Here is a 57671-nt window from a genome sequence, read left to right as displayed (position 1 = left end):
ACGGTCGGCGGCATCGAGGTCACGTGCGTCGACAACGGCATGCCGACCGTCCTGATCCCGGCCGAGGCCCTCAAGATCACCGGTCAGGAGGACCCGAAGGACCTGGAGAGCAACCGGGAACTGACCGCCCGGCTCCACGACATACGGCTGGCAGCCGGGCATCTGATGGGACTCGGCGACGTCGACGGCACCACCGTTCCCAAGCTCACCCTGGTCTCTGCGCCCCGCCATGGCGGCGCCGTCACCACCCGCACCTTCATCCCGGACCGCGTCCACACCTCCATCGGCGTCCTGGGCGCCGCGAGCGTGGCGGCCGGGCTGCGGATCGAGGGAAGCGTCGCACACGGCATCGCGGCCCTCCCCGACGAGGGTGACCGGCTCCGCATCGAGCATCCCAGCGGATTCACAGACATCGAGAGCAGCATCGATCGCACCCCCGAGGGCGGCTTGAGAGCACGTCGCACCGCCGTCGTCCGCACCGCCCGCAAGATCTTCGACGGCATCGTCTTCCCCGTACCACGCACAGGAGGTCACTGATGACCCCGCCTCTCGGCGACATCGCCCACATCGGCCACGCCCAGCTGTTCACCCCGAACCTGGACGCCTCCGTCGCCTTCTTCACGGACTTCCTGGGCCTGACCGTCAACGGGCAGGACGGCGACAGCGTCTACCTGCGCACCTTCGACGACTACGAGCACCACAGCCTGGTCCTCACCGCCCGCGACCAGCCCGGCCTCGGCCGGCTCGCCCTGCGCACCTCCAGCGAGGAGGCGCTTGGGCGTCGCATCCGGGCCATCGAGGCGGCGGGCGGCACGGGAAGGTGGGCCGAGGACGAGCCCGGTCTCGGCCGGCTCTACCTCACCACCGACCCGGACGGCCACGAGCACGCCCTGTACTGGGAGAGCGAGCACTACCAGGCCCCCCAGGCCCTCAGGCCCTCGCTCAAGAACCAGCCACAGACGAAACCCAACCGCGGCGTCGGCGTCCGCCGCCTGGACCACGTCAACTTCCTCGCCGCCGACGTCCTCGCCAACGCCCAATGGCAGGAGCAGATCCTCGGCGCCCGCCCCACCGAGCAGATCCGGCTCGACTCCGGAAAGATCGCGGCACGCTGGCTGACGTACACCGACAAGTCGTACGACGTCGTCTACACGTCCGACTGGACCGGCAGTACGGGCCGCCTGCACCACATCGCCTTCGCGACCGACACCCGCGAGGACATCCTGCGCGCCGCCGACCTCGCCATCGACACCGGCGTCTTCATCGAGACCGGCCCGCACAAGCACGCCATTCAGCAGACGTTCTTCCTCTACGTCTACGAACCCGGCGGCAACCGCATCGAACTGTGCAACCCGCTCACCCGCCTCGTCCTCGCCCCCGACTGGCCGCTCATCACCTGGACCGAGGAGGAGCGCAAGAAGGGCCAAGCATGGGGCCTGAAGACCATCGAGTCCTTCCACACGCACGGCACGCCGCCCGTGCGGCCCTGATGTGATCTCTCGCTACAGGCCCGGGCGGCCACCCACGCCGCCCCTGGGGTCGAATCGTTGCCTAGATTGTCAACAAAAGCGTTGACGTCCTTGTCGTGGCTTCTTATCGTCTACGCCACAGCGAGCTCGTGGCTCCCCGCGCGGAGTCCGGCTCGGGGGCGCGCTCCGTCCCGTCCTCCCCACCGGCCGCGCGAGCCGCATCGGCCCCACTGACCTTGCAGACAGGGACCAGGGCCTCGTCCTGACGTCCCGCACGAGAGGAAACAACGATGTCCTCCTCCGCCACCTCCCCGCTCGCCCAGGCGACCGGTACCGCGACCCGCCGTAGCCGCTCCGCCGTCATCGCCCTGTGCTGGGCACTCGTCCTCCTCGACGGCATCGACACGTTCATCTACGGCTCCGTGCTCCCGAAGATGCTCGGCGGCCACAGCCTCGGCCTCACCCCCGATGTCGCGGGCACGATCGGCAGTTACACCAACTTCGGCATGCTGCTCGGCACGATCGTGGCCGGCACGGCCTCGAACTGGATCGGCCGCCGCGTCACCGTCCTCGTCAGCGTCATGGTCTTCACCCTCGCCACGCTGGGCACCGGCTGGTCCCAGTCCTCGGGCCAGTTCGGCCTCTTCCGCTTCGTGTGCGGCTTCGGCCTGGGCGCGCTGCTGCCGATCGCGATCTCGTACGGCATGGAGTTCACCTCGCGCGGCCGCCGCGCCCTCGCCACCGGCGTCATCATGACCGCCCACCAGACCGGCGGCGCCCTGGCCCCGCTGATAGCCCTCTGGCTGGTCGACGACCACGGCTGGCGAACGGCCTTCATCGCCTCCTCGGTCCCCGCCCTGATCCTGCTCCCGGTCGCCTTCAGGCTGCTGCCCGAGTCCCCCACCAACCTGCTCACCCGCGGCCGCCGCGCCGACGCCGAACGACTCGCTGCCGCCTACGGCACCGAACTTGCCGAGCCGAAGGCGAGCCGCGGGGACAAGCTGGACGGGCTGAAGAACCTCTTCCGCAACCGCCAGTGGTCCACCACCCTGTGCTTCTGGCTGACCTCCTTCGCGGGTCTGTTCCTGGTCTACGGAGTCGGCCAGTGGCTGCCGAAGATCATGGTCGATCTCGGCTACGACACCGGCGACTCGCTCCTCTTCTCCACGTTCCTGAACGTCGGCGGCATCTGCGGCATGCTCGTCGCCGGCCGCACCGCCGACCGCATCGGCCCGCGCAAGGTCGTCATCGCCTGGTTCGCCCTGACCGCTCTCTTCGTCTACCTCATGGGCGTCAAGATGTCGGTGGGCGTCCTGTACGCGGTGGTCTTCTTCGCCGGACTGCTGCTCTTCTCCGGTCAGACCATGGTCTACGCGACGGTCGGCACCCACCACAACGACGAGGACCGCCCGACCGCCCTCGGCTGGGTCGCCGGCATGGGCCGCTTCGGCGCCATCTTCGGCCCGTGGATCGGCGGGGCGCTGATCGCGGCCGGCAACGCCGACATCGGCTTCACGATGTACGCCTGCGCCGCCGTCTTCGGCGCACTGATGATGGCCTTGGCGGCCCTCACCATCAAGGCGCGCACGGCCACGACGGTCTGACGGCAGAAGATGGAAGGGCCCTCCAGCGCCGGGGACTTGTGAGGGTCGTAGCACCACGTGGTCGGGCTGATCAGGCCGCGAGCAGGTCATGCAGACGCTCGGCCGGGGTCGCCCGGCCGAGCGTGTTGCGTGGGGGGCGAGTCCGGCGTCGACGGCATCGAGGTCCGCGGCTGCGGCGAGTATCTGATCAACGTGCCGGGCGGCGCCGGCGGGGTAGCGGTCGTGGCCGAGACGGACCAGTCCTGAAGCGACGTGGTGGTCGTCGCCGACGGCGAGCAAAAAACTGCGCGCCGAGGCACGCCCTCTCCTGTGATCGGTATGCCATGGGGGCGAGGTGGGGAACGAGCTGCTCAAACTGGGTGCAGTCGTTGACGTTGCCGGCGGTGATCGTGAAAGCGAACGGTCGGCCCTGTCCGTCGCAGGCAACGTCGGTCTTCGTGGTCAGCCGGCACGCCGCGGGACCGGCCGATCGCCTCGCCCGGCCAGCGCCCTCTTTTCGGGCCCCCGCCGCGTGTTGGTGAGCCCCCACGGTCGTGGAGTCGGCGCGTGCACGGTCTAGTGGCGGCACCGACGGCGTCGTAGTGCTGTTGGGCGTGGGCCGGCAGCCGGTCCGCGGTGCCGTCGGCCGACCAGCGGCGAAAGCCCGCGAGGCGGGGCCCGCCTCTGGTCATGGCGGCGCCTCGTCCGATATGGACACCGATGCCAGCTGTCTGCGCGAGTACCCGGGTCGGCGACCTCGCCGCCTGCCTTCTGGCGAGGGAGACGGCGAGGTCCAGGGACTGGTCACGGCTGTGACCGTCATCCGGTGGATGTGCACGCGGACATCAGTTCACGACGACGTTGTCCCCTGGCGACGTCGACGGTCCGGTGGTGGTGTTACCGAAGTACGCCCAGCGCCACGTACCCGTCTTGGATGCCTTCACGGTGGTGCTGAGACCACCCGAGCTGCTGGCGTACACCTTCTTCACCGTGGTGTAGGAGGCGGCGCCGGAGGGCTTGAACTGCAGGCTCACCAGGCGGCCTCCGTAGGAGGCGTACTTCCTGGTCTCCCAGTTGGCCCGTGTGACCTTTCCGGTCACGGTGATGGTCTTGTCCTTGGCCACCGGTTCGGGCGAGGCGTTGACGGTCAGGCGGGAGTTGCGCTTGACGTGGACCGTCAGCCCTTCGTCGTCGGTGTCACCGCCGTCGCCCTTGAAGAACACCCGGGCCGCGACCTTCCAGGCCCCGGCCTCACTGTTGCGCATGTCCCACTCACTCGGGTCGAAGTACATCGTCTCGTTGAAGTCGCAGACGCCCGAGCTCACCTTGATGCAGTCGCTCGTCTCGATGGCGTGCCACAGTTCGTCCCCACCGCTGCGGTACAGGTACACCGCTGGGTACTCCCACGCCCGAGTCGTCGCCATCCGGAAGGAGGCGGGCACCGCGACCTCGTTCGACACACCGATCACGATCGGCTTGCCGTCGTTCACCTGGACACGGGTGAACGAGACACCACCCTCGGCCGCCCCGGCCGGCGCCGCGGCCACGGCCGTGAACACCGCCGCCGCGCCACCGGCCATGACGACTCTCCAGAACCGCTTCCCCACCTGATCCCCTGACTTCCGTACCACAATGCGGCCGAAGGCATATCCCTCCAGCGCCCTACAGACGGCCGGCATCCGCACGGGGTTGTGCACCCGCGCATCACAATGCGGTCTCGGAGACGGGCTGGGGACCCAGTGCGCCCGGCGCCACGCTTACGGATGGAGCCCGGTGCCTGTGCCAGGGACCGGACCGAGGCAACGCCGGACACCCTGTTCGCGCATCCGCTCGGGGGACGGACGTTCTTGGCGCGATGACCTGACCGACTACGGGCCGGACAGCGCCTCACGCAAGTTGCCCCTACGTGTGCCGGTCGGGCCGCGCCAGTCGGACCTTGCGGGAGCGTTCGCCTCGTTCCCGGACGTGCTCTCACGATCGTGTCGTATTCACGATGACCTGCGGTGAACAGCCATGGCACAGTCGTCGCATGTCCGACGACATCGCCTATCCGGTCTTCCGTACGCCCGACCTCGCACTCGCCCTGAGCACCGCACGTCGCCTCATGGAGTTCGGCCAGCGGGAAGACTCCGACGTCTGCGTGTACGCACAGCTCCACTCCGTCGCCGAGGTGCAGCGAGTGGCGAAGGAACTGCCCGAGGGGTGGTTCCGGGGACGAGAGGAGGACGGGGTGCCGTGGGAGGATCAGCCCGCGCTCGTCCTCGGCAGCAAAGGGCCGGGGCTGCCGGTCGACCCGGCTGCGTACGACGGGCGGCTGCCGGTGCAGGTCGAACTGGACTACCTGCCGGTCGGCAGCATTGAAGACGCTTTCACAGCGGCCATCGGTCCGAACAGAGGCTGGATCAACTGGGAGACGTTGCGCTGGCCGGACGCACCCCAGGTGGGCTTCAACGGCGAGTCCCAGCACGCCGAGGTGACGCTCCTCGTCAACACTCCCACCCGTGAACTCGACGAGCACGCCGACGATCACACCGTCCTCCTCCACGTCCGCAGCGACTGCGTCGACGGCCGCGAGATACGAGAGCCGTACGCGCACTGGCTCGCCGAGCAGGTCGGACTCACGGTCATCGGGCCCGGGCAGCGGTGGTGAAGCCGGCTTTCCCACACCGATGTACTTCGGTGCCGGGTCGCCCCAGATCCGACCCGAACACCCCGAATCGTCAAAGCCGTCCAGATCACAGGTGCTCGATCAGCTTGTCGAGGGTGATCGGCACGTCGCGCACCCGGATTCCGGTGGCGTTGTAGACGGCGTTGCCGATCGCGGCGGCCGAGCCCACCGTGCCGATCTCCCCGAGGCCTCGGGCGCCGAGGCTCCTGGTCCCGGCCTCCTCACTGCCGTCGCCGAGCGGCCCGGTGAGGATGGGGTCGGGCCGGCCGAGCAGGTGCACGTCGATGTCGGGGACGTCGGCGTTCACGGGCACGAGGTAGTCGGCGAGTGTGCTGGACGCGAGGCGCCCGGTGTCGAGCTCCAGCGGGTTCTCCTCCAGCAGGGCGTGCCCGATACCGAAGATGACGCCGCCGACGAGCTGGCTGCGGGCGGCCCGGGAGTTGATGACGCGGCCGACGTCCGCGACCGTGGTGAACCGGGTGACGCGGGTTTCGCCGGTGAACCGGTTGACCCGCACCTCGCAGAAGTGGGCGCCGAAGCTGTGGTGGACATATCGCGGGTCGGGTTCGCCGGCTGACTCGGCGAGGGCCGTGATGTCTGGTGAGTCGACGGCGGCCAGCAGGCTGCCGAAGGTCATCGACCGCCCTTGACCGTGCAGGACGCCGCGCTCGTAGCGCAGGTCGTCGGCGTTCGCTCCATGCCACGGCGACCTGTCGTCGGTGACGGCGAGCCGCTTGAGCTCTTTGATCGCGTCGCGGGCGGCGTTCACGATCAACGGCACGGTGGCGTGCGTGGCGCTGGATCCGGCGGCGGGCGCGCCCTGTGGCAGCAGGGTGTCGCCGATCTCGGGCGTCACTCGCGTCAGCGGGATCTCGAGGGCGTCCGCGCCGGAGATCCCCACCATGGTCGCGGCGCCGGTGCCGAAGTCCGAGATCCCGGTCGAGACCACGGCGGTGTCGTCGTCGAGCAACCGGATGCGCACGCTCGCGGCCCGGCGGTGCGCCGGGTAGATGGCGGTGGCCATGCCGGTGCCGTACAGCCACTGCCCCTCGACGCGGGAGCGGGGCTTGGCGCTGCGGGCCGACCAGCCGAATCGCCGCGCGCCGAGGCGGTAGCACTCCTCGAGGTGCTTGCTCGACCACGGCAAGCCTGTGGAAGGGCTCTTGGTGGCGTAGTTGCGCAGCCGCAGCTCCACCGGGTCGACGCCGGTGGCCACGGCCAGCTCGTCCATCGCCGTCTCCAGGGCGAAGGACCCGGGTGCCTCGTTGGGGCCGCGCATCGCCCGGCTCCCGGGAATGTCGAGGGTGGCCAGCTGTGCGTCGACGTGCAGGTTCGACGTGCGGTAGAGCGCGTCCGTGGTGGCGTGCGCCGGTGTCATGGGGAAGGTGACGGTGGTCGGGCGCTCGGAGACGCTTCGGTGGCTGATGGCGTTGAGGACGCCGTCGCGGGAGGCGCCCAGCCGGACGGTCTGTGTGAGCTGGGGCCGGTGGCCGGTGAGGGTGAACATCTGCTCGCGGGTGAGGACGAGCCGGACCGGGCGGCCGATCTCCCGGGCCGCGGCGGCGGCGAGCGGGGTGTCGCTCCACAGGATGACGCGGGCGCCGAAGGCGCCGCCCACGTACTTCGTGATCAGCCGGACGTTCTGGGGCGGGACGCCGATCCGCTGGGCCGTCCCGAGGGCGTACGCCGAGGGAACCTGCGCGCCGGCATAGAGGGTGACCTGGTCACCCTTCCAGACGGCGAGGACGGCGTGGGGCTCCATCGCCGCGTGGTGTTGCATCTGCTGGTGGAACTCGGCCTCCACGACGACGTCGCTGGCGGCGAGCGCGGCGTCGATGGAGGCGACGCCGGGTGCCAGGATGTTGAGGCTGCTCGGTGACCCGCTGATGGTGGGGCCGGCCGGAACGTGGGGCTCGTCCGCGAGCGAGGTGCGCGGTGGCCGGGTGTCGTAGGTCGCGGTGACCCTCGCGGCGGCGTCGCGTGCCTGCTCGGGGGTCTCGGCGACGACCATCGCGATGGCCTGGCCGTGGAAGTGGACCTCCGCGTCGCGCAGCGGGACGTAGTTCTCGACGAAGCCGGCGAGCGGGCCGGTGATGGGGTACAGGCCCAGGCGGGGGTCTGGCGCGGCGTACACGCGCAGGACACCCGGTGAGGCCAGCGCGGCCGCCGTGTCGATGCCGGTGAGGGTGCCTCGCGCGATGGTGCTGGTGACGAGATGGGCGTGTGCGAGGTCGGGGGCGCGGTAGTCGCCGGAGTACTCGGCCGCGCCGGTGGCTTTCAGCCTGCCGTCGACGCGCTCGGTCTCGCGTCCGACTGGGGAACGGGACATCGTGAATCCTTCAGCTGCTGAATGCGAGTGCGCCGGTCGACGGAGCACTGTGGTGGATGGGGACCCCGGTGCTCAGGGGTGCTCCGGAGCCGCCGTGCCGGTGGGCGACGATCTCCGCCGCGATCGACAGTGCTGTCTCCTGCGGGGTGCGTGCTCCGAGGTCGAGGCCGATGGGCGAGTGCAGGCGATCGAGCTCGCCACTGGTGAGACCGGCGTCACGGAGCCGGGTCAGGCGTTCCTCGTGGGTGCGGCGGGACCCCATGGCACCCACGTACGCAATCGGCATGCGTAGCGCGGCGGTCAGGAGAGGCAGGTCGAACTTGGGGTCGTGGGTGAGCACGCACACGACGGTGCGCTGGTCCAGCAGGCCGGCCTCGGCCTGGGACCCGAGGTAGCGGTGCGGCCACTCGACGACGACCTCCGCGTCCGGGAACCGTTCCGGGGTGGCGAACGTGGCCCTGGCGTCGCAGACGGTCACCCGGTAGCCGAGGAAGGAGCCGAGCCGGGCCAGGGCGGCTGCGTGGTCGATGGCGCCGAAGACCAGCATCCGGGGCGGTGGGGAGTTGCTCTCCACCAGCAAGGTCATCGGCTCCCGGCAGTAGCTGTCGGCCACCCCGAGCCCGAGCGTGCCGGTCAGCCCGGCGTGCAGGGCACCGGTGGTCCGTGCCTCGGCGACCTGGTCGAGCAGTTCGTCCCCGAGCGTGCCCGCGACGGATCTCCCGGGCCGCACGACGATCGCACGCCCGAGGTGGGTCTCCGGGCCGCGGACGATCGTGGCCACGGCCACCGCCCGGCCGCCCGCGGCATCGGCCAGAGCCGGTTCGAGCCATGGCTCGGTGGTCGGGTCGTGGTGGCGCAGGAAAAGCTCGATGGTGCCGCCGCAGGTCAGACCTACGTCGAACGCGTCGGCGTCGCTGTACCCGAACCGCAGGGACCTGGGGTGGTGGTCCCCGGCCAGCATCTCCCGGCACGCGTCGTGGACCGCGGCGTCGACGCACCCGCCCGACACATTGCCCAGCACAGCGCCGTCCGCGTCCACCACCAGGGACGAGCCGGGCTGCCGCGGAGCGCTGCCGGCAACGCTCGTGACGGTGGCAGCCACGAACGGGACCCCACGGCGGACACGTTCGACCAGGTCAGGCGCGATCTCAAGCATATGCGCCGCCAGATCCGGGACCGTTTGCCCCGACGGAGTCAGGCCGGGCGGGGCCGCCGCGCCTGCCGCTCACCGGTTCTCCTGCAGTTCGGTCAGCGCCCGTACCAGGGTGCGGCGCAGCAGCGCGGGCTTGAAACGGTTGTGCTCCCGTGGGCGGGCACCGTCCGCGGCACCGGCGACAGCCGCCTCGAACGTCGCGGAGGTCGCGGGCCGGCCTGTCAGGGCGCGTTCGACGGCCGTCAGCCTCCACGGCCTGGTTCCCACTCCGCCCGCGGCGATCCGGGCGTTCACGATGGTGCGCCCGCGCAGTTGGAGCGCGACGGCGGCCGAGGTGAGCGCGAACTCGTACGACTGCCGGTCGCGGATCTTCAGGTACAGCGAGTGCGCCGCCCAGGGCGAGCGCGGCACGGTGATCCCAGTGACGAGCTCGTTCGGCCGCAGCACGTTCTCGACATCGGGGGTGTCACCGGGCAGGGTGTAGAACGTCTCCAGGGGTACGGTGCGCGTGCCGCGCGCCGAGGCCAGGTGGACGGTCGTGCTCAACGCCACCAGCGGGACGGCGAGGTCGCTGGGATGGGTGGCGATGCACGCGTCGCTGGTGCCCAGCACGGCGTGGCCGCGGTTGATCCCTTCCAGGGCTGAGCAGCCGGTGCCCGGCTCACGCTTGTTGCACGGGGTTGTGACGTCGCGGAAGTAGCTGCACCGCGTGCGCTGCAGCAGGTTGCCGCCGATGCTCGCCATATTGCGCAGCTGGGCCGAGGCACTCAGCTCCAGCGCCTGCGCGACCATCGGGTAGTGCCGGCGCACGGCAGGCGCGGCGGCCACGTCGCTCATCCGTTCCAGCGCGCCGATGTGCAGACCCTCGTGGTCCAGGGTGATGCCGTCCAGTGGCAGCCGGTTGATGTCCACGACACGGCCGGGTGACATCACCTCGAGCTTCATGAGGTCCACCAGGGTGGTGCCGCCGGCCAGGAACGCGGTGCCGGGCTTGGCGTCCCGCACAGCCTCACGGACCGTCCGCGGCTGGGCGTAGGTGTAGGGCCGCATCAGCGCATCACCCGCTGCGCGTCCCGGATGGCGTCGACGATACGGGGGTAGGCGCTGCACCGGCAGATGTTGCCCGACATGCGCTCACGTATCTCGTCGTCGGAGCGGGCGGGGCCTTCGTCGTCGACCATGGCGACCGCGGACATGATCTGCCCCGGGGTGCAGAAGCCGCACTGCAGACCGTCGTGGTCGACGAAGGCCTGCTGCATGGGATGCAGCCGGTCGCCGTCGGCCAGCCCCTCGATCGTGGTGACCTGGTGGCCGCTCGTCGTGACGGCCAGCGTGAGGCACGACAGCACGCGCCGGCCGTCGATGTGCACGGTGCAGGCGCCGCACTGTCCCCGGTCGCAGCCCTTCTTGGTGCCCTTGAGGTCGAGCCGCTCGCGGAGTGTGTCCAGCAGCGTGGCCCGCGGGTCCACCCGCAGGGTGACCGGATCGCCGTTGACGGCGGTCCGTACCGTCACCGGCGTCACGCCGTCGACGGTGGCTGCCGGGGCGGCTTCTGCCGTCTCGGCCTGTCCGGTCAGCAGCGGCACCACGGTGACGGCGGCCAGGCTCCCCCCTACGAAGCCGCGCCGGGACACACCCGGACCGGCGCCTCCCACCTCGTTCTGTTCGTTCATCAATGCCTCCTGGCTGATGGCAAGTTCGGGCAGGGGAAGGCCGGCGCCGCGACCGTCCGTGTGGTCTCCGGGGCGAGCGCTGCTCCAAGGCTGGCCGCCGGGAGCGGGATCATCCAGGCTCTGCCGATCCCAGGCTGAGGTCGAACTGGAGGAGGAGAAATGGTCCGGCCTGTCCACCCCGGGCCGGTAACCACGGAGGACAGCGCATGACGACCGACTCCTACGAAGGTCGATGCCGACCTCAAGCGTCGTCAGGACGGCATCCCGGCGGAGTCGGTCCTCGGTTCGCCGGTTCAGTGCAGCGTCTGTGTGCCGATCACGGACAGGACCTGCAGCTTCTCGTAGCTCTCCGTGCCCGGGACGGCCGTGTAGACCATCAGGGAATGGGCCTGGTCCGGATCGATCAGGCGCTGGCAGTTCAGCTCCAGGGCGCCGACCTCGGGGTGAACGAAGTGCTTGACCTCGCGCGGACGGATCCCGATCTCATGGTCGTCCCACACCCGCCGGAACTCCTCGCTGGAGTCCAGGAGCAGATCCGCCAGGTACGCGGCTCGGGAGTCGGGACCCCGGAGGGTGACGATCGCGCGCAGGCCTGCGGCGTACATCCGGGTCATGAACGCGTGCTGCTCCGGAGCGTACAGGTCCCGGGCACTGGGGTCGGTGAACCACCGGTAGCCACTGCTGCGAGCAGGACCCGTGTACTGCGTCGTGTCGCCGGTGAGGGCGATGCCCATCGGTGTCTGCCGCAAGGTCTCGCCGAGCTCGGTGACGATCTCCGCAGGCGTGTCGTGCAGCCGGTCCAGAACACGCAGCAGCCCCGGGCTGATGTGCTCACTGGAGCTGTCACGCGGCGGCGGGTTGTGCCCGGCCAGCCGGAACAGATGGTCACGCTCGTCGATGGACAGATGGAGTCCCTGGGCGATGGAGGCGAGCATCTGCGGTGACGGTTGCGGACCGCGCTCGCGCTCCAGACGGGAGTAGTAGTCGGCCGACATGTTGCACAGCGTCGCCACCTCCTCCCGCCGTAGTCCGGTAGTTCTGCGGCGCCGTCCCCGAGGCATGCCGACGTCCTCCGGCTGCAGCGCCTCACGACGGTTGCGGAGAAAGCCCGCCAGCCCTGCGCGATCGATCACGGCGCTCCCCTTCTGAGAGTTCTGCCTCGTTTCCCCGTGCTGTTTCACTTCTATCGCGCGTGCATTCGCGTATCCACGGCTTGTCGATCCCCCCATAGGACGCGCGTCGCCGCGTCAGGGCACGGTCGACGGTCCTTCCCGCGCGGGGCGGAGTCGGCATTGCCGCCGCGTCTGTGTGCCACCGGTCCAGGTCAGTTGTCGGGGAGCGAACCTGTGTGACCTCTTGGGAGACCTGCCGCATGTGTTCGGCAGTGTCGGTGCGGCACGGCGGACGGAACAACGCAGCAGGCAATCAGGGGCGTGAGGCCTCTGCCCGGCGCCGCGGGCCATCAGTGCACGAGGCGTTCGATCAGCGTCTGCCAGGCGTCACCGAGGAAGTCGTTGGTCTCCGACGCTGTCCCGGCATCGGGCGGTCCGGGCCGGCATAGCTGGTGAGCGCGACGCCCAGCGGGGTCTGGCGCAGGCTCTCGCCGAGTTCGGTGATGATCTCCGTGGGCATGTCTGCAGGCGACCGAGGATATGCAGCAGGCCCCTCACCGGCTCCACCACGCTGGGGCGGGTTGTGCCCGGCCGGCATGGACAGGTGGTCGAGCCGCCGGTCCTGCGGCGCTGCCCACGCGGAAGATCGACGTCCTTCGGTTGCAGCGACTCCCGGCGGCGCCGGAGGAACTACGCGAGGCCGCTCGGATCGATCAGCATGGGTTCCTTGCCTTTGCCCCCTCGGTACTGGCGTGTTCCTACCGCCCACGCGCCCGCCCAGCCGGCTCGTCGATCCGCCCCTCCCCGACCGCGCGGAGGGGCGGATCGGCGAGCCGTGGACCGGTGAGTCCTGGATGCGTGGCAGACGACTGCCCAGCATGGACACACGCCGACCGCGGCTGACGCGTCGCCGAACGAAAGAGACCACTGATGGCTCGGAACATCGACATCACCATCCCCGACCTGTCCGGGAAGCTCGCCCTCGTCACCGGGGCGAGCGACGGGATCGGGTTCATCATCGCCTCCCGCCTCGCCCAAGCGGGCGCGGAGGTGATCATGCCGGTCCGCAACCCCGCCAAGGGCGAGCAGGCCGCCGACCGCATCCGTGACCTCGTCCCGGGAGCGAGAGTCACCACCCGGGCCCTGGACCTGGCCTCGCTCGACTCCGTGACCGCCCTGACCAAGCAGCTCGTGGGCGAGGGCCGCCCGGTCAACCTGCTCATCAACAACGCCGGCGTGATGCAACCCCCGAGCCGCCTGACCACCCAGGACGGGTTCGAGTTGCAGTTCGGAACCAACCACCTCGGCCACTTCGCCCTGACCCAGGGCCTGCTGCCCCTGCTCATCGAGGGCAGGGCCCGAGTCACCCACCAGACCAGCATCGCCGCCCGCAGCGGCGCGATCAACTGGGACGATCTCAACTGGGAGCGCGACTACGACGTCGCGAAGGCCTACCGACAGTCCAAGATCGCCGTCGGCCTGTTCTCCCGCGAACTCGACGTCCGCAGCGCCGCGGCCGGCTGGGGCATCACCAGCAACCTCTCCCACCCCGGCGTCTCCCCCACCAACCTCCTCTCCGCCCAGCCCGGCATGGGACGGCAGAAGGACACCGGCGCCGTCCGGATGATCCGCGTGCTCTCCCGCCTCCGCGTCCTCGGCACCCCCGCCACCGCCGCCCTCCCCGCACTACTGGCCGCCACCAGCCCCGACGCGCGGGGCGGCCAGTTCTACGGTCCCGACCGAGCCGATGTCGGCGGCGCTCCCGCCGAGCAGATGCCGTGGCCCCCGCTGCGCGACATGGACGAGGCCTGCAAGATCTGGGAGGCGTCCGAGCGGCTGATCGGTGCCCGCTTCCCCGCCTGACGTCCCGGTATCACCGCCGTCGACGCGCCGGCACCACGCCTGGCTCGTCCGGCGCCTGACGCGGGTGGAGGACGACCACGTCGCCGACGTGGCCGGCGCCGAGCAGGTGTGGACGGCGGCGGGCCGGCCCGGGGCGTTCGGCCCACCTCGCCTGCCCGTCAAGACGGATGAGGATCTCCGCCACGGCGGCGAGCACGTGGTCGTCGACGCCGGTGTGCAGCCGTCGGATTGTGGAGTCCGAGGCCGACGGACCGAACACGCGATGCTGCTGCAGGGGGAGTTGCTCGGCCTCGAACATGCTACGGGCCCGCTTCGTTCCGCCAGACGACGCAGCGGGACCACTCCGCAGTGACCGACGATGCCCTTGGCGTCGGCCCCAACTCGCAGGCCGTGGTCCCACGCGGTGGTGTAGCCCGCCAGAACGGTGTCCTGACCTCAAGAGCGCCGCATACCTGGCCGTGGGCGCCGTCGAGGACGGCCTCCCCTTCCGGGCGGTCACCGGCGACTGCGCCTACGGCGACATCGATGACTGCCGCGCCGCACTGCCCGAGGCCGGCCCGAGGGCGAGCATGCGTCAGTCTGCCCGGTGCCCGGTCACCTGTGTGGTGGTCTCCCGCACGACCTGCCGCAGCCACCGGTGCGCGGGGTCGCTGTCGACGCGGGGGTGCCAGGCGATGCCGTAGGGGAAGGACGGGAGCTCCTCGGGGGCCGCAGCGACGCGGTAGGCGGCGTCGTCGCCGTACGCCAAGGCCGCGCGCCGCGGGAGGGTGGCGATGAGTTCGGTGCCGGGCACGGCCGCCGCCGCCGCGGAGAAGTACGGTACGCGCAGGCCCGTGGCGCGGCGTAGCCCGTGCTCGTCCAGGCGGCGTTCGACCATGGTCTGGCCGCCGGCAAGGATGGTGACGATGACGTGCGGGTACGCGGTGAAGTCGTCCAGGGTCAGCCGCTCGGCGGTGACGGGATGGTCGTGGGACAGCAGGCAGACGAAGTCCTCCTCGAACAACGTCGCCCAGCGCAAGGAACGAGGCGCCACGACGCCGGAGACGACCAGATCCGCGCGGCCCTGCTCGACATCGACGAAGGACTCGTCCCCCAGGGGTGCCACGTCCAAGGCGATGCCGGGCGCCTCACGGAAGAAGCGGCGGAAGAGCGTCGGACCGAGCAAGGATGTGGCGTAGTCGGTGCAGTGGATGCGGAAATGACCGCTGGCCGTCGCGGGGTCGAAGGCATCGCCGCGCAGCAGCGTCTCCAGGCGGGGAAGGAGGTCGGCGAGCTCCGACTGGATCTGCTGCCCGCGCGGGGTCGGCTCGTATCCGCGCTGCGTGCGCACCAGGAGTTCGTCGCCGAACGTCTCCCTGAGCCGTTGCAGGACCCGGCTCATCGCCGACTGGCTCAGATGGAAACGGTCGGCGGCGCGTGTCACATGTCTCTCTTCGAGCAGAACTGCCAGCGCTTCGAGCAGATTCAGGTCCGCGTTCCGCAGATGCGACATGGACATACCCTATGGCCGACTTCATGCAGGTCATACATGAACGTCTGAGCCCCGACCCCTGACGTCGTCATGCATCCCATGCATAACAGACATTCACGCTTTGCGTTGGACGAATGGCAACGGCGACGTCAGGCTCATTCCCATCTCGCCGTATCGGGGTAGACGAGGAGTTCACCCATGGCACAGCACAGGAGGCGCGACGTACTGAAGTCGGGGGGTGTCGCAGCGGCCGCCGTGATGGTCCCCTTCGCGGGAACGGAACAGGCCGCCGCGGCGCCGGACGCTCCGCAGGCAGCACAGCCCCGGGCGGTCGCCGACCTCACGTTGTCGGTCAACGGGACCCGGCATCGCCTTCCGGGCGTCGAGGCCCGCGTCACCCTGCTCGACGCGCTGCGCGAGCAGGCCGGGCTCACCGGCACCAAGAAGGGCTGCGACCGGGGCGAGTGCGGCGCCTGTACGGTGCTCGTCGACGGGCGGCGCGTCAAGTCGTGCCTGACTCTGGCAGTGATGCAGGAGGGCCGCTCCATCACCACCATCGAAGGACTCGCCCGGAACGAGGAACTGCACCCCGTTCAGGAGGCGTTCGTCCGCCGGGACGCCTTGCAGTGCGGCATCTGCACACCAGGACAGATCATGTCGGCGGTGGCCTGCATCGAGGAGGGCCACACCGGCTCCGAGGACGAGATCCGGGAGTGGATGAGCGGCAACCTTTGTCGATGCAGCTGCTACCCGAACATCGTCGACGCTGTGGCCGACGCGGCGAAGGTGATGCGGCGATGAGGGACTTCGCCTACGCCCGCGCAAGCCGGGCCACGGAAGCCGTGCAACAAGTCGCCCGCAGCGCCGACGCGGCCTTCGTCGCCGGCGGCACGGACCTGCTGAACCTGATGAAGGACGGCGCCGAGGACCACGACCTGGTGGTCGACATCAACCACCTGCCGCTCACCGGCATCGAGGAGTCCGAGGGCAGGCTCCGCATCGGCGCCTTGGCCAGGATGGCCGACGTGGCCCTGCACCCAGTGGTGCGCAGGCGGCTGCCCGTGCTGTCCCAGGCGCTGCTCGCCGGCGCTTCCCCACAGGTCCGCCACATGGCCTCGATCGGCGGCAACCTGCTCCAGCGCACCCGCTGCTGGTACTTCCGGGGCGAGGGCTTCGCCTGCAACAAGCGCGAGCCGGGAACCGGCTGTGCCGCGCTGGAGGGCCGCAGCCGCTGGCACGCCGTTCTCGGCGGCAGCGACCACTGCATCGCCGTCCACCCCTCGGACCTCGCGGTCGCCCTACGCGCCCTCGACGCCACGGTCCACACACTCGGCCCGCGCGGCGCCCGGACCATTGCCATGGCCGAGTTCCACCGGGAACCCGGCCACACCCCGCATCTCGAGAACGCCTTGCGGCACGGCGAGCTCATCACCGCGGTCGAGGTTCCACTGCCGGCACCGGGCGCCCGTCAGCGTTATCTGAAGCTGCGGGACCGCGCCACCTTCGAGTTCGCAGTCGTCTCCGTCGCCGTCGTGCTGCGCATGAGCGGCCGAACCGTCGAAGAGGCCCGCCTCGCCTTCGGCGGCATCGCCACCCGACCCTGGCGATCGCCCGAGGTCGAAACCGCGCTGGAGGGCCGGCCTCTGACGGAGCGGAACATCGCGGCGGCCGGACGCCTCCTGGTGCAGGACGCCCAGCCGCGCGAGGACAACGAGTTCAAGATCGAGCTGGCACAGCGCGCGCTCCAGGACGTGCTCGGCCGTTACACCGGAGGTTCCCGATGAGCACCGACGTCGTCGGTCGCCCCCTGTCCCGGGTCGAGGCCCGACTGAAGGTGACAGGTGGGGCCGAGTACACCAGCGATATACAACTTCCCCGCCTGGCCCATGCATTCATGGCGATGAGCACCGTCTCCCGCGGCCGGATCACCCGGATCGACACGCAGGCCGCCGAAGCCGTACGCGGCGTCGTCGCCGTCTATACGCACGAGACCATGCCTCGTCTGAAGCAACCCACCTACCGGCCTTTCTTCAAGCCGTACATTCCCATACAGAGCCCGGACGTCCACCACGCGGGCCAGCCCATCGCCTTCGTCGTCGCCCAGACCCTGGAGCAGGCGCAGCGAGCGGCGGAGCTGATCGAAGTCGACTACGAAGAAACGGGCGAACCCCAGGGCGAGTTGGATATGGGGGAAGCGTTCCTGCCGCCCGACGGACCGGACGGCCCCAACACGTACAAGCGGGGTGACGTGGCGGCCGGCATGGCCCAGGCGGACGTCCGGATCAAGGCCGAGTACACCATCCCCATGCACCACCACAACCCAATCGAGCCCCACGCCACCACGGCCGTGTGGGAGGGCTCGAAGGTGACGGTGTACGAGACCACGCAGGGTCTGGGCAACACCCAGCACGTCGTCAGCGAGGCCCTGCAGGTCCCGCTCGGCGACGTCCGCGTCGTCTGCCGCCACCTCGGCGGCGGTTTCGGCTCCAAGGGGCCGGTCTGGCCGCACACCGTGCTGACCTGCGCCGCTGCCCGTGCGTTGGGCCGCCCCGTCAAGCTTGTGCTGTCCCGTGCGCACATGTACACCTCCAGCGGCCACCGCGCGCAGACCCATCAGACGATCGAGCTCGGCGCCCACCGGGACGGCCGGATCACCGCGCTGGACCACGTCATCACCCAGCAGATCACCCGCGACGACGTCGTGCTGTTCAACAGCAGCGAGCCGATCCGCATGCTGTACGACATCCCCAACCTGTCCAACGAACAGCGTGCCGTGCGCTTGGACCTGCCTACCCAGAGCTTCATGCGCTCCCCGGAAGCGTGCACCAGCCACGCCCAGGAAGCGGCGCTCGACGAACTCGCCCACGCCCTGGCCATGGACCCGGTCGAGCTGCGAAAACGCAACTGGAGCAGCCGGAACATGGACAACGGCCAGGAATGGGGCAGCAACCACCTGCGCGAATGCTACGACCGCGCCGCGTCGATGTTCGGCTGGTCCCGGCGCGACCCGCGCCCCGGCTCCATGCGCGACGGCGATGAACTCGTCGGCTGGGGCATGGCCACGTCCGCCCACACCGCCGGCGGCCGACCCGGTTCCGGCGCCCGTATCACCATCGGTACCGACGGCAAGGTGCTCGTCCAGGTCGGCACCCAGGACATCGGCACCGGCACATACACGATCATGACGCAGATCGCCGGTGAGGTCCTCGGGATGCCCCTCTCCGCCATCACGTTCGACCTCGGGGACAGCGCCTTCCCCCAGAGCTACACCTCCGGCGCCTCCACCACCGCACCCGGCGTCGGCAGCGCCGTCAAACGCGTGTGCACCGCCGCACGCAGGGCCGTCATCGACTTGGCTGTCGCCCAACCCGGCTCCCCCCTGCGCGGCGTTCCTGCCGACCGCGTGGACACCGCGGACGGCCACCTGTACGACACGGCCAACCGGCGCTCCCGAGTGAGCTACCGCTCGGTCGTCGGCCACGGCGGCAAGCCCCTCGACTTCACGGTGGAACCCACCCCCACACCGCTCGGCTACTCGGTCGGCGCCGTCTTCGTCGAAGTCCGCGTCGACCCACTGCTCGGCCGCGTCCGGGTGACCCGCGTGGTCGGCTGCTACGACCCGGGCACCGTGCTCAACCGCAAGACCGCCCGCAGCCAGGTCCTCGGCGGCGTGATCTGGGGCATCGGCTTCACCCTCTTCGAGCACACCCTCGTCGACCCCGCGACGGCCAGGATCGTCAATCCGAACCTGTCGGGCTACCTGATGCCCGTCAACGCGGACGTCCCCGACATCCAGGTGCAGTTCATCGACAGACCCGATCCGGCCAGCGACGCCCTCGGGGCCCGCGGCTTCGGCGAAACACCGATGACCGGCGTCACCGCGGCCATCGCCAACGCGGTCTTCCATGCCACCGGCAAGCGCGTGCGCGACCTGCCCATCACCCAGGACAAACTGCTGTGACCGGCCACAACGACGTCTGGGACGCCCTGTACGAGGCGTGGTCGAGCGGTGAGACCTCGGGGCCGGCCACCGTCGTGAGGACCTTCGGCTCGGCCCCGCGACCCGTCGGCTCGTCGATCCTGAACGGCAGGCCCCAGCGGGCGATGTACGGCATCAGCGACGACGACGCCTTCGGCGTGGGTCTGACCCGCGGCGGCACCCTGGAGGTCTTCGTCGAGCCCGTCAACACCCGTACCTTCCCCGAACTGGCCGAGTGATCGAGTCCGCGCGGGCCGGAATCCCCGTAGCCTCGCCACCGTGCTGGGCCATCCCCGGCCGGAGGCCGTCGGCGCCCACGTGGTCGTGCGCGCACTGGCCGACACCTATGCGCCGAGTACCTGACGCCGCACCTCCGGCTTCCATTCGACGTACTCGGCTTCCACTCCGCCCCGGTGACGGGCGTAGAGGAAGCGGCCGGTCGCGCTGGTTGCCTCCTCCGTCGTGATCTCGGCGCCTGCCTCTTCCAGCGCCGCGCGCGCCTGGTCCAGGTCGGAGACAATCACTGTGGCCGTGGCGTGGGCGTACCGAGCGCGTTCCTCGGCGGGTCCGGCGATGACCAGGAAGTCACCGATGGCGGCGAGCTCGATCTCGTCGAAGGCAAAGTGCAGGTCCGGACGCGTTCCCGTCAGGCGCTCCAGCAGGGGAAGCGTGGTGCTCAGGTCGTCGGCCCAAAGGCGGGCGTACGTCTTCAGGATCATCGTTGCTCCAGGGGTCCGTTCAGGCCGCTTCTCTCCGGCAAATACGGATTAACCGTAGGAGAGTGTGCTCCGAACTGGAAGAACGCACCTTTCCGTAAGAGGGGCACCTCGCGGTACCCAAGCAGCCCGCCCGGGATCCAGCCAACACGGATCTCACCCGAGCCGACTCGCTGGCCCGCGGGATCTTCGCGAATGTGGCCGACAAATGGGCGCTGTTGCTCATCAACGTCCTGGCTGACCGCACTCTGCGGTTCGCCGAGTTGCAAACGCAGGTCGGAGGAATCAGTCACAGGATGCTGTCTGTCCCAGGCGCTGCGCCACCTCGAACGGGACGGGCTGGTCGACAGGACCGTGCATTCGGTGGTGCCGCCACGTGTCGAATACCGTCTCACCGAAGCCGGCCACGCACTGCGCACCACAGGCAACGGTATGTGCGCCTGGACGCTTACATCCATGGACCACATCGAGGAGGCTCGGCGCCGGTTTGGCTCGGCCCGAGCGGTGTGACGCGACGGACGGCGGGAACACCCGGACCGGCCATGGCCGGGTCCGCGACAAAGCAGGAGTCTCGGCCGCGACTTGAAGGTGGTTCCGGAGAGGCGGTCGTCGGCGAAGCCCTCCTCATGCGCGCGGATGTCAGTCGGCGTGTGGCTGTAGCGCTGGAGGATCGTCATGCCTTCGCCCCAGTCGGCGAGTGAGTCGGTCGCGCGCCGCCGGTAAAGGGTGCTGTCGGCAGCGAGAGCCCTCACATCGTCACACAGGCGTTTAGCATCGCGCATCGTTGCCGTGCTCGAGACATGCGTCTTGGGGAGGGCAACATCACTGGCCGACACCCTTGCTGTGGAACAACCGGAGAGGTACCTGCCACCCGCTACTCCAACACCCCCGCGGGCGTGCGTGCGGTGTTCCGCAGGCGGGCTGCGTCCCGACTCGGGGGTGCACCGAACTGGCGGCGGTATTCACGGCTGAACTGCGACGGGTTGTCATAGCCGACCCGTCGGCCAACTCCGGTGACGTCGCCGGGGTGGGTGGCGAGCAACAGCCGGGCCTCCTGAAGCCGGATCTGCTTCTGGAACTGGATGGGGCTCATCGCCGTCACCGCCTGGAAGTTGCGGTAGAAGGCGGAGACGCTCATGCCGGAGAGGCGCGCGACGTCCTCCACCCGGAAAGACTGCGCGTAGTGTTCGCGGATCCAGCCCACGGCCCGGGAGATGTGGCTCAGGCCGCTGTCCGCCAGGCCGAACTGGCAGACGGCCGCGCCCTGTTCACTGGTGATCAGACGCCACAGGATCTCGCGTTTGATCAGCGGCGCCAGCACGGCCAGGTCGCGGGGCTCGTCGAGCAGGCGCACCAGCCGGACCACCGCGTCGAGCAGCTCGTCGGGAGCGTCGCTGACGGCGATCCCCGACGGGACGCCTTCACCGGCGCCGGGGACATCTCCCGGCCCGGCCTGCAGTAGCAGTTCGGCGACGGCAGACGGCTGCAGCACGAGGCCGAAGCCGAGGGCCGGCTGTTCAGGATCGGCCCGGGTGAACTGCCCGCTGACCGGCAGGTCGACGGATGCGACCAGGTACTGCCCGGGGCCGTACTCGAAGACCCGGTCGCCCAGCGCGAGCCGTTTAGCACCCTGGGCGATGACCGCAAGCACCGTGCCGGACATGGAGGGCGCCGGCGGGTCCGACCGGTCGACCTGCGAGATGAGGACACCGTCGATGGCGGTCGTCCCGTCGGGCCGGGCATGCCGGGCCAACAGGGTGCGGAGCTCGTCGAGGTACATGCGTCCATTGCAGCACCCTCCTCGCCCCGGCTCCCGTGATCGCGAGGATTGTGCAAGTACGGGAGAGCATCCTTCTAACGTTTTCGCAGGTCAGATCGGTTGAATGGAATCACCTCACTCCATCACCGACGAAGAGGGCATCCATGATCGTCAACTATGGTTTCCAGGCCACCGTGACCGCCAGGCCCGGAATGGGTGACCGTCTGGTCGACCTGCTGTCGACCGCGCTGAACGACGGCGGTCCCGGCACCAGCGAACACTGCGTCGTCTACCTGATCTCCCGTTCCGCGTCCGACCCCGACGTCGTCCACGTCACCGAGGGCTGGACCAGCGAGGAGGACCACCACCGGGTCTTCGCCGGTGAGGCCGCCCAGGCCATCGCGGCGCGGCTCGAGGGACTGTTGGCCGGGGAGTCCGCATACACCGACTACGTGCCGGTCCTCGGCAAGACCGACTTCTGAGGCCCCCTCGCACCCCCGGGCCGCCGCCTCGGCTCCCGGCGATGCGGCCGCCTGTCCCGCCCGACCTCGCTGCACCGCTCCGCGTGCACCACTCCACCGAAGGCAACGACATGACCATGACACGACCCGCACTGGACCCCGAGCTGCGTGAACTGGTCGCCGACATGCCGCTGATGTCCCGGCTCAGCCCGGACGTCCTCGCGCAGCTGCGCCAATCCCCTTCGACGCCGGTCGAATCGCTCCTCGCCCACCGGCAGGTTCACCGGCGGGAGGTCACCGTGCGAGCCAAGGATGGCGCCCCGATCCCCCTGTCGGTCCTCAGCCCCGCCCTCACTGATCGCGCCACTGCCGCACCCTGCGTCTACTGGATACACGGCGGCGGGATGATCATGGGCGACCGCTTCTCGCAACTCGACATCCCGCTCGAGTGGCTCGACCGGCTCGGCGCGGTCGTCGTCTCCGTGGACTACCGGCTCGCGCCCGAGGTGACCGGCACCACCCTGGTCGACGACTGCTACCAGGGACTGCTCTGGATCGCCGAACACTCCGCCGAACTGGGTGTCGACCCCGCCCGGGTCGTCGTAGCGGGCGCCAGCGCGGGCGGCGGCCTCGCCGCCGGCGTCACCCTGCTGGCCCGCGACCTGGGCACCCCGGCGATCGCCGCGCAGCTGCTGATCTGCCCCATGCTCGATCACCGCAGCACCAGTGTCTCCAGCCGCCAGTACTCCGGCGTGCCGGGCATCTGGACCCGCGAGATGAACGAGTTCGCATGGCGCTGCGTCCTCGGCGACCTGAGCGACACCGAGGTGTCCGAGTACATCTCGCCGGCGTTGGCCGAGGACCTCTCGGGCCTGCCGACCACCTACGTCGACACCGGCTCCGCAGAGGTCTTCCGCGACGAGGACACCGACTACGCCACCCGCATCTGGGCGGCCGGCGGCCAGGCCGAACTCCATGTCTGGGCGGGCGGCTTCCACGGCTTCGACGCGCTGTACCCGCAGGCCCGCATGTCGGGCACGGCCCGCCAAACCCGCGCCGACTGGCTGGCCCGAGTTCTGTCCCCGGCCCCCTCCGCATGACGCCGCTGACCGCCTCACGCACACCCGACCGCACCCAGGAGGACCACACCATGAAGATCGCCATCGTCACGGGCGCCAGTTCCGGCATCGGACAGGGCGCCGCGATCGAGATAGCCCGGCGTGGAACCGGAGTCATCCTGACCTACGGCAAGAACCAGCAAGGAGCCCTGGAGACGACCGCCGCCATCGACAAGGAGGGCGGCACCGCCGTCGCGCTGCCGCTGGACGTGGGCGAGACCGGCACCTTCGCGGCCTTCCGCGACACGGTCGCCGCGGTGCTGCGCGACACCTGGCACCGCGACACGTTCGACTACCTGGTCAACAACGCCGGGTTCGCGCAGACGTCGTTGATCGAGGACACCACCGAGGAGACGTTCGACAGGCTCATGCGGGTCCTGCTGAAGGGACCATACTTCCTCACCCAGCGGCTACTGCCGCTGATGGCGGACGGCGGTGCCATCGTCAACACGAGCAGCAGTTCGGCGACGGCGACGGCCGGCCTGGAGCCCGGCTACTCGGTCTACGCGTCGATGAAGGGCGGTCTGGACGTCCTGACCCGGTACATGGCCAAGGAGTTCAGCACGCGGCAAATCCGCGTCAACGCCGTCTCCCCGGGATCGACCCGCACCCGGATCGCCGACGACGCCTTCACCCGCTTCCCCGAGGTCGTCCCGGCCCTCGCGGCGAAGACCGCGCTCGGCCGCGTCGGCGAGCCCCACGACATCGGCGCGGTGATCGCCACACTGGCCTCCGACGACAGCCGCTGGGTCACCGCACAGAACATCGAAGTATCCGGCGGCCTCAACCTCTGAAGCCAGTCCCCCACGTCTGCGCGGGCCAGCTCCTGGCAGTCATCGCCGAGCTCTCCGCCACCCGCGGCGGTCGCGGGTGAGCCGCCGGGCGGCCGAGCCGGTGGAACTGGCACGGAAACCAACCTGCCCGCCGGAGGCGCGGGGCCCGCGCCGGACGTCGTCCCGCTTGGCTCGATCCGGGGTTACAGCGGTCGTGAGTGCGTGACCAGGTCGTCAGTTCGCCCTGTTTGTCCCGCGTGGAGGCGGGCAGGGCATCGGCGCATGGCTGCGGCTGTTCCTTCCCTGTCTCGTCCGGGCTGGCGGCCGGTCGACAAGTGATGGCCGGGGTACCCGCATGTGGGGCGATGACGGGGAGCGCTGTGCCGCCCGGGGGCGTCGCCGGGTTACACCGGGCAGCAGTGCGCGTCGGCAGCGGTAGGGATCCTTCGATCCTTCGAGATGCCACCCGGATGGCCTTCGCACATTCGTTGCGCTTAGGCTTTCCGCTGGTCCGCGTCGCGCCCGGTGGCTGCGGAAGGTCAGGAAGGTGGAAAGCCGATGCCCGAGCAGGCTTCGGCATCCGAGGACGGCGTTCCTGGCAAGCGCCTGCATCTGGTGCCCGACGAGGTCGTCGAGGCCGGCCGGATGGAAGCGGTGCGCCGTTACGACATCCTCGACACCCCGCCCGACGGGGCGTTCGACCGGGTGGCTGCGCTGGCAGCCCGCTTGTTCGACGTCCCCGTGGCGACGGTGACGATCGTGGACGAGGACCGGATCTGGTTCAAGGCCGCGCACGGCCTGGACGGGGTCAGCGAGATCGGCCGCGACCCGGGCCTGTGCGGCTCGGCGGTGCTGCGCGACGACGCCCTGGTGATACCCGACACCCTGCTTGACGACGTCGCCTGCGGGAACCCGCTGGTCACCGGTGCGCTGGGGGTTCGGTTCTACGCCGCCGCGCCGATCATCACCGCGGACGGGCACAAGCTGGGTACCGTCAACGTCCTGGACACCAAGCCCCGCTCCATCACCTCCGAACAGACCGCCACCCTGACCGATCTGGCGGCGATCGTGATGGACGAGATGGAGCTGCGTCTGTCCGCGCTGCGCACGGTGCGCCAGGAGCAGCGGGTCGCCGAGGCTGAGCGGGCGGCCCGGGAGCAGGCGGAGAGGGACAAGGCGGCAATCGCCTCCTTCGCCTCCACCTTGCAGCGCACTCTGTTGCCGCCGGCGCTGCCGACGGTGCCCGGTCTGGAGCTGGCCTGTCATTACCACGCCGCGTCCGTGCACGATGTGGGCGGCGACTTCTACGACGTCTTTCCCCTGCCCTCCGGGAAGTGGGGATTGTTCCTGGGGGACGTGTGCGGCAAGGGCGCCGAGGCGGCCACCATCACCTCCCTGGCCCGCTACACCCTGCGGGCCTCCGCCCACCACACGGACGATCCGGTCGCGGTACTTGAGGCCCTGAACAGCGCTTTGCTGGCCGATGTGTGGGCGGGCGCCCGCTACTGCACCGCATTCTTCGCCACCTTCGCCCCTGATGCGGCCGGGGGCTTCACCGTGGAGCTGGCCACCGGTGGGCACCCCCCGGCCTACCACCTCAGCCCCGCAGCGCCCGTAGCCGGGCCCGCGCACACGCGGGTGGAGGCGGTCCACCCCAAGGGCGGCATGCTCATCGGGGCCTTCCCCCACGCCCGCTTCGCCTCCACCACCCTTCACCTCGCCCCCGGCCAGGCCCTTCTCCTCTACACCGACGGTCTGACCGAGGCACACACCAGCGCCGACACCATGCTCGGAGACGAGGGCCTGACGGCCTTCCTCACCGCTCGTCCCGCCTCGTGCGGGGCGGCGCAGTTGATCGAGGACACCGTCGGTTTGCTGGACGCCCTGCCCCAGGGCGCGAGAGACGACGTCGCCCTGCTGGCTCTGTCCGTTCCCGCTCCCGACCAGGCCGCCGCCGCGACGGGGGCCGGATCCACCGCCCACACCACCGCCGCGCCTGCCGGCGAGGAGCACTGACGGCCATGACCGACGACATCGAGCTGGCCCTGACCGCCACCCCCGGTCCCGCAGCGATCGCCACCGTCACCGGCGAGATCGACCTGCATACCGCACCCGGCTTGCGTGCCCGCGCGCTGGAGTTGATCGACCAGGGCCATCACCACTTGATCCTGGACCTGTCGGGTGTGGGCTTCTGTGACTCCGCCGGCCTCAGCGCACTGATCGGCATCTGGCACGGCGCCCAGGAAGCGGGCGGCACCCTGTCCCTGGCCGCCGTCCCCGACCGGCTGATGCGCATGCTCACCCTCACCGGAGTGGACAGCCTCCTGCCCCATTACCCGAGCACCGCCGAGGCGCTCAACACCCACCAGGGCGCCCCTGGCGCCGCCTGAACCGCACGCCGTGTCCCGGAGCTCTTGTGTCTCCCCCTGACCGTCGGGTGGAGCAAGCCGACCACGCTGGGAGATGATCCCGTGCGTGGTTGAAGGAGCGGGTAGTACGGATGCGGACGACGCTTGGGCATGGGCTGAGCGACTGGGTTGGGCTTTCGGGCTTATAGCGGAGGATCCGGTTGCGAGAGGCGCAGCGCTCGTCCATCTGGTGGAGGCCCGGAGGAAGGTCGCGGAGGCGCTGGCCCGGTACAACGAGATGTGGCTGCTGACGCGGCCCCTGGGAGCGGACGAGCAGTACCGGGAGCCGGCGTTTCTGCATGCGCGCCGGATGCATCAGCAGGCCCAGAGGCATTCGCTGCCTGATGGGGTGTGGGGTGGCCCTGTGGACGGGAATACGGCGGCGTGGCCAGGGCTGCCTTATGCGTTGCTCTTCCTGGAATGGGAGGCGAGGTACCCGCTGGAGTGGACGCAGCACGCGAAGGCGTGGGGTACGAAGCAGAGCCTGATCCGGAAGGTGGCCCGTGCTCGCCAGGACGAAGCGATCAAGGCGAAGGTGACCGACCTGGTCGAGCTCGTCGTTCACCGGGCGTATCGCTGCAAGGATCGCGAATACGTGCGGGTTGCCCGGGCCGTCGACAGCGCTGATCTACGGGGCAGGCTCGGTCGGGCGGCGGAGTCGGATAGTCCGTGGGCCCGGTGCCACGCCGGGTACGTGCTCTGGCTCCTTGATCGCCCCGACCTGCCGAACACTCGTCGTGTCTGGCAGACCTGGGTTGCGGGCGAGGCCGCGGCGTTGCAGTGAGCGAGCGGGCGACGCAGGAAAGGTACTCGTGATCATGGAGTACTCCACGTCCGTGACCTGCCTGGAACACCGTGCCTGCCGACGCATCATTTCTGATTCCGCCCCTTGGCCGGCTTCGCGAGCAGTCCGACGTCGGGCCCCGGGAGGAGCCTGGCCTACTGGAGCGGTTAACTCCGGATCCGCGTGATCCGCGCCGCGTACGCCATACTCTGGCCGTCGCGCTCACGCTGACCGCCTGCGCGGTTGTTCACTGGCGCCACCTCGCTACCGGCGGACGACGAGTGGATCGCGGACGCGCTGCCGCACGTGCTTGACCGACTCGACGTGCGCCCAGATCCATTTACTGCCCCTCGTGCACTTGAAGGCGACGCTGCAGTCGAGCGTGCGCCGGGGCAAAACCAGCCCGGTGCGCTACCGGCGGGCAACCGAACTCCCCGCCACCCACCGCTCCAGACGATCGCCGGCTTCCCGCGTCGGAAGCGAATCGGATCGGCCAGCGACTGCGCCACCTCGTGGGAGAGATCAGGCCGGCACGGCAAAACCTGCAGGGTCGCGGACTTTATGCAGCCGTGACGCCGGGCCACAAAACGGTTACCCCGTGTTGTGCGCGCAGGACGACCCTGCCGGGTCCCCGGGAAGTCCCTGGTGGCGCGCTGTCAACGAACGGCTGCTCCGGGACAAAACCGAGGCCCTCCTGTTGTCCGCGCGCACCACCGGCACCGCCAGTGCCCGCAGCGCCGAGTGCTGGGTGGACTTCCTCCGCAGACCCGGGCCCGGGTACTGGTACCGCGCGCACAACGCCAGCATCGTCGCCGGGTACCTGGAGCACGAGGATCTGGCCGCTGCCGAGGGCAGGTGGAGCGGTTCATGATGAACGTCGCCCTGCTTCGCGTCCTGTTCACACACACGATGTTGGTGCGGCTGCGGTTGGCGCTCGGCCGATTGGCGGTCCTGGGGCCGCTGGCGGCCGACCCTCGCCACAGGGCCGTCCATATGGCACCTGCGCGCCATCGCCCGCGCTACCGGCACGCGCCTGCTCTGGGAACCGTCACCTCTGACCGCCGCCCGCCGCGGACCGCACCGGTGACGGGCGCCGCCGGCCTTGGCCAGGAGCCGCGAGGAGACGCGCCAGTGCGCTTGACCGCATAGTCTCGCCGGGTTGCGTTCAGGCCGTCGTGGCGAGGGGCGATCGCCCTTGCGGATGCCTTCTCGCTGTGGATGCGGGCGCGTTCTTTGCGGTCGGCGGCCAGGCTTCCAACCGCCACGACCTGCACGACCGCCATCCCATGGCCCGCTCCTGCGCTCACCGGAGCGAACGCGCGCACCGGGCCCAGGGCCGCCGACGCAGCCGCCTGCTCCCATTGCGCCGGTGGCAGCGAGCAGGCCTGCCGCAGTCCATCGGCGCCCGGCCGCGTTGTCGGACGGCTGCCGCACTGGCTTGGTCCACCGCCGTGCGACCTGCGCGGAGCGTGAGAGGCATATTGTCAGATATGTGGAGAATGGTGACAGTGGACTCAGAGGCGAGGCGTCTCTGGATGAGGCGCTCAGCGCTGTCGTGCGCCGTGCGGGGGCTTCGGCCGCGGGCGTGTACCTGCTGTCAGCCACCGAGCCGGTTCTGAGGCTGGCGGCGGTGTGCGGGATGCCGGCGAGGGCTGTGACGCCCTGGTGGCGGGTAGCGGTCTCGGCCGCGGGCCCGCTGTCGGAAGCGGTGCGGGAGGACCGTCTGGTGTGGGTAGGACGGCAGGAGGACTTGGCCCGCCTGTATCCGAACGCGGCGGCTGGTCTGCCGTACCGGTTCGCCATGGCCTTCGCCCCGCTGCACGGTGTGCGCCGGTGGGGGGCGCTGGCGTTGCTGTGGTCGGCGAGTCACCCGCCGTCCCTGACCGTTCGCGAGCGCGGACACATCCTCTCCAGTGCGCAGCGCATCGCCCAGGTGCTGGACGAGGGGCCCGCGGTATGGAGCCCTCCGGAGCAGCCGCGTGCTGTGGCTCTGCACCGGCCGGTGTCGGATGCGGCACAGACCGGGTTGGCTGCCGCGGACCTGCTGCAGCGGCTGCCACTCGGCGCCCTCAGCCTCGACCTGGAAGGGCGCGTCACTCATCTCAACGCGGCCGCCGCGCAGCTGCTCGGCCGTAGCGCCGAGCGCCTCCTGGGCACCCTGCCGTGGCAGTCCGTGCCCTGGCTGGACCATCCCGCTCACGAGGAGCACTACCGCACGGCCGTCTTCACGCGTGAGCCCGTCGCCTACACGGCGCTGCGGCCGCCGGATGTGTGGCTGGACTTCCAGCTCTACCCCAGCGACACCGGAATCAGCGCGCTGATCTACCCGCACCAGAGCCGTCACCCGGCGAGCGCGCCGCCGCCCACCATCACCGCTCCCCCGAGCACCGCCGAGGGTGCCGGCACCGGGCGGATCCACCAGCTGATCCACCTGGCGGCGGCCCTGAGCCAGACCGTCACCGTCGCCGATGTCGTCCGCGTGGTGGCGGACCAGATCGTGCCCGCGTTCGGCGCCCAGGGCCTGGTCCTGTCCGTCGCCGACGCGGGCCGTCTGAAGATCACCGGCCATCGAGGGTACGACCCGCGCGCCGTCGCCCGCCTGGACGGTCTGTCGCTGGACACCGGTGTCACTCCCGCCGGCCACATCCTGCGCAGCGGTGTGCCGGCCTTTTTCGCCGACCCCGACGAGATGGCCCACGCCTACCCTCAGGCGCCCGCGCTGAGCGGCAAACGGGCCTGGGCCTTCCTGCCCCTGGTGGTCTCCGACCGTCGCGTGGGCTGCTGCGTCCTGTCCTACGACGAGCCGCACTCGTTCAGCGCGAGCGATCGTGCCGTTCTGGTGTCACTGAGCGGGCTCATCGCCCAAGCCATGGACCGGGCGCGCCTGTACGACGCCAAGCACCACCTCGCCCGCGGCCTGCAGCAGACTCTCCTTCCGGTGGCCCTGCCCACCATGCCTCGGCTGGCTGTCGCCGCCCGCTACCGGCCGGCCACCCACGGCCTGGACGTCGGCGGCGACTTCTACGACCTCATCCGCCTGAGCGACAACACCGCAGCCGCCGTCATCGGCGACGTACAGGGTCACAGCATCACGGCGGCCGCCCTCATGGGCCAGGTCCGCACCGCCGTACACGCCACGGCCGGCGCACAACCCGGCGAAGTCCTGGCGCGCACCAACCGAGTCCTGCTGGACCTGGAGACCGAACTGTTCGTCTCATGCCTCTACATCCACATCGACCTCTCCGAGCGGCGCCTCCACCTGGCCAGCGCCGGGCACCCTCCCCCACTCCTGCGCACCCTCACCCCACGACCAGACACCCGCGCACTTGAGGTCGACCCCGGCCCCCTCCTCGGCATCGACATCGGGAGTGAGGCCCACTACCCGGTCACACGCGCTCCCCTACCACCCGGGTCACTCCTCGCCCTCTACACCGACGGCCTCGTGGAAACCCCCGAAACCGACATCACCCACTCCATCGCCGCCCTCGCACACCACCTCACCACCCACACCGACCAGCCACTGGACGAGCTGGCCGACAGCATCCTTCACCACGCGCTCCCGCCACACCCCCACACCGACGACATCGCCCTCCTCCTGCTCCACGCTCCCTAGACGGGCCGACGCGACATATGAAGCCGGGTGGGTTCTGCGCTCAGGTATCCGGAAGAGCGCGGTGCTCAGCGGCCCTCTAAGCCTGGTCTCAGGTTGGTCGGGGAGAATGGGCGGCACAAGCATGGACTTGAGGGGGGCGGGCCGGCGTGCGGATCATGATCGCGGATGACGAGGCGGCCATCCGTGAGTCGCTGGAGCGGGTGCTCCAGGTCGAGGGGTACGACACCAGCACCGTCGCCAACGGTTTCGCCGTGCTCGACAGGGTCGGTGGCGAGGCGCCGGACCTGCTGCTCCTCGACGTGATGATGCCCCGCCTCGGCGGGTTGGAGACCTGCCGCCGGTTGCGGGCCGCGGGTCGGGATCTGCCGGTGCTGATGCTGACCGCCCGCGACCAGGTCTCCGACCGGGTGGCGGGGCTGGACGCGGGCGCCGACGACTACCTGCCCAAGCCGTTCGCCACCGAGGAGTTGCTGGCCCGGGTGCGGGCGCTGCTGCGGCGGCGTACGCCCGCCGACGAGGAGTCGCAGATCCTGTCGTTCGCCGACGTCCGGCTCGATCCGGACAGGTTCGAGGCGTGGCGGGGCGGGCGCCCGCTGCACCTGACCCGGACCGAGTTCTCCCTCCTGCAGGTCCTCATGAGCAACGCGACCCGGGTCTTGACCCGCGACGCGCTGTTCGAGGCGATCTGGGGCTTCGGCATGAGTTCCACCGCCAACAACCTCCAGGTGTACGTGAGTTACCTGCGCCGCAAGATGGAGGCCGAGGGTGAGCCGCGCTTGATCTACACGCTGCGCGGCCTGGGATACACGTTGCGGGAGACTCCTCCGTGAGCAGGTCCGCGGGACGGGGACCGCGCCCGGTGACCCGATGGTGGCGCCGGCGGTCCCTTCGGGCCAGGCTGACGGTGATCGCGGCGACGGCCATCGCGGTCAGCGTGTTCGTGGCCTTCCAGGTGGCCAGCCAGCTCATGGGCTGGGAGCTGCAGAGGACCTCCGAGAACCAGCTGCGCGCCGACTCCCGCGTCCTGGCGGCGAGCGCGGAGCGCGCCGGTCTGGCCCAGGTCCAGCTGCCGCCGTATCCCGGATCCGGTCGGCTGGTGCGGGTCATCCTGCCCGACGGCTCGATCCGGACACCGGCCGGCCAGCCCGCGCTGCCCCCGCTCAGCGAGCAGGCCGGGCGCGTGGCGCAGGGCGCGTCGGACGACCTGATGGAGTCGGACGACAGCGACGAGGACGGCTACGTCCTCTACACGCTGCGGGCGGGCGACGGCGCAGTCCAGGTGGCCCGCGCAGTCGACGACAGCCCGATCAACCGGTTCGGGTTCGGCATGCTGCTGATCGGGCTGCTCTGCGTGGTCGGCGGCGCCCTTGTCGGGCGGACGGTGGCGCGGACCGGTCTGGCACCGATCGACCGGCTGACCGCCGCCGCGGTACGTGTCGCGAACACCCGGGATCTCGACGCCGACATCCCGGATGAGGGCGGTGGGGAGATCCGGCGGCTGATCCGGTCGATCAACGACATGCTCGCCGCGCTCCGGGACTCCCGGCGGGCCCAGCGGCTGCTCGCCGAGGACGCCGCCCACGAGCTCAAGACCCCGCTCACCAGCCTGCGCCTCAACGTCGAACTGCTGATGCGGCTCGATCGGCGCGGCACCCTGGACAGCGCACTGCCGGCGGAGAGCCGGACCCGGCTGCTCAACGATCTCGGCGCCCAGGTGGCCGAGTTGAGCACCCTTGTCGCCGAACTGACCGACCTGGCGCGCGGTGACGTCAGCGACGAGAGCACCGAGGTACTCGACCTCGCCGACGTGGTGGCGGCCGCCGCGACCCGGGCGGGTTCCCGCATGCCCGACATCGAGGTGGCGCTCGACGTGACCTCTGTATGGGTGAGCGGGCGTCCCGCTGCGCTCGAACGGGCGGTGCTCAACCTCATCGACAACGCCGGCAAGTGGTCCCCCGCGGACCAGCCGGTCCAGGTCCGGCTCCGTGCCGAGGGCGCGTCGGCGGTGCTCGAGGTCGACGACGCCGGGCCGGGCATCGACGCCGCCGACGTACCGCGGGTGTTCGACCGGTTCTACCGTGCCGACAGCGCCCGGGCGTTGCCCGGATCCGGTCTGGGACTGTCGATCGTGCAGCGGGTCGTCGACGCCCACGGCGGCCGGGCCACCGTCGCCCGCTCCGCACGCGGTGGCGCGCTGCTTCGGGTCGACCTTCCGGCCGCGGCCCCGCCCGCCCCGGTCGCGCAACTCACCGCCGGGGATGACACCGAGGTGCGCTGACCCGCCCCGGCCGCAAGGCACAGCACCAAACGGCAGAGGGCCAAACGGCAGAGGGCCAAGGGGCGGTGGCCGTCGGGCCGTTGAAAAAATCCGGGGCGGGCCTGGGGCCCGTCCCGGATCTCGTTCGTGCCGCCGCGCTCAGCGTTGCAGCGCGGGCTCCTCGTCGTCGGCGTGCGGCTGTCCGTCGTCCGGCAGCTCCGCCGTCGGCCGGGACAGCCGGCTCGGCCACCACATCCGCCGGCCGATCAGCAAGGTGAGGGCGGGCACCAGGACCGACCGCACCAGCAGGGCATCGAGCAGCACGCCGAAGGCCACCAGGAACCCGACCTCGACCAGCATCACCAGCGGAAGGGTGACGAGGACCGCGAACGTGGCCGCCAGGACCAGGCCTGCCGAGGTGATGACGCCACCGGTGGCCGAGAGGGCTTTGAGCATGCCCTCTCTGGTGCCGAGACGCACGGTCTCCTCCCGGGCCCGACTGGCCAGGAAGATGTTGTAGTCGACGCCGAGCGCCACCAGGAACAGGAAGGCCAGCAGCGGCACCGAATAGTCGACACCCTTGAACCCGAGGATCGTGTCGAAGACGAACACGCTGCCGCCGAAGGCTGCGGCGAACGAGACGATCACCGTGGCCATCAGGACCAGCGGGGCCAGGATCGCGCGCAGCAGCAGCCCCAGGACGATCAGGACGACGGCGAGCACCAGCGGGATCACCAGCTTCTCGTCGCGCCTGGTGGTCACCTCGGTGTCGAGGTTCTCCGCACTCGGCCCGCCGACGATCGCCTCGGCCCCGCTCACCGCGTGCACGGCGGTGCGCACCCGCTTGATCGTGTCGTACTCCGCGACGGTGTCCGGCGCGTCCTTCGGGAACACCGAGATGTTGGCCCAGCCACCGCTGGTCTGCTCCGGGACGGCCAGGGCCACACCGCGAGTGTCCTTGACGACGTCGAGCACCCGCTCCTGGTGCGCCGGCCGCGTGAAGACCGTCATCGGCTGGCCGCCGAGCTCCGGGAAGTGCTGGCGGAGAACGATGAAGCCGGTAACCGACTCCGGCGCGGACAGGAACTGGTCCTGCTCCCGCAGAGCGCCGGTGTTGCCCGCCAGCCCGAGGGCGAGCACGCCGAGGACTCCGAGCGAGCCGAGCGCCGCCACCCACCGGCGGCGGCTGATGGCGGTGCCGAGCCGTCCCCACAGCCCCGGCTTCTCCTCCACGGCCGTGCTGAACCGCGGGATGGCCGGCCAGAAGATCCGCCTGCCGAGCACCACGAGCACCGCCGGGAACAGCGTCAGCATGGCCACCAGCGCGCACAGGATGCCGGCCGCGCCGATCGGGCCCAGCCCGCTGGTGCTGTTCAGGTCCGCGACGAGCAGGCAGAGCAGGCCGGCGACCACGGTGGCGGCCGACGCGACGATGGCCGGCGCCGCGCCGCGCAGCGCGTGGACCATCGCGACCCGGACGTTCTCATGGTGGTGCAGTGCCTCCCGGTATCGAGCGATGAGCAACAGCGCGTAGTCCGTGCCGACGCCGAACACCAGGATCGTCAGCAGCGCCGAGTTCTGGTCGTTGACCACGATGCCGAAGCCCTTGACGAGCAGGTAGACGGTCCCCATCGAGGTCAGTGCGGCCGCGCCCACGGCCACGAGCGGGATGAGCCACAACACCGGGCTGCGGTAGGTGAGGATGAGCAGGAGCGTGACGACGACGATGGTGGTGAGGAGGACCTGCTCGTCGATGCCGTCGAAGACGGCGTCCATGTCGCCGTCGATCGCGCCCGGGCCGGTCACGTCGAGTTCCAGGCCGGAGGGCCGGTCCTTCGCGGCGTCACGCAACGGGCCGACGATGGCCTCCGGTGCGCCGTAGGCCGTGCTCACATCGAGGGTGAACATCATCGCCTTGCCGTCGTTGGAGGGTCTCATCGGTGAGCCCCCGTCGCTCTCATCGCTCTCGTCGCCCTCGTCGTCCTTGCCGGCCGCCGTCGTCGCCTTCGGCGGATACTGCTTGGCAAGGGTGTTGTAGTGGCGCTCGACCGTCGCACGGTCGGCGTCGGTCATGCCGTCGGCGCGGTGGTACACGAAGACGAACGTGTTGTTGTCACCTCCGGGAAGACTGTCGTCCAGCACCGCCACCTTGGTGGACTCGGCACTGGCCGGCAGGGTGTCCACGGCGCTGTCGGTGGTGACCGAGCTCAGCTTTCCGCTCAGCGGCACCATGCCCGCCGCCAGCACCAGCCATAGGCCAATCACCAGCCAGGGCACCCACCGGCCTGCCAACCGGCCGGCCGGCGCTTGCCCGGACGGCGCTGCGTTGACTGCCATCACTAGCCTCCTACATACGGGTTGCATCGCTTGTCTGGATGCCGACTTCCTAGCGAGCGAACCTGAGGCGACTGTTAAAGCGGTGCTCAGACCGGTTGGCCGAGCCATGCGCCCAGCGCACGCACCAGCGTGGTGACGTCGAGATCCTGAGCGGCGAGCAAGGCCCAGGGGCGTCCCGACGTGGCCCCGGTACGCGCCTGTCTCGCCTAGCGCAGCACCTTCAGTACGGCAAGGGAGATGCGCTCCGCGGTGGTTGGGGCGTCGGCGCCCGGGAGGACGAGGTGGCTGAGGGTCATGCGCACCGCGACGTCCGCCGCCACCTCGACAAGAAGCCCGTCCTGTTCGGGGAAGCGTTCCGTGAGCCAGGCGCGCAGCAGGTGCTGCGCCGCGTCGAAAACGGGATCGGCGCGGGCGGTGAGGTACGGCAGCAGGCTGTCGGAGCCCTCGCGCGCGGCCAGGACGACGGCCCGCACGAGGGGGTTGCGGTGCGCCTCGGTGAGGACGAAGTGGACCGCCCTCTGCAGAGCGGCGCCGGTGTCCGGCAGCCCCGGGTGGAGGACCTCCGCCACGTCGCCCAGGAACACCTGGGTCTCCCGGTCGACCAGGGCGCGGCCGAGACCGGCCCTGTTGCCGAACTCCTTGTAGACCGAGGGACGGGACACCTCGGCCGCCGCGGCCACGGCCGACAGGCTCACCTGGTCCCAGCCGGAGTCGCAGGTCAGGTCGCGTGCGGCCGCCAGCACCCGTTGCCTCATCTGCTTGCGCCAGGCGACCCGCGGCGGATCGGGTGCGACCGTTTCGACGTCGCCGGACGTCGTGGTGTGTCTGTGTACCGCCATGGCTCAAGTCTGGCAGGAGGGGCGGAAGGAACAACGGGCGGCCTCATCTGACGGTGATTCAGAACGTTGACAGTGTGAACCACCTTGTCAGCGGTGTGCCCTCTTGGCACGCTCGGGGCTCCCCTCAAGGTGTGCTTCCGCCGGCCCCGGAGGTACGGCGGGAGCGCACTGAGCTCACCAGGAGGTGTCGTGCCGCATCATCGGGGACAAGAGATCCGGCGGTGGCGTGATCCGAAGCGGTATCTGTGGCTGCTCGCGCTGGCCGTGCCGACGCTGCCGTTCCAGGCGGGCGGTCTCGTCGCCCTGACCGGACTCGGAGCGCTGTGGTGGTGGGGGCCCGTCTTCGCCTTCGTCCTGCTGCCGCTGATCGACCACGTCACGGGCAAGGACAGCGTCAATCCGCCCGAGGAGGTCATGAAGGCGCTGGAGGCGGACCGGTACTACCGCTGGTGCACGTATCTCTACCTGCCGCTGCAGTTCGGCGCCCTCGTCTGGGCCTGCGAGCGGTGGGCCGGCGGTGAGCTGTCGGTCGCGGAGTCCCTCGGGCTGGCCGCGACGACCGGCGTCGTGGCCGGGGTGGCGATCAACACCGCGCACGAACTGGGCCACAAGAGGGAGCGCTTGGAGCGGCGCCTGAGCCGCATGGCGCTGGCGCAGAGCGGCTACGGCCACTTCTACGTGGAACACAACCACGGCCATCACATCCGCGTCGCCACACCGGAGGACCCGGCGAGTTCGAGGATGGGCGAGAGCTTCTGGCGCTTCCTGCCCCGGGCGGTGGTGGGCAGTCTGCGTTCGGCGTGGAGGCTGGAGAGCCGCCGGCTGCGGCGCCGCGACCGGCGGGTCTGGAGCCACCACAACGACGTCCTCACCTCCTGGGCGCTGACCGTGATGCTGTTCACCGCGCTGGCCGCATCCTTCGGCGTGATCGTCCTGCCGTACCTGCTCCTCCAGGCCGTCCTGGGCTTCTGTCTGCTGGAGACGGTCAACTACCTGGAGCATTACGGGCTGTTGCGGCAGCGCCGGCCGGACGGCCGCTACGAGCGGGTCTCGCCGCGCCACAGCTGGAACAGCAACAACACGGTGAGCAACCTGTTCCTCTTCCAGTTGCAGCGCCACTCCGACCACCACGCCAACCCCCTGCGGCGGTACCAGACGCTCAGGCACTTCGAGGAGGCGCCCCAACTGCCGTCCGGCTACGCGACGATGATCGTCGTGGCGTGGTGCCCGCCGCTCTGGCGGCGCATCATGGATCCCCGCCTGCACCGGCACTACGCCGGCGATCTGTCCCGGGCGAACGTCCATCCCTCCGCGAGGACGCCCGGGCTGGCACGGGCCGTGTCGGGGTGACCCTCAGACGAGTCCCGCGCGCCGGGCGGTGGCCTCCGTCTGCTGCAGGTGGTCGCGCGCGGCCGAGCCCAGGGCCGCGATCACGTGGGCCACGACCGTCTCGATGACGGCGAGCGTCGGCACGAGGCTGTCGTAGGGCGAGGTGGAGGCGACGCGGCTGGGCAGCACCACCTCGGCGTGGGCACTGACGGGAGAGAGCCAGGTGTCGGTGAACACGACCACCTTGCCCCCGCGTTCGGCGGCGAGCTGGGCGAGGGTGAGGTTGTCCGGCTCGTAACGGCGGTAGTCGAAGACCACCAGGACGTCCCGCCGGTTCAGGCCGGACAGGACCGCCGTGCGTTCCACGTCCCGGTCCGGAAGGATCTGCACCGCGTCGCGCATCTGCATCAGGTGCAGTCCCAGGTACTGGGCCAGCAGGTGGGTGAACCGGCCGCCGCACAGCAGGATCCGCCGCTTGGGGTCGCAGAGCAGGGCGACGGTCGTCTCCAGGTCGTGCGCCGGCAGCTCGGCCAGGGTCTGGGCGACGGACGTGCTGAACGTGGCCCCGCTGCGGGCGAGCAGAGTGCCCTCGGCGGAGTCGCCCGGGGGCGCTCCCGCGGCCTCGTACAGGGACAGCGGGGACGCCTCGCGCTCCTGCACCTCGGAGCGCAGGGCGGCCTGGAACTCCGGGAACCCGCCGAAGCCCAGCCGGCCGGCGAAGCGCAGGACGGTCGGGCCGCTGACGCCCGCCCGCTCGGCGATGCTCGCGACGGTCTCGAACCCGACCGCGGGGTAGCCCGCCAGGATGACCCGGGCCACCTTGCGTTCGGCGGGGCTGAGTTCGCCCAGGTTCAGGCGGATCTCGTCGGCGAGCGTGCCGTGGGTCACGGATGTCTTCCTTCCTCGGAGGGAGCGGCCGGTGTGCCGGGCGGATGTCCGGCACACCGGCCGCGGTGGTGCTCACTGCGGCCGGACGGAGACCGACAGGTTCAGCAGGGTCTGCGGCGTGGAGCCGTCCGTGCTCCAGGCCGCGAAGCACGACCCCTTGGTGAGGACGGCTGCGAACTGCGGATCCTGCTCAAAGGTAGTCGCCGTGGCGGTGTTCCGGGCGCGGGTGCCCGCCAGTGCCCGGGCCGTGGAGCGGAAGGAGTACGCCACCCCGTCGGGGTTGTCCAGCGAATGGAAGACGTCGCCGTTGACGGGGGCGGGGTCGGTACCGGTCGGTGTGTACCGGCGCTTGCCCGGGCCGGGCGTGGGCTGCCAGAGGGCGGCGTGGTACCGGTCGCCGTCGGTCAGGTAGCTGTAGCGGGCCCGGGAGAGGGACCAGCCGTCGGCTGACGTGCGCGCCCTCGCCGCGCGCAGGTCGAACACGGCGACGCCCTGGGTGCCGGCGACCGTCATGGTCTCCCTGGCAGTGCCCGGGCGGTCCACGATCAGCGCGGTGTTCTCCTCCAGGGCGTAGACGCGGTCGTGCCCGGTGTCGGCGGCCAGGCGCAGAACCCGGCCCTCGCGGCCGTAGGAGCCGGTGTGGGTGTCGATCAGGCCCGAGCGCAGGAATCCGAAGCCGCCCTCGGGGAGGTAGCCGAGGCGCGTGGGGTCCTCGAAGTAGCCAGGGGCGCTGCCGTCACGCAGCCCCTGGTAGGACTCGCCGCCGGTGACCATGTCCCGGCCGGCGGCGATCTGCGCCCCTGCCGAGGTGCCCGCGACGACGGCCCCCTGCGCGAGCCGGCGGCGGATGGCCGCCAGGGCGCGGGAGTCGGTGTGCGCGTCGCCGCGCAGCAGCGTGGTGACGTAGCGGTACTGGTCGCCGCCGCCGAAGAAGAAGCCCGTCATGGACTCGATCTGCGCGACGACCTCGTCGTCGTCGGCGTTCGCGATGTGGTCCAGGTCGATGGGGATCCACTCGGCGGCCGCGGCACCGTGGCGCTCGAACAGGTCGGCGTAGTAGGCGCCGTTGCACTCGGAGTTGCTGCACCGGTCGGGGTCGTCGGCGTCCGGGTCCTGGCCGGCCGGGACGGAGGCGGCCGTCAGGACGCCGATACGGGCCCGCTCTCCGCCGGCGCGGCGGATGATCTCGCCGTACACCTCGTCGTTGTCGGCCTTCAGCGCACCGCCGACCAGCACGAGCGAGCCGGGCCGCGCCGCGGGCGCGGCGGCGGTGGCGGTGGCGGGCACGGCGGCCAGAAGTACGACGCAGGCGGCGCCGGTGGCGCCGAGGGCGCGACGGCGTGCGGGCAGGGGTCTGGACACGAAGCCTCCAAGGGGGTGTCTCTCAGGGGATGTGGTGCCGGGCGGGGCCCTGCTCGGCGGATGCCGGGTCTCGCGCGGCGCAGGGTTCGGCGGGTGCCGGAACTCGCGCGTCGCACGGCTCAACGGGTGCCGAGGACCGTGATGAGCGAGGCGAGCAGGGCGATGCGGGGCGCGACCGTAGTGGTGTCCAGCCATTCCCCGGGGCTGTGGTCGGCGCCGCCGACCGGTCCGAGGCCGTCGAGGGTGGGAGTGCCCGTGCCGGCGATGAGGTTGGCGTCTCCGACGCCTCCGGTGGCGGCCGCGCCGACGGTGATGCCGAGGGCCTCCGCCGCCGTCGCCGCTTCGGCGTAGAGCGCCCGCGTGGCGGGGGTGTCCTCCATCGGCGGGCACAGGTCGCGCTGCTCGATCGTGACGTCGGTGCCGGGGACGCGGCAGTCGACGGCCGCCTCCTCCATGGCCGCCCGTACGGCCGCGAGGTCGCGGGTGGTGGCCGCGCGCACCTCGACCTGCAGTTCGGCCTCGTCGCAGACGATGTTGGGCAGCCGGCCGGCGCGGATGACGCCGACGTTGACGGTGACGCCCCGCTCGGGCCGGTTCATGGCCTGGAGGGCGACGGTGAGCCGCGCCGCCGTCAGTGCGGCGTTGGCTCCCCGTTCGGGTTCGATGCCCGCGTGCGCCGCCTTGCCGGTGACCGTGACGAGGTAGTCGGCCACGCCCTTGCGGGTCACGACCAGGTCGCCGTTCTCCCGGGCGCACTCCAGGGCCAGCGCGCAGTCGACGCCCCGGGCGACGTCCTCGGTGACGGAGCGGCTGAAGGGCGCGCCGATCTCCTCGTCCGGGGTGGCGAGGAAGACCAGTTCGGCGTAGTCCGTGACTCCTTGCGACGCCAGGATCTCCAGGGCGGTCAGTCCGGCGAGGAGGCCGCCCTTGTCGTCGCTGACGCCCGGGCCGTGGGCCATCCGGCCGGCCAGGGTGAACGGGCGGGCGGCGGCTGTGCCGTCGTCGAAGACGGTGTCCATGTGCCCGGCCAGGAGCACACGCCGTCCGCCGTCGTGCACGGGTCGCGTCCCGCGCTTGCGGCCGACCAGTACGTCACCGGTGCGGGTGCCCTGCCCGGGAGGGGGTGGTGTGCGCTGCACGGTGAAGCCGAGCGACCTCAGCCGCCGCTGCACCGAGTCGGCCACCCGGTTCACCCCGTCGGCGTTGTGCGAGCCGGAGTCGATCGACACGAGTGCGGCCAGATCGCTCAGATAGTCCTGGAGGCGGTCCTCGGCGAGGGCGAGCACGTCCTGCTGAAGCGTGCGCTGCCGCGCGTGGGCGCTCACAGGACCTTGGACAGGAAGGCACGGGTGCGTTCCTGCTCCGGCTCGGTGAGGACCCGGCGGGGATCGCCGGCCTCGACCACGACGCCTTCGTCCATGAAGACGGCCGTGTCCCCGACTTCGCGGGCGAAGCCGATCTCGTGGGTGACCACCACCATCGTCATCCCGTCGGCCGCGAGGGCGCGCATCACGTCGAGCACGTCTCCCACGAGTTCCGGGTCGAGGGCCGAGGTCGGCTCGTCGAACAGCATGAGCTTCGGCTTCATCGCGAGCGCCCGGGCGATGGCGACCCGTTGCTGCTGGCCGCCGGACAGCTGGGCGGGGAAGTGCCCGGCCCGGTCCGCCAGACCGACGCGCCGCAGCAGCTCGTGCGCCTCTTCGCGGGCCTGCGTCCTGCTGACGCCGCGGACGCGCACGGGCGCTTCCGTGACGTTGTCGAGGGCGGTCATGTGCGGGAAGAGGTTGAACCGCTGGAAGACCATGCCGATGTCCCGGCGGCGTTCGGCCACTTCCTTCTCGCGCAGCTCGTGCAGGGTGTCGCCGTGCCGGCGGTAGCCGACCAGTTCACCGCCCACCGTCAGCTTTCCGCCGTCGACCTTCTCCAGGTGGTTGATGCAGCGCAGGAAGGTGGACTTGCCGGACCCGGAGGGGCCGAGCAGACAGCACACCTGACCCTGCTCGACGGTGAGGTCGATGCCCTTGAGGACCTCGAGCCTGCCGAACTGCTTGCGCACGCCCTCGGCGCGCACCATGGGCACGTTCATCACGCGGCGCCCTTCCTACCGGGGCGGAGGGTGGATCCGCCGGTCGCGAAGCCCAGCATCCGGCGCAGGGGCGAGGCCTGCCCCTGCGTGGAGCTGCCCCGGCCGTAGCGTCGCTCCAGCCAGGCCTGGGGGATGCCGAGCAGCGTGACCAGGGCGAGGTACCAGATGCTGGCCACGACGAGCATGGGGATGACCTGGTAGTTCTGGGCGTAGACGTCCTGGATGTTCGACATCAGGTCGTGGGCGGAGATGACCGACACGAGCGCGGTCATCTTGAGCATGTTGATGGTCTCGTTGCCCATCGGCGGGATGATCACCCGCATCGCCTGCGGCAGGACGATCCGGCGCATGGTCAGTGCCGGGCCCATGCCGAGGCTGTGGGCGGCCTCGGTCTGGCCGCGGTCGACGGACTGGATGCCGGCGCGCACGATCTCGGAGGCGTACGCGGCCTCGTTCAGGCCCAGCGCGAGCAGGGCGGCCACCGGCGGGGTGAGCAGGGAGTTGGTCTCCACCTGGAAGAAGGTGATGTCGGTGAAGGGGATGCCGATCTTGAGGTACTGGTAGAGGGCGGCGGCGTAGCCCCAGAAGATGATCTGCACGAGCAGGGGGGTGCCGCGGAAGACCCAGACGAAGAGGGTGGCCAGGCCGTACAGGACGGGGCTGGTGGACAGCCGCATGACGGCGATCACGGTGCCCAGCGTCAGGCCGAGCGCCATGGCCGCCGCGGTCAGCCACAGGGTGGTGGCGAGCCCGTCGAAGATCAGCCCGGCGAAGAGGTAGTTCCCGACGACGTCCCAGTGCAGGTTGTCGTTCTTGGCGAGCGACCCGGCCAGGCCGACGAGGGCGGTCAGCGCCACGACGATGGCGATCCAGCGCCCCCAGTGCCGTACGGGGACGACCTTGAGTTCCTGGGGGGCCGGGCCGGATCGCGTGGTCTTGAGCGGTGCGGTCACGTCGGTCATGTCAGTCGACCGCCGCGTTCCTGGTGGCTTCCTTCACCGCGATGGAGGCCACGCCGTACTTGTCGAAGATCTTCTCGGCGGTGCCGTCGTCGATGAGCTGCTGGAGCGCCTTCTGCACGGCGGTGGTGAGGGCGGGCAGCTTCTTGCTGACGGCTATGCCGTTGGGCGAGGCGTTGTAGCCGCCCGGGGCGGCCGGGTCGTCGACGAGGTCGAAGGCGGCTCCCTTGTCGGCGGTCTTGGCGACCCAGCCCGCGGCGGGCTTGGTCAGTACCTGTGCGACGACCTGGCCGGACCGCAGGGCGAGCTGGGCGTCGGAGTCCTTGGGGAAGGTCTTGATGTCGATCTTCCCCTTGGCACACTTGCCCTGTTGCGACTTGAGCAGGTCGAGCTGGTTGGTGGCCGCCTGGACGGCGACCTTCTTCCCGCAGAGGTCGTCCAGGTTGCCGATCTTGCCGGGGTTGCCGTCCGCGACGAGGATGCCGGAGCCGGACTGCGAGTAGTCGACGAAGTCGACGACCTGCTGGCGCTCCTTGTTGTCCGTGATGGCGGACATGGCCGCGTCGTACTTGCCCGCCTGGATGGCCGGCACGATGCCGTCGAACTTCTGCGCGCTGAAGGCGAAGCGGACGCCGAGCTTGGCTCCGATGGCCTGACCGAGGTCGTAGTCCAGACCGGTGAACTCGGTGCTCCCTTCCTTCACGTACATCACGAACGGCGCGTAGGGGACGTCGGTGGCCACCTTGACGGTGCCGGACTTCTTGATCCGGTCCGGAAGCGCGTCGTGCAGGGCCTGGTCTTTCTTCACCTCCACGCCCGCCACCGTCACCTTGCCGGCCGGCGCGGTGTCCTCGGTGCCTTGGTCTCCGCAGGCTGTCAGCGCGAGCGAGGACGCCGCCAGGAGGATGACGGCCGCGGAGGCAGACAGGGATCTGTTCATGGGGCAGGGCCTTTCTGGGCGCGAGGCGGACCGGACGTCTTCATGTCGTCGTCGGCCGATGCCGCTGTAAGTTACAGACGCGGCGCTCGAATGCCTAGATGTATCGCGCGTTACCTTGGAACTCAATGGATCGGCAGCGCTTCCATCACCACACATAGAGCCCCAAAAGGGGTATAAGGCTATCCATCTTGAGACCGCTCCAGCGTTACAACAGCGCTTCCATGACGACCATTCGTACCGGCAACGCTGTCGTGGTTGCCTCTGCCATGCGACACGTCGCAGGGAAGACCGCGTTCGGCCTGCTGTACGACGCCGTTGCGGCCTCCGCAACGGGCGTGGCCCGAGCCGAGCGGTGCTGCGTGATGTGGCGCAGTCCGAGGAGGTCGCCCAGAAGGTGCTCGTGGAGGCGGCCGCGGCCAGGGCCAAGCGAGCGCCACGCTGGTCGTCCCGTGCCCACGACAAGGCCGTCCCGGTGGCGGCCGGCATGGCCGCGCCGCCCGAGGGTCTACCAGCTCTGGTACCACCAAGAGGACAGGATGCGTCCGGCAGGGCTGATGGACAGCGACCGCACCGCCAGACCGTACCCCGGGCATCCGGATCCATCGACGTGAACGCGGGTGCCTGAAGGGACAGTTCTTCCGCGCGCCCGGCTCGTTCTCGCCGGGCCCCGGCCTTTCCTCGTACACCCCCCCACTTTTCGACAGGGCGACCGAATCGCATTGCCCCCTTCGAGTGGATGGCTCGCCCGCGGCAATCCGCCCTTCTCCGAGGAGCGAATTACGCGTGACCGCCGCAGATCGCGGCGGCCGGGTGGACTTTCGCTTCGCCCGGGTACGCGAAACAAGGAGAACAACCGTGAAGATCTGTGCGATCCGGAACGCCGGCCTCGTCGCCGCTGCCGGCGCGATGGTGCTGGGCTGGGCCGGGGCCGCCTCCGCGGACAGCGGCGCCCAGGGTGTGGCCGCCGGCTCCCCCGGCGTGGCCTCCGGCAACGTCGTCCAGGCGCCGGTCCACATTCCGGTGAACGCCTGCGGTAACACGGTCAATGTCGTCGGTCTGCTCAACCCCGCCTTCGGCAACACGTGCGCCAATGTGAGCGGCCACGGCTGGGCGGGTCGGGTCTGACCGGAAAGACGGAACATCGGTAGCCGCGAGCACCACGGGTTGGTCCGGGAAGAAAGTCCGGCAAATTGATTTCCGGGCCAATCCGGTCGCCGACCGGCAGTTGATGACCCACGTGAGCGGAGAAGAGACGAGGCCGCGAACTCCGGCCGCCCGGCTGCGGTTTCGCTCGGTGCGCTGAGCGTTCCTGCTGGCCGGATTCGCCGCACTCACCGTGGCGGAACTGGTGGCGGCCGGTGTGCGGTCGCAAGGCGGTCCGGTCGTGGAGGTCGGGGTGCCGCCATCGACCGCGCACCGGCCCCGGTGAAGGACTGGGCGGTCCACACCTTCGGCACCGACGACGAGCTGGTCCTGCAGACCGGCATCCCGGCCGTCCTGGTGGTGAGCGCACCGGCCCTCGGCGCCCTGGGCAGGTGTCATCAACGCGCTTCCCTCCTGGTCCCGAGGGGCGTCCGCGGCTGCACGCTCCGTACTGCAAGGCCGGTTCAAGCTGCGATGTCGGATTCGGGTTGGAGCGCAGGGCCGAGCAGCAGGCCCCCGTCCAGGACGAATTCCGAGCCCGTGGCGAAAGACGCGTCCTGGGAGGTGATGAAAAGCAACAGGCGGGTGACGTCAGAGGGTTCGGCGAGGCGAGGGATGGCGAAGGGATCGGGCGAGTAGAAATCGGCGATGGCCGGCTGGCCTGCGACGGTGGGTTCGTTGATCAGCGGTGTGGAGACGACCCCGGGGTGGATGGAGTTGACCCGGATGTTGTCCCGCCCCAGTTCCAGCGCAGCCGTCTTGGTCAGCCCGCGCACGGCCCACTTGCTGGCGGTGTAGGGGGCGTAGAAGGCCGTACCGATGTGAGCCATGGTCGAGGCGATGTTGACGATGGTTCCGCCACCGCCTCTGCGCATTGACGGAGCCACGGCCCTGATGCCGAGGAACTGGCCGGTGACGTTGACGCTGAAGGTGTGCTCCCAGGTGCGGAGTTGGGTGTGCTCGATAGGGGCCGCCGGGTTCTGGATGCCCGCGTTGTTCACCAGGACGGTGATCGGCCCGAACTCGTCTTCGACTTCTCGCACCAGTGCGGCCCAGTCGTCCTCGCTGGTGACATCCAGGTGAACGGGCAGAGCCCGCTGGCCGAGCTGAGCAGCGAGGTCGCGGCCGGCGTCGTCGTCGCGGCCGGCGATGACGACGTTCGCCCCCTCGGCGTGGTAGCCCCGCACATGACTGCTGCCCATACCCCCGCTGCCGCCGGTGACGACGACGGTCTGACCCTCAAAGCGCTGCATGGTGCTTCCCTCCAGGCTTGCATAGTGGTGAGTCGAGTGACTCACCTCCCCTCTCACGGTAGGAGCGCGAGTGGAGGTGAGTCAAGTGACTCACCTCGCAGTGAGAGGCATACTGGAGGGCATGACGGCACAGCCTTCGGAATATCACCGGCGCGTGGCAGCGCAGAAGCGGACGTCGATCATCGAGGCAGCGACGAAGCTGTTCCTCGACTCCGGCTACGACGGCACCTCGCTGGCCCGCATCGCAGAGGCGGCCGGAGTGTCGCGGGCGACTCTGTTCAAGCAGTTCGCCACCAAGGCGGCCCTGTTCGAGGCGATCGTCACCGAATACTGGAAAGTCGACGACGGGGAGGCACCCCTCCCCGAACCCGGGAACCTCCGCGCCGGGCTCGAGACCATCGGACGCCGATACGTGGCCCTGCTCACCCAGCCCGGCATGGCCGCCCTGTTCCGCATCGTCATCGCCGAGGTCCCGCGCTTTCCCGAGCTCGGCGAGACCCAGTTCAAGCTCGGCAAGATGCCCTACTTCGAATCGGTCCGCCGCTACCTGGCAGCGGAGAACGCCGCCGGTTCAGCCCGGCTCGACGATGCGGAGATGGCTGCGACCCAGTTCCTGGGGATGATCTCCAACTACGTGTTCTGGCCGCGGATGCTGCTCGCACACTGGGAGCCCGACGACACGGCCCTCGCCAACGCGGTCGACCAAGCAGTGCTGACCATGCTCGCCCGATACGGCGTAGAGGGGATCGACAGCGCCCAAGACACCAGGCCTCACCGCCCTGCGTAACTGCCCCGCACCGTAGGCCGGGCCGAAGACGATGAGCTCTCCCCCACCCGCCTGACGCGGCGCCCACTGGCCCGCAGCGACGAGCCATTCGACCACATCGCGGAGCTGGGCGGCGATGATCGCGGTGACAAGATCGTCTCTGCTGTAGGCCGTCCGACCTGGCCCTGGCAGGATGCGTGAATGCAGATCCGAAGAATGGTGGGCTGTGCCAGCCTGCTGGTTGCGCTCGTGGGATGCAGTGGTTCCGGTGACGGTGCGACAGCCCCGAGTGGAGTAGAGCATGTGGAGGCGACGGCTTTGATGGACCCGAACTCGATCACTGTCCTGGTGACCTTCGTGGGCGGGCCGGCCGATGGCCTGACCGAACATCGCCCGTTGGCCGAAGCGACGGGCAAGGTCACCATCGATGGTGTGACTTACCGGGGCAATCCGGGGCCGCCGCCGGAGGTGAAGGACACTCCCGAGGGCCTGGCCCAGGTGATGAAGCCCGAGTGAGGCGGGAAGGGCCTCCTCGCCGAGGGCTGGTTCTCACCAGACCGTTTCGTTCAGATCATCTGACCGTTGGTCTGGTTGTGCCGTTGACTGACGTGCAGTGGGCGCGGATCGAGCCGTTACTTCCGGACCGGACGCCGAAGCGGGGTGGGCGGTGGCGGGATCACCGTGAGGTGATCGACGCGATCGCCTACAAGTTCCAGACCGGGACGCAGTGGATGCACCTCCCGGAGAAGCACGGCAACTGGCGGGGAGTCTACAACCGGCTGCGGATGGCGAGATCAGCTCATCCTTTTGTCACGAACATGCGGTAGAAGAGATAGGGATGGTTCCAGCCTAAATCGGCACCCGCTCCACTGCACTCCGGCCGGTGCGCCCGTTGCCAGGCACCGGAGTAACCGGTGTTGAGGACTTACCCAGCGGCCGAGACGGGCACCTCACGGCCCTCGGCCTGCACATGGCTGCGCCGCCGGCAAGCAGAGGGGCGAGGCCGGCCTGCACGACCGTTCCGGTCGGTCGGCCCCGCAGAGCGCCACACCGGACTCCTGCAGCGCCGGCTCCGTCTCCGCCACTTTCGGGACCTCAGGCCGCCTTTTGTGACTGAAGCGTTGACCCGGGCAGGTGCAGGATCTATGTTCTGGCCGAGTTTACGGACGCCGTTCGAAATACCGAAAGCAGAGGGAGTCTTCCGTGAGACCTGCGCTCTCGCACGGACTCGCGGACTCCGCCGGCGTCTCCTGCGAGTCGTACAACCTCCCGGGCCGCCGCATCCGTCACTACGACTACAGCACGGCGACCGACCGAGCCGGCGCCCCGCTCCACACCCAGTGAGCCACCACTGCCCTCCCTTTCCCCTGGGGCGGCTTCGACGAGCTCTCGTCATGAAAGGTGCACGATGTCCTTACCCATCAGCAGACGGCACCTCCTGCACATAGCCGGGGCCACCGCCGCCGCTTCCGCCACCGGATCCCTCATCGGCGGTTCCGCCGCCCACGCGGCCGTCCCGCCCGCGAGGGCCGACATCGGGGTGTCCGCGCATCCCTTCATGCTCGGCCAGGTCCGGCTCACCGCGAGCCGGTGGCTGGACAACCAGGACCGTACGCGGAACTACCTGCGGTTCGTCGATGTCGACCGACTGCTCCGCAACTTCCGCGCCAACCACCGGTTGTCCACCAACGGTGCGGCCGCCAACGGCGGTTGGGACGCGCCGGACTTCCCCTTCCGGACCCACGTCCAAGGGCACTTCCTCACGGCGTGGGCACAGCTCTACGCGGTCACCGGGGACACCGTCTGCCGGGACAAGGCAACCCATATGGTTGCGGAGTTAGCCAAATGCCAGGCCAACAACAGTGCCGCCGGGTTCGGCGCCGGGTATCTCTCGGGCTACCCCGAGTCCGACTTCACCGCTCTCGAGCAGCGGACCCTGAGCAACGGCAATGTGCCGTACTACACCATCCACAAGACCCTGGCCGGCCTGTTGGACGTCTGGCGCCACATCGGCAGCACACAAGCCCGTGACGTCCTGCTCTCCCTGGCCGGGTGGGTCGACCGGCGCACCGGCCGGCTCAGCGGCCAGCAGATGCAGGCCATGCTGCAGACGGAGTTCGGCGGCATGAACACCGTGCTGACCGACCTCTACCAGCAGACGGGCGACGCGCGGTGGCTCACCGTCGCCCAACGGTTCGATCACGCCGCGGTGTTCGACCCTCTGGCGGCCAACCGGGATCAGCTCAGCGGACTGCACGCCAACACGCAGGTTCCCAAGTGGGTCGGGGCCGCGCGGGAGTTCAAGGCCACCGGCACCACTCGGTACCGGGACATCGCCACCCATGCCTGGAACATCTGCGTCGACAACCACACTTATGCCATCGGCGGCAACAGCCAGGCGGAGCACTTCCGCGCCCCGAACGCCATCGCCGGCTACCTGAACAAGGACACGTGCGAAAGCTGCAACACCTTCAACATGCTCACCCTCACCCGGGAGCTGTTCGCGCTGGACCCGAATCGGGCCGCCCTGTTCGACTACTACGAGCAGGCGTGGCTGAACCAGATGATCGGCCAGCAGAACCCGGCAGACGACCACGGCCACGTCACCTACTTCACGCCGCTCAATCCCGGGGGTCGACGCGGTGTGGGCCCGGCGTGGGGCGGCGGCACCTGGAGCACCGACTACGGCACGTTCTGGTGCTGCCAGGGCACAGGCCTGGAGATGCACACCCGGTTGATGGACTCCCTCTACTACCGTAGTGACACCACGCTGATCGTGAACATGTTCGTGCCCTCGGTGCTCAACTGGTCGGAGCGCGGCATCACCGTCACCCAGACGACGAACTTTCCCGTGAGCGACACCACGACCCTGCGGGTCACCGGGAACGTCGGCGGAACGTGGACAATGCGCATACGCATCCCGAGCTGGACCTCCGGGGCCACCGTCAGCGTCAACGGCACGGCCCAGAACATCCCCACCGCGCCCGGCAGTTACACCAGTCTGACTCGCTCCTGGACCTCCGGCGACACGGTCACCGTCCGTCTGCCCATGCGGGTCGTCATGCGAGCGGCCAACGACGACGCGAACGTCGCCGCGATCACCTACGGCCCGGTGGTCCTGTCCGGCGACTACGGTGATTCCGCGCTCAACTCCCTGCCGAGGCTGGACACGTCCTCGATCAGACGGACCGGCGACACGTCGCTCGCCTTCACCGCCACCGCCGACGGATCCACCGTCGCCCTGCGCCCGTTCCACGACGCGCACGGCCACAACTACACCGTCTACTGGAACACCAGCGGTACCTCCGGCACCGTCCGTCTCGTCAACGTGGGCAGCGGTCTCGTGCTGGGCATCCAGAACATGTCCACGGCTGACGGCGGCCGCGCTCTGCAGTGGAACGACTCGGGCACCGCCGACCACGACTGGCACATGATCCCCGACGGGAACGGGTTCCGCTTCCGCAACGCCCACAGCGGCAAGGTGCTCGGGGTGCAGGACATGTCCACGGCGGACGACGCGGCCGTCCTGCAGTGGGCGGACAACGGCACCGCCGACCACCGCTGGACGCTGCTCGACCAGGGAGACGGGACCTACAAGATCCGCAACGTGCACAGCGGCAAGGTGCTCGCCATCGCGAACAACTCCACCGCGGTCGGCGCGTTCGCGGTGCAGGACTCGGACGACGGCACCGCCGACAACCGCTGGCGCGTCCGCTGACCCGCGCGTACGTGATCACACACTCCTGACCCGCCGATCAGGCCCGCAAGGCGGCTACCGCTGAGCGGGCCAGGAAGGAAACCCCCCATGGTTCCCCTGCACAGACGACTGCTGCGGCTCCTGACGGCCACCGCACTGACGCTGAGCGCCTGCGTCACGGCTTCCGCCGGCACGACCGCCCAGGCCGCGCCGGGCAGCCCCGCGCTCACCCCGCCGCTCGGCTGGAACAGCTGGAACAGCTTCGGATGCGGGATCACCGAGGCGCAGGTGCGCCAGGCAGCCGACGCGATGGTGTCCTCCGGCATGAAGGCCGCGGGCTACCAGTACGTCGTCGTCGACGACTGCTGGTTCGATCCCCGGCGCGACGCGGCGGGCAACCTGCGCTCCAATCCGACCAAGTTCCCCAGCGGCATGAAGGCACTCGGGGACTACATCCACAGCAAGGGCCTGAAGTTCGGCATCTACCAGGCGCCCAACGAGAAGACGTGCGCCCAGGGTGTGGGCACCTACCCGGGCTCGACCGGCAGCAAGGGTCATGAGGTCCAGGACGCCGCCACGTTCGCCTCCTGGGGTGTGGACTACCTCAAGTACGACTGGTGCTCCGGCAGCGGCACCCTCAGCGAGCAGGTCGCGCAGTTCACGACCATGCGTGACGCCCTGCGTGCCACCGGCCGTCCGATCGTCTACAGCATCAACCCCAACAGCTTCCACTCCCCCACCGGCGCCACCTACGACTGGGGACAGGTCGCCGACCTGTGGCGCACGACCGAGGACCTGCTCGACATCTGGCAGAACGGCAACACCAACAGCTACCCCATGGGCGTCGGCAACGTTGTGGACATCACCGCGCCACTGGCGGCCCAGTCGGGGCCGGGGCACTGGAACGACCCGGACATGCTCGTCGTCGGCCGCCCCGGTCTGTCACTGACCGAGTCCCGTTCCCACTTCGCGCTGTGGGCGCTGATGGGCGCCCCTCTCATCGCGGGCAACGACATCCGCACCATGTCCGGTGACGTTAGCGCGATCCTGCGCAACCCGCGCCTGCTGGCGGTGAACCAGGACTCGCTGGGCGCGGGCGGTCGCCGGGTGCGCGACGACGGCGACACCGAGGTGTTCGCCAAGCGTCTGTCCGACGGCTCGGTCGCCGTGGGCCTGTTCAACCGAGGGAGCAGCACCGCGACCATCACGGCCTCGGCTGCCCAGGTCGGCCTGACCGGAGGGTCGTTCACCCTCACCGATCTGTGGACCGGCGGCACGTCGAGCACCTCCGGGCAGATCTCCGCGAGCGTCCCGGCACACGGTGTCGCCGTGTACAAGATGACCGGCGGCAGCCCGTTGGCCTCCACCACCGGGCGCCTGCGCGGTGGCGGGTCCGGCCGCTGCCTGGACGTGGACGGCGCCGCCACCGCCGCCGGGTCGAAGACGCTGCTGTGGGGCTGCCACACCGCCGCCAACCAGCTCTGGACCAGCTGGGCCGGCGGCGAGATCCGCGTCTACGGCGACAAGTGCCTGGACGCCTCCGGCCGGGGCACCACCAACGGCACGCCGGTCGTCGTCTGGCCCTGCAACGGCCAGGACAACCAGAAGTGGACGGTCGGCTCCGACGGGTCGGTCCGCAACGTCCACGCCGGGCTGTGCCTCGACGCCAAGGAGGCCGGCTCTGCCAACGGGACCCCGGTCATCCTGTGGACCTGCAACGGCCAGAACAACCAGAAGTGGACCACGCTCCCGTGACACGCAACCCGTAGCCCGTCCTTGTGCAGGGCCGACTTGGCAGGTCCACGAAGTGCAGGGCCATGGCGGGGGCGCAGGCGGTCGTGCCTGCGCCCCCCGTTCGGGTGCCGAGGCCATGACGGTGCCCTCCATAGCGCCAAGGTCCTGCGCAGGCGCCAAGGTCCTGCGCAGCGAAACATTTCGATGTTCATGCCGAATATTGCGAGGACTCTTGACGCCGCCGATCAGCCTCCTATCATCCAGGGTGCTCGACTAGCCGATCGGCGTTCCATATATCGAACCATCCCGCTTCATCACATCCCTGACTGCGGCACCCCAGCCCGAGGAGACAGACATGTCATGCCCTCGTCATCCTGTGAGTCGCCGGCACGCACTGACCGCCGCCACCGGCCTGGTCACCGGAGCCCTGCTCCCGATCGCTGCAACCCCCGGGGCCTCCGCCGCTGGCCCGGCAGCCCCACAGGCCCCCGATCCGGCGGCCGCCGCCTCCTACACCAACCCCGTGATCTGGCAGGACTTCGCGGACCTCGACGTCATCCGCGTCGGCGACACGTTCTACGCCTCCGCCTCGACCATGCACTACTCGCCGGGCGCACCCGTGCTGCGGTCGTACGACCTCGTCAACTGGGAGATCGCGGGACACTCGGTGCCCGTCCTGGACTTCGGAACCAAGTACGACCTGAACGGCGGGCGCGGCTACGTCCGCGGCATCTGGGCGTCGACGCTCGCCTACCGCCCGAGCAACCGCACCTTCTACTGGCTCGGCCAGATCGACTTCGCCCGCACGTACGTCTACACGGCCACCGCCGCCGAGGGCCCGTGGAGCCGGCTCACGACCATCAGTACGCCCTACTACGACGCCGGACTGCTCGTCGACACCGACGACACCCTGTACGTGGCCTACGGCAACACCACCATCCACGTGGCCCAGCTCTCGCCCGACGGCCGCAGCCAGGTCAGGTCGCAGCAGGTGTTCTCGACCCCGTCGAGTATCGGCACGCTGGAGGGTGCCCGCTTCTACAAGATCAACGGGCAGTACTACATCTTCCTCACCCGCCCCGCCAACGGTCAGTACATCCTCAAGTCGACCAGCGGCCCCTTCGGTCCGTACACATTGCGGCAGGTCCTGCTCGACCTGCGCGGACCGATCCCCGGCGGCGGTGTCCCGCACCAGGGCGGGCTGGTGCGGACGCAGAGCGGCGCCTGGTACTACCTGGCCTTCGTCGACGCCTACCCCGGCGGCCGGATGCCCGCCCTGGCGCCGGTCTCCTGGACCTCGGACGGCTGGCCCGTCGTCCAGCTGGTTGACGGCGCCTGGGGCACGTCGTACCCGAGCCCGGCCGTACCCGCCCCTCCCCGTCAGGTCGCTCCCCTGACCGGCGTCGACACGTTCGACCGCACCGCGCTCGATCCGAGGTGGGAGTGGAACCACAACCCGGACAACACCAAGTGGTCGGCCGGCAACGGCCTGACGCTGCGGACCGCCACCGTCACCCGCGACCTCTACGGGGCCCGCAACACCCTCACGCACCGCATCCAGGGCCCGACGTCCACCGCCACGGTGCAACTCGACCACTCCGGCATGCGGGACGGCGACCGCGCCGGACTCGCGCTGCTGCGCGACTCCTCCGCGTGGATCGGGCTGAAACGTGACGGCGGCACGACGCGCGTGGTGATGGTGGACGGGCTGACCATGGACGGCAACTGGAACACCACGGGCACCGGCACGGAACGCGCGAGCGCGGCCTTGCCCGGCGGCAACCGGATCTGGCTGCGCGCCACCGCGGACATCCGCCCCGGCTCGGCCCGCCCCGGCACCTTCTCCTACAGCACCGACGGCACGACCTTCACCCGCCTCGGCCCGGTCTTCTCCCTGGGCAACGACTGGCGCTTCTTCATGGGCTACCGATTCGCCCTCTTCAACCACGCCACCCAGGCGCTCGGCGGCGCGGTCCGCGTCACGCGGTTCGACCTGTCCACGCCCTGAGCGACGCGTGGAGCGCACCACCGCTCTTCGCCCCCGACCCCCCACCAGGAATCGAGGTTCCGTCTTGCGCCGCACACTCCTCGCCTTGGCCGCAGCCGTCTCCGCCGTGCCGCTGGCCCTCGCCGCCGCGCCCTCCGCACACGCGGCCGACCCCACCACTCTGACCAACGGGTTCTACGTGGACCCCGACTCCAGCGCGAAGAGGTGGGTGGCGGCCAACCCCGGTGACGGCCGCGCCGCCGCGATCGGCGCCTCCATCGCCAACACCCCGACGGCCCGCTGGTTCGGCTCCTGGAGCGGCACCATCGGCACCGCCACGGGGGCCTACGCGGGGGCGGCGGACGGCGTCGACAAGCTGCCGATCCTGGTCGCCTACAACATCTACCACCGCGACTACTGCGGCGGGCACTCCTCGGGCGGGGCCGCCTCACCGTCCGCCTACGCCGACTGGATCGCCCAGTTCGCCGGCGGGATCGGCAACCGCCCGGCCCTGGTCATCCTCGAACCGGACTCCCTCGGGGACTACGGCTGCATGACCCAGGCGCAGATCGACGAACGCGAGGGCATGCTCAGCGGTGCCCTCGCCCAGTTCAGCCGCCAGGCCCCCAACACCTGGGTGTACATGGACGCCGGCAACCCGCGCTGGGCCAACGCGGCCACCATGGCCCGGCGCCTGCACGAGGCCGGACTCCGGCAGGCGCACGGCTTCTCGCTCAACATCTCGAACTACATCCCCACCGCCGAGAACACCACGTACGGCAACGCCGTCAACCGCGAACTGAGCTCCCGCTACGGCTACACCAAGCCGTTCGTCGTCGACACCAGCCGCAACGGCAACGGCACCGACGGCCAGTGGTGCAACCCGGCGGGCCGTCGCATCGGCACGCCCACCCGGCTCGGCGGAGGCGCCGAGATGCTCCTGTGGGTCAAGGTGCCCGGTGAGTCGGACGGCAACTGCGGTGTGGGCCAGGGCTCCACGGCCGGACAGTTCCTGCCCGAGGTCGCCTACAAGATGATTTACGGCTACTGAGCCGGGATCCGCCGCCCGCTCGGCCGTCGGGTGATGTCCGCCGCCGGACGGGGCACTGAGGGAGTCCACGGGCACCGCTCGGGGAACGTGTGAATGTCGTGACCCGAAAAGCGATCGCCGTGGAGGCTGAAGGCGTGGACAACGTGGACGCACCGGACAGCGGAATTCTCCTCTTCCGCAACACCATGCGCATCACCGAAGGGCATCTCGACGCCTACCGGGAGGCCACCGAACGGGCCGTACGGTTCGTGGAGGAGCACGGTCCCCAGGTCATGGTGGAGGTGTTCATCGACGAGCAGAAGCTGCTCGCGCACAGCTTCCAGATGTACCGGGACTCGGATTCCGTCCGCGCGCACTGGAAGATGTCCGAGCCGTACATCCGGGCAGTGATGAAGCACTGCCGGGTGGAACGCTTCGAGGTGTTCGGACAACCCGATTCCGACGTGATGGCGGGCGTTCGGAATTCGCTCGACGACCAGGTCTCGCCCTCTTTCGCGGGCCGCTTCACGGGTTTCGTGCGATTCGACGCGTTGCGGTCCGATCGGTAGCGGCTCCCTGAGAGGGCGACGACAGGCCGCCCCGGCCGCAGGCGCAAGTGCGGGTGCAGTGCACCCGCTGGGCGCGGTGCGCGGCCGGGGCCCTTTCGCTTTCTTCTCCGCAATCAGCCGACGACGGTCCAGGTGTCGCCGCCCGCCAGCAGCGCGGACAGATCGCCCTTGCCGTGCTGTTCGATCGCCTGGTCCAGCTGGTCGGCCATCTGCGTGTCGTAGACGGGCCGGTCGACCGAGCGGAAGACGCCGATCGGGGTGTGGTGCAGGGTGTCCGGGTCGGCGAGCCGGGACAGTGCGAACGCCGTGGTCGGCGACGGGGAGTGCGCGTCGTGGACGAGGATCCGCCCCTCGTTCTCCGGCGTCACCGCGACCACCTTCAGGTCCCCGGTCAGCTCGTCCCGTACGACACCCTTGGCCTGGTCGGTGCCGAAGCGGATCGGCTTGCCGTGTTCCAGGCGGATCACGGCTTCCTCGGCCTGCTGCTTGTCCTTCAGGGCGTCGAAGGCGCCGTCGTTGAAGATGTTGCAGTTCTGGTAGATCTCGATCAGCGCGGTGCCCTGGTGGGCGGAGGCCTGGCGCAGCACCTCGGTCAGGTGCTTGCGGTCGGAGTCCACCGTCCGCGCCACGAACGACGCCTCCGCGCCGATCGCCAGCGAGACGGGGTTGAACGGCGCGTCCAGCGAGCCCATCGGCGTCGACTTGGTGATCTTCCCGACCTCGGAGGTCGGGGAGTACTGGCCCTTGGTCAGGCCGTAGATGCGGTTGTTGAACAGCAGGATCTTGAGGTTGACGTTGCGGCGCAGCGCGTGGATCAGGTGGTTGCCGCCGATGGACAGCGCGTCGCCGTCGCCGGTGACGACCCACACCGACAGGTCCCGGCGCGAGCTCGCCAGGCCCGTGGCGATGGCCGGGGCACGGCCGTGGATGGAGTGCATCCCGTAGGTGTTCATGTAGTAGGGGAAGCGCGAGGAGCAGCCGATGCCGGAGACGAAGACGATGTTCTCCTTCGCCAGTCCCAGCTCCGGCATGAAGCCCTGCACCGCGGCGAGGATGGCGTAGTCGCCGCAGCCCGGGCACCAGCGCACTTCCTGATCGGACTTGAAGTCCTTGGCGGTGAGTCTGAGGTCAGTTGCCACGGGATGCCTCCTTCAGCGCACGGGCCAGTTGCTCTGCCTTGAAGGGCATGCCGTTGATCTGCGTGCAGGACACCACGTCGACCAGGTACTTGGCGCGCAGAAGTGCCGCCAGCTGCCCCATGTTCATCTCGGGTACGACGACCCGCTCGTATCGGGCGAGAACCTCACCGAGGTTGTGTGGGAAGGGGTTGAGGTGTCGGAGATGCGCCTGGGCGATCCGGTCGCCCTCCTTGCGGATCCGGCGTACGGCGGCGGTGATGGGTCCGTAGGTGGAGCCCCAGCCGAGGACCAGGGTCCGGGCGCCGTCCGGGTCGTCCACCGTCAGGTCCGGGACGTCGATGCCGTCGATCTTCGCCTGCCGGGTGCGCACCATGAAGTCGTGGTTGGCCGGGGCGTAGGAGATGTTGCCCGTGCCGTCTTCCTT

General features: G+C 69.9%; 50 protein-coding genes and 3 pseudogenes (1 of these 53 running past the window's edge). 31 read left to right on the top strand and 22 right to left on the bottom strand.

What is annotated here, in order from left to right:
• From CHR28_RS34170 to CHR28_RS34160, 3 genes are all read left to right on the top strand, one after another.
• Window positions 1-537, top strand: partial view of a 4-oxalomesaconate tautomerase gene (locus CHR28_RS34170; protein ID WP_094057601.1) — the end only. 543 nt of this gene lie to the left of the window's left edge; 537 of the gene's 1080 nt are visible here — the last part of the coding sequence; its start codon lies beyond the left edge, outside the window; it ends in the stop codon at window positions 535-537.
• Window positions 537-1490 (top strand): VOC family protein, encoded by a 954-nt coding sequence (locus CHR28_RS34165; protein WP_094057600.1) that lies wholly within the window; start codon window positions 537-539, stop codon window positions 1488-1490. Before CHR28_RS34170 ends, CHR28_RS34165 begins: the two co-directional genes overlap by 1 nt.
• A 269-nt stretch (window positions 1491-1759) precedes the next feature.
• A complete protein-coding gene (locus tag CHR28_RS34160; RefSeq protein WP_094057599.1) occupies window positions 1760-3073 on the top strand; it encodes an MFS transporter in 1314 nt (437 codons plus the stop codon).
• A 385-nt stretch (window positions 3074-3458) separates the two neighbouring features.
• On the opposite strand, the pseudogene CHR28_RS39060 reads toward CHR28_RS34160, so the two are convergent.
• Both CHR28_RS39060 and CHR28_RS34155 read right to left on the bottom strand, forming a co-directional pair.
• Window positions 3459-3602 (bottom strand): annotated as a pseudogene (locus CHR28_RS39060) (IS5/IS1182 family transposase); the annotation flags it as partial.
• 295 nt (window positions 3603-3897) lie between these two features.
• Window positions 3898-4659, bottom strand: a complete 762-nt coding sequence (locus CHR28_RS34155) for a hypothetical protein (protein WP_094057598.1) — start codon at window positions 4657-4659, stop codon at window positions 3898-3900.
• 422 nt (window positions 4660-5081) lie between these two features.
• Between CHR28_RS34155 and CHR28_RS34150 the strand changes: the two genes are divergently transcribed.
• Complete coding sequence (locus CHR28_RS34150) at window positions 5082-5702, top strand: hypothetical protein (protein WP_094057597.1); 621 nt, start codon at window positions 5082-5084, stop codon at window positions 5700-5702.
• 85 nt (window positions 5703-5787) lie between these two features.
• On the opposite strand, the gene CHR28_RS34145 is transcribed toward CHR28_RS34150, so the two are convergent.
• The 5 genes from CHR28_RS34145 to CHR28_RS34125 all read right to left on the bottom strand — a co-directional run bounded on the left by CHR28_RS34145 (window position 5788) and on the right by CHR28_RS34125 (window position 12008).
• Window positions 5788-8049, bottom strand: a complete 2262-nt coding sequence (locus tag CHR28_RS34145; RefSeq protein ID WP_094057596.1) for a xanthine dehydrogenase family protein molybdopterin-binding subunit — start codon at window positions 8047-8049, stop codon at window positions 5788-5790.
• A 10-nt stretch (window positions 8050-8059) separates the two neighbouring features.
• Window positions 8060-9205 (bottom strand): XdhC family protein, encoded by a 1146-nt coding sequence (locus tag CHR28_RS34140; protein WP_094057595.1) that lies wholly within the window; start codon window positions 9203-9205, stop codon window positions 8060-8062.
• A gap of 69 nt (window positions 9206-9274) precedes the next feature.
• Entirely contained in the window at window positions 9275-10252 is a 978-nt protein-coding gene (locus CHR28_RS34135) for an FAD binding domain-containing protein (protein WP_094057594.1), read from the bottom strand.
• Window positions 10252-10875, bottom strand: a complete 624-nt coding sequence (locus tag CHR28_RS34130; protein WP_094057593.1) for a (2Fe-2S)-binding protein — start codon at window positions 10873-10875, stop codon at window positions 10252-10254. The genes CHR28_RS34135 and CHR28_RS34130 overlap by 1 nt, the downstream gene beginning before the upstream one ends.
• A gap of 293 nt (window positions 10876-11168) precedes the next feature.
• Complete coding sequence (locus tag CHR28_RS34125) at window positions 11169-12008, bottom strand: helix-turn-helix transcriptional regulator (RefSeq protein ID WP_094057592.1); 840 nt, start codon at window positions 12006-12008, stop codon at window positions 11169-11171.
• A gap of 909 nt (window positions 12009-12917) precedes the next feature.
• Between CHR28_RS34125 and CHR28_RS34115 the strand changes: the two genes are divergently transcribed.
• The gene (locus CHR28_RS34115; protein ID WP_094057591.1) at window positions 12918-13850 is read left to right on the top strand and encodes an SDR family oxidoreductase; all 933 of its coding nucleotides are present in this window, start codon (window positions 12918-12920) and stop codon (window positions 13848-13850) included.
• 10 nt (window positions 13851-13860) lie between these two features.
• Here CHR28_RS34115 and CHR28_RS37915 read toward each other — a convergent pair whose 3' ends face one another.
• Together CHR28_RS37915 and CHR28_RS34105 are read right to left on the bottom strand one after the other, a co-directional pair.
• Window positions 13861-14148 carry a hypothetical protein gene (locus tag CHR28_RS37915; RefSeq protein ID WP_179272659.1) on the bottom strand — a complete coding sequence of 96 codons (288 nt, stop codon included), beginning with the start codon at window positions 14146-14148 and terminating at the stop codon, window positions 13861-13863.
• A 276-nt stretch (window positions 14149-14424) separates the two neighbouring features.
• A complete protein-coding gene (locus CHR28_RS34105) occupies window positions 14425-15342 on the bottom strand; it encodes a LysR family transcriptional regulator (RefSeq protein ID WP_179272658.1) in 918 nt (305 codons plus the stop codon).
• Between the two features lie 177 nt (window positions 15343-15519).
• On the opposite strand from CHR28_RS34105, the gene CHR28_RS34100 reads away from it, so the two are divergent.
• The 4 genes from CHR28_RS34100 to CHR28_RS34085 are packed head-to-tail and all read left to right on the top strand — an operon-like array spanning window position 15520 to window position 19539.
• On the top strand, window positions 15520-16122 hold the full coding sequence (locus CHR28_RS34100) for a (2Fe-2S)-binding protein (RefSeq protein WP_094057588.1): 603 nt from the start codon (window positions 15520-15522) through the stop codon (window positions 16120-16122).
• On the top strand, window positions 16119-17105 hold the full coding sequence (locus CHR28_RS34095; protein ID WP_094057587.1) for an FAD binding domain-containing protein: 987 nt from the start codon (window positions 16119-16121) through the stop codon (window positions 17103-17105). The genes CHR28_RS34100 and CHR28_RS34095 overlap by 4 nt, the downstream gene beginning before the upstream one ends.
• The gene (locus CHR28_RS34090; protein WP_094057586.1) at window positions 17102-19282 is read left to right on the top strand and encodes a xanthine dehydrogenase family protein molybdopterin-binding subunit; all 2181 of its coding nucleotides are present in this window, start codon (window positions 17102-17104) and stop codon (window positions 19280-19282) included. The genes CHR28_RS34095 and CHR28_RS34090 overlap by 4 nt, the downstream gene beginning before the upstream one ends.
• Window positions 19279-19539 carry an XdhC family protein gene (locus CHR28_RS34085; protein WP_094057585.1) on the top strand — a complete coding sequence of 87 codons (261 nt, stop codon included), beginning with the start codon at window positions 19279-19281 and terminating at the stop codon, window positions 19537-19539. The genes CHR28_RS34090 and CHR28_RS34085 overlap by 4 nt, the downstream gene beginning before the upstream one ends.
• A gap of 105 nt (window positions 19540-19644) precedes the next feature.
• Here CHR28_RS34085 and CHR28_RS34080 read toward each other — a convergent pair whose 3' ends face one another.
• Window positions 19645-20019 (bottom strand): glyoxalase, encoded by a 375-nt coding sequence (locus CHR28_RS34080; protein ID WP_094057584.1) that lies wholly within the window; start codon window positions 20017-20019, stop codon window positions 19645-19647.
• Window positions 20020-20189: 170 nt separating this feature from the next.
• On the opposite strand from CHR28_RS34080, the pseudogene CHR28_RS34075 reads away from it, so the two are divergent.
• Window positions 20190-20526, top strand: a pseudogene (locus CHR28_RS34075) (winged helix-turn-helix transcriptional regulator).
• Window positions 20527-20890: 364 nt separating this feature from the next.
• On the opposite strand, the gene CHR28_RS34070 reads toward CHR28_RS34075, so the two are convergent.
• Complete coding sequence (locus tag CHR28_RS34070; protein WP_094057583.1) at window positions 20891-21796, bottom strand: AraC family transcriptional regulator; 906 nt, start codon at window positions 21794-21796, stop codon at window positions 20891-20893.
• A gap of 143 nt (window positions 21797-21939) precedes the next feature.
• On the opposite strand from CHR28_RS34070, the gene CHR28_RS34065 reads away from it, so the two are divergent.
• The 10 genes from CHR28_RS34065 (at window position 21940) to CHR28_RS34015 (ending at window position 33210) form a co-directional block, all read left to right on the top strand.
• Window positions 21940-22257: a putative quinol monooxygenase gene (locus CHR28_RS34065; protein ID WP_094057582.1), complete on the top strand. Its 318-nt coding sequence runs from the start codon at window positions 21940-21942 to the stop codon at window positions 22255-22257.
• A gap of 110 nt (window positions 22258-22367) precedes the next feature.
• Window positions 22368-23336: an alpha/beta hydrolase gene (locus tag CHR28_RS34060; RefSeq protein ID WP_094057617.1), complete on the top strand. Its 969-nt coding sequence runs from the start codon at window positions 22368-22370 to the stop codon at window positions 23334-23336.
• A gap of 50 nt (window positions 23337-23386) precedes the next feature.
• Window positions 23387-24148, top strand: a complete 762-nt coding sequence (locus CHR28_RS34055) for an SDR family NAD(P)-dependent oxidoreductase (protein ID WP_094057616.1) — start codon at window positions 23387-23389, stop codon at window positions 24146-24148.
• Window positions 24149-24685: 537 nt separating this feature from the next.
• Window positions 24686-26143 carry a PP2C family protein-serine/threonine phosphatase gene (locus CHR28_RS34050; protein ID WP_256984570.1) on the top strand — a complete coding sequence of 486 codons (1458 nt, stop codon included), beginning with the start codon at window positions 24686-24688 and terminating at the stop codon, window positions 26141-26143.
• A 5-nt stretch (window positions 26144-26148) separates the two neighbouring features.
• Window positions 26149-26517 (top strand): STAS domain-containing protein, encoded by a 369-nt coding sequence (locus tag CHR28_RS34045; RefSeq protein ID WP_094057581.1) that lies wholly within the window; start codon window positions 26149-26151, stop codon window positions 26515-26517.
• An 85-nt stretch (window positions 26518-26602) separates the two neighbouring features.
• The gene (locus CHR28_RS34040; protein WP_179272657.1) at window positions 26603-27319 is read left to right on the top strand and encodes a hypothetical protein; all 717 of its coding nucleotides are present in this window, start codon (window positions 26603-26605) and stop codon (window positions 27317-27319) included.
• Window positions 27320-28016: 697 nt separating this feature from the next.
• A complete protein-coding gene (locus CHR28_RS37910; RefSeq protein WP_179272656.1) occupies window positions 28017-28190 on the top strand; it encodes a hypothetical protein in 174 nt (57 codons plus the stop codon).
• 621 nt (window positions 28191-28811) lie between these two features.
• Entirely contained in the window at window positions 28812-30932 is a 2121-nt protein-coding gene (locus tag CHR28_RS34025; protein WP_094057579.1) for a SpoIIE family protein phosphatase, read from the top strand.
• A 146-nt stretch (window positions 30933-31078) separates the two neighbouring features.
• Window positions 31079-31762, top strand: a complete 684-nt coding sequence (locus CHR28_RS34020; RefSeq protein ID WP_094057578.1) for a response regulator transcription factor — start codon at window positions 31079-31081, stop codon at window positions 31760-31762.
• The gene (locus tag CHR28_RS34015) at window positions 31759-33210 is read left to right on the top strand and encodes a HAMP domain-containing sensor histidine kinase (protein WP_094057577.1); all 1452 of its coding nucleotides are present in this window, start codon (window positions 31759-31761) and stop codon (window positions 33208-33210) included. Before CHR28_RS34020 ends, CHR28_RS34015 begins: the two co-directional genes overlap by 4 nt.
• Before the next feature lie 138 nt (window positions 33211-33348).
• On the opposite strand, the gene CHR28_RS34010 is transcribed toward CHR28_RS34015, so the two are convergent.
• Together CHR28_RS34010 and CHR28_RS34005 are read right to left on the bottom strand one after the other, a co-directional pair.
• Window positions 33349-35526, bottom strand: a complete 2178-nt coding sequence (locus CHR28_RS34010) for an MMPL family transporter (protein WP_094057576.1) — start codon at window positions 35524-35526, stop codon at window positions 33349-33351.
• Between the two features lie 206 nt (window positions 35527-35732).
• Window positions 35733-36365, bottom strand: coding sequence for a TetR/AcrR family transcriptional regulator (locus tag CHR28_RS34005; RefSeq protein WP_094057575.1), 633 nt, complete (start codon window positions 36363-36365; stop codon window positions 35733-35735).
• 189 nt (window positions 36366-36554) lie between these two features.
• Here CHR28_RS34005 and CHR28_RS34000 point away from each other — a divergent pair, with 189 nt between their 5' ends.
• On the top strand, window positions 36555-37715 hold the full coding sequence (locus CHR28_RS34000) for an alkane 1-monooxygenase (RefSeq protein ID WP_256984569.1): 1161 nt from the start codon (window positions 36555-36557) through the stop codon (window positions 37713-37715).
• Window positions 37716-37718: 3 nt separating this feature from the next.
• On the opposite strand, the gene CHR28_RS33995 is transcribed toward CHR28_RS34000, so the two are convergent.
• The 6 genes from CHR28_RS33995 to CHR28_RS33970 all read right to left on the bottom strand — a co-directional run bounded on the left by CHR28_RS33995 (window position 37719) and on the right by CHR28_RS33970 (window position 43929).
• Window positions 37719-38582 (bottom strand): MurR/RpiR family transcriptional regulator, encoded by an 864-nt coding sequence (locus CHR28_RS33995; RefSeq protein ID WP_094057574.1) that lies wholly within the window; start codon window positions 38580-38582, stop codon window positions 37719-37721.
• A gap of 72 nt (window positions 38583-38654) precedes the next feature.
• Complete coding sequence (locus CHR28_RS33990) at window positions 38655-39944, bottom strand: cyanophycinase (RefSeq protein ID WP_094057573.1); 1290 nt, start codon at window positions 39942-39944, stop codon at window positions 38655-38657.
• A gap of 119 nt (window positions 39945-40063) precedes the next feature.
• Entirely contained in the window at window positions 40064-41269 is a 1206-nt protein-coding gene (locus CHR28_RS33985) for a M20 family metallopeptidase (RefSeq protein ID WP_094057572.1), read from the bottom strand.
• The gene (locus CHR28_RS33980) at window positions 41266-42018 is read right to left on the bottom strand and encodes an amino acid ABC transporter ATP-binding protein (RefSeq protein WP_094057612.1); all 753 of its coding nucleotides are present in this window, start codon (window positions 42016-42018) and stop codon (window positions 41266-41268) included. Before CHR28_RS33980 ends, CHR28_RS33985 begins: the two co-directional genes overlap by 4 nt.
• Before the next feature lie 11 nt (window positions 42019-42029).
• A complete protein-coding gene (locus CHR28_RS33975) occupies window positions 42030-42992 on the bottom strand; it encodes an amino acid ABC transporter permease (protein WP_094057571.1) in 963 nt (320 codons plus the stop codon).
• A 1-nt stretch (window position 42993) separates the two neighbouring features.
• Entirely contained in the window at window positions 42994-43929 is a 936-nt protein-coding gene (locus CHR28_RS33970) for an ABC transporter substrate-binding protein (protein ID WP_256984568.1), read from the bottom strand.
• A 906-nt stretch (window positions 43930-44835) separates the two neighbouring features.
• On the opposite strand from CHR28_RS33970, the gene CHR28_RS33965 reads away from it, so the two are divergent.
• Entirely contained in the window at window positions 44836-45054 is a 219-nt protein-coding gene (locus tag CHR28_RS33965; protein WP_094057610.1) for a chaplin, read from the top strand.
• 482 nt (window positions 45055-45536) lie between these two features.
• Here CHR28_RS33965 and CHR28_RS33960 read toward each other — a convergent pair whose 3' ends face one another.
• Complete coding sequence (locus CHR28_RS33960) at window positions 45537-46325, bottom strand: SDR family NAD(P)-dependent oxidoreductase (RefSeq protein ID WP_094057570.1); 789 nt, start codon at window positions 46323-46325, stop codon at window positions 45537-45539.
• Window positions 46326-46446: 121 nt separating this feature from the next.
• Here CHR28_RS33960 and CHR28_RS33955 point away from each other — a divergent pair, with 121 nt between their 5' ends.
• The 9 genes from CHR28_RS33955 to CHR28_RS33915 all read left to right on the top strand — a co-directional run bounded on the left by CHR28_RS33955 (window position 46447) and on the right by CHR28_RS33915 (window position 56108).
• The gene (locus CHR28_RS33955) at window positions 46447-47112 is read left to right on the top strand and encodes a TetR/AcrR family transcriptional regulator (protein ID WP_094057569.1); all 666 of its coding nucleotides are present in this window, start codon (window positions 46447-46449) and stop codon (window positions 47110-47112) included.
• A gap of 282 nt (window positions 47113-47394) precedes the next feature.
• Window positions 47395-47607: a hypothetical protein gene (locus tag CHR28_RS33950; RefSeq protein WP_256984567.1), complete on the top strand. Its 213-nt coding sequence runs from the start codon at window positions 47395-47397 to the stop codon at window positions 47605-47607.
• Window positions 47604-47918 carry a transposase gene (locus tag CHR28_RS39055; RefSeq protein ID WP_094057568.1) on the top strand — a complete coding sequence of 105 codons (315 nt, stop codon included), beginning with the start codon at window positions 47604-47606 and terminating at the stop codon, window positions 47916-47918. Before CHR28_RS33950 ends, CHR28_RS39055 begins: the two co-directional genes overlap by 4 nt.
• Before the next feature lie 376 nt (window positions 47919-48294).
• A complete protein-coding gene (locus CHR28_RS33940; RefSeq protein ID WP_256984566.1) occupies window positions 48295-48435 on the top strand; it encodes an AbfB domain-containing protein in 141 nt (46 codons plus the stop codon).
• A gap of 64 nt (window positions 48436-48499) precedes the next feature.
• On the top strand, window positions 48500-50809 hold the full coding sequence (locus tag CHR28_RS33935; protein WP_094057566.1) for a beta-L-arabinofuranosidase domain-containing protein: 2310 nt from the start codon (window positions 48500-48502) through the stop codon (window positions 50807-50809).
• A gap of 87 nt (window positions 50810-50896) precedes the next feature.
• Window positions 50897-52543 (top strand): glycoside hydrolase family 27 protein, encoded by a 1647-nt coding sequence (locus CHR28_RS33930; protein WP_094057565.1) that lies wholly within the window; start codon window positions 50897-50899, stop codon window positions 52541-52543.
• Window positions 52544-52877: 334 nt separating this feature from the next.
• Window positions 52878-54530, top strand: a complete 1653-nt coding sequence (locus CHR28_RS33925; protein ID WP_094057564.1) for a glycoside hydrolase family 43 protein — start codon at window positions 52878-52880, stop codon at window positions 54528-54530.
• Window positions 54531-54594: 64 nt separating this feature from the next.
• Window positions 54595-55560, top strand: a complete 966-nt coding sequence (locus CHR28_RS33920) for a glycoside hydrolase family 6 protein (protein WP_094057563.1) — start codon at window positions 54595-54597, stop codon at window positions 55558-55560.
• 89 nt (window positions 55561-55649) lie between these two features.
• Window positions 55650-56108: a hypothetical protein gene (locus tag CHR28_RS33915; RefSeq protein ID WP_218829483.1), complete on the top strand. Its 459-nt coding sequence runs from the start codon at window positions 55650-55652 to the stop codon at window positions 56106-56108.
• Between the two features lie 113 nt (window positions 56109-56221).
• Here the strand turns inward: CHR28_RS33915 and CHR28_RS33910 are convergent, their stop codons facing one another.
• Together CHR28_RS33910 and CHR28_RS33905 are read right to left on the bottom strand one after the other, a co-directional pair.
• A complete protein-coding gene (locus CHR28_RS33910; RefSeq protein ID WP_094057562.1) occupies window positions 56222-57247 on the bottom strand; it encodes a 2-oxoacid:ferredoxin oxidoreductase subunit beta in 1026 nt (341 codons plus the stop codon).
• A pseudogene (locus CHR28_RS33905) lies at window positions 57237-57671 on the bottom strand (2-oxoacid:acceptor oxidoreductase subunit alpha); the annotation flags it as partial. The pseudogene CHR28_RS33905 and the gene CHR28_RS33910, both read right to left, overlap by 11 nt.

It is taken from the genome of Streptomyces sp. XY006 (genome assembly GCF_002237655.1).
Lineage (GTDB): Bacteria > Actinomycetota > Actinomycetes > Streptomycetales > Streptomycetaceae > Streptomyces > Streptomyces levis.
The sequence above is the reverse complement of the archived record's forward strand: the minus strand, read 5'-3'. Positions and strand labels throughout refer to the sequence as shown.

What these genes read in the sequence shown, in the direction of transcription:
- CHR28_RS34165 (WP_094057600.1), top strand. Translation starts at nt 537, where the DNA reads ATGACCCCGCCTCTCGGCGACATCGCCCACATCGGCCACGCCCAGCTG.
- CHR28_RS34160 (WP_094057599.1), top strand. Translation starts at nt 1,760, where the DNA reads ATGTCCTCCTCCGCCACCTCCCCGCTCGCCCAGGCGACCGGTACCGCG.
- CHR28_RS34150 (WP_094057597.1), top strand. Translation starts at nt 5,082, where the DNA reads ATGTCCGACGACATCGCCTATCCGGTCTTCCGTACGCCCGACCTCGCA.
- CHR28_RS34145 (WP_094057596.1), bottom strand. Translation starts at nt 8,049, where the DNA reads ATGTCCCGTTCCCCAGTCGGACGCGAGACCGAGCGCGTCGACGGCAGG.
- CHR28_RS34140 (WP_094057595.1), bottom strand. Translation starts at nt 9,205, where the DNA reads ATGCTTGAGATCGCGCCTGACCTGGTCGAACGTGTCCGCCGTGGGGTC.
- CHR28_RS34135 (WP_094057594.1), bottom strand. Translation starts at nt 10,252, where the DNA reads ATGCGGCCCTACACCTACGCCCAGCCGCGGACGGTCCGTGAGGCTGTG.
- CHR28_RS34130 (WP_094057593.1), bottom strand. Translation starts at nt 10,875, where the DNA reads ATGAACGAACAGAACGAGGTGGGAGGCGCCGGTCCGGGTGTGTCCCGG.
- CHR28_RS34115 (WP_094057591.1), top strand. Translation starts at nt 12,918, where the DNA reads ATGGCTCGGAACATCGACATCACCATCCCCGACCTGTCCGGGAAGCTC.
- CHR28_RS37915 (WP_179272659.1), bottom strand. Translation starts at nt 14,148, where the DNA reads ATGTTCGAGGCCGAGCAACTCCCCCTGCAGCAGCATCGCGTGTTCGGT.
- CHR28_RS34105 (WP_179272658.1), bottom strand. Translation starts at nt 15,342, where the DNA reads ATGTCGCATCTGCGGAACGCGGACCTGAATCTGCTCGAAGCGCTGGCA.
- CHR28_RS34100 (WP_094057588.1), top strand. Translation starts at nt 15,520, where the DNA reads ATGGCACAGCACAGGAGGCGCGACGTACTGAAGTCGGGGGGTGTCGCA.
- CHR28_RS34095 (WP_094057587.1), top strand. Translation starts at nt 16,119, where the DNA reads ATGAGGGACTTCGCCTACGCCCGCGCAAGCCGGGCCACGGAAGCCGTG.
- CHR28_RS34090 (WP_094057586.1), top strand. Translation starts at nt 17,102, where the DNA reads ATGAGCACCGACGTCGTCGGTCGCCCCCTGTCCCGGGTCGAGGCCCGA.
- CHR28_RS34080 (WP_094057584.1), bottom strand. Translation starts at nt 20,019, where the DNA reads ATGATCCTGAAGACGTACGCCCGCCTTTGGGCCGACGACCTGAGCACC.
- CHR28_RS34070 (WP_094057583.1), bottom strand. Translation starts at nt 21,796, where the DNA reads ATGTACCTCGACGAGCTCCGCACCCTGTTGGCCCGGCATGCCCGGCCC.
- CHR28_RS34065 (WP_094057582.1), top strand. Translation starts at nt 21,940, where the DNA reads ATGATCGTCAACTATGGTTTCCAGGCCACCGTGACCGCCAGGCCCGGA.
- CHR28_RS34060 (WP_094057617.1), top strand. Translation starts at nt 22,368, where the DNA reads ATGACCATGACACGACCCGCACTGGACCCCGAGCTGCGTGAACTGGTC.
- CHR28_RS34055 (WP_094057616.1), top strand. Translation starts at nt 23,387, where the DNA reads ATGAAGATCGCCATCGTCACGGGCGCCAGTTCCGGCATCGGACAGGGC.
- CHR28_RS34050 (WP_256984570.1), top strand. Translation starts at nt 24,686, where the DNA reads ATGCCCGAGCAGGCTTCGGCATCCGAGGACGGCGTTCCTGGCAAGCGC.
- CHR28_RS34045 (WP_094057581.1), top strand. Translation starts at nt 26,149, where the DNA reads ATGACCGACGACATCGAGCTGGCCCTGACCGCCACCCCCGGTCCCGCA.
- CHR28_RS34010 (WP_094057576.1), bottom strand. Translation starts at nt 35,526, where the DNA reads ATGGCAGTCAACGCAGCGCCGTCCGGGCAAGCGCCGGCCGGCCGGTTG.
- CHR28_RS34005 (WP_094057575.1), bottom strand. Translation starts at nt 36,365, where the DNA reads ATGGCGGTACACAGACACACCACGACGTCCGGCGACGTCGAAACGGTC.
- CHR28_RS33980 (WP_094057612.1), bottom strand. Translation starts at nt 42,018, where the DNA reads ATGGTGCGCGCCGAGGGCGTGCGCAAGCAGTTCGGCAGGCTCGAGGTC.
- CHR28_RS33975 (WP_094057571.1), bottom strand. Translation starts at nt 42,992, where the DNA reads ATGACCGACGTGACCGCACCGCTCAAGACCACGCGATCCGGCCCGGCC.
- CHR28_RS33970 (WP_256984568.1), bottom strand. Translation starts at nt 43,929, where the DNA reads ATGAACAGATCCCTGTCTGCCTCCGCGGCCGTCATCCTCCTGGCGGCG.
- CHR28_RS33965 (WP_094057610.1), top strand. Translation starts at nt 44,836, where the DNA reads ATGGTGCTGGGCTGGGCCGGGGCCGCCTCCGCGGACAGCGGCGCCCAG.
- CHR28_RS33960 (WP_094057570.1), bottom strand. Translation starts at nt 46,325, where the DNA reads ATGCAGCGCTTTGAGGGTCAGACCGTCGTCGTCACCGGCGGCAGCGGG.
- CHR28_RS33955 (WP_094057569.1), top strand. Translation starts at nt 46,447, where the DNA reads ATGACGGCACAGCCTTCGGAATATCACCGGCGCGTGGCAGCGCAGAAG.
- CHR28_RS33935 (WP_094057566.1), top strand. Translation starts at nt 48,500, where the DNA reads ATGTCCTTACCCATCAGCAGACGGCACCTCCTGCACATAGCCGGGGCC.
- CHR28_RS33930 (WP_094057565.1), top strand. Translation starts at nt 50,897, where the DNA reads ATGGTTCCCCTGCACAGACGACTGCTGCGGCTCCTGACGGCCACCGCA.
- CHR28_RS33925 (WP_094057564.1), top strand. Translation starts at nt 52,878, where the DNA reads ATGTCATGCCCTCGTCATCCTGTGAGTCGCCGGCACGCACTGACCGCC.